The 57,671-nt window shown below is 65.1% G+C and carries 47 protein-coding genes, 1 tRNA gene and 1 riboswitch (2 of these 49 running past the window's edge); of the genes, 24 read left to right on the top strand and 24 right to left on the bottom strand.

Annotation, left to right across the window (positions count from 1 at the left end; translation table 11 throughout):
• The 6 genes from D2N39_RS09215 to D2N39_RS09190 all read left to right on the top strand — a co-directional run.
• Nucleotides 1-141: the 3' portion of a sugar-binding transcriptional regulator gene (locus D2N39_RS09215; protein WP_119134491.1), read on the top strand. 849 nt of this gene lie to the left of the window's left edge; 141 of the gene's 990 nt are visible here — the last part of the coding sequence; its start codon lies off the left edge, out of view; it ends in the stop codon at nucleotides 139-141.
• A complete protein-coding gene (gene deoC / locus D2N39_RS09210; protein ID WP_119134490.1) occupies nucleotides 134-1,093 on the top strand; it encodes a deoxyribose-phosphate aldolase in 960 nt (319 codons plus the stop codon). The genes D2N39_RS09215 and deoC overlap by 8 nt, the downstream gene beginning before the upstream one ends.
• A 10-nt stretch (nucleotides 1,094-1,103) precedes the next feature.
• Nucleotides 1,104-3,473 (top strand): aldehyde dehydrogenase family protein, encoded by a 2,370-nt coding sequence (locus D2N39_RS09205; RefSeq protein ID WP_199725226.1) that lies wholly within the window; start codon nucleotides 1,104-1,106, stop codon nucleotides 3,471-3,473.
• Nucleotides 3,474-3,529: 56 nt separating this feature from the next.
• Nucleotides 3,530-4,429, top strand: coding sequence for a LysR family transcriptional regulator (locus D2N39_RS09200; protein ID WP_119134489.1), 900 nt, complete (start codon nucleotides 3,530-3,532; stop codon nucleotides 4,427-4,429).
• 308 nt (nucleotides 4,430-4,737) lie between these two features.
• Nucleotides 4,738-6,090, top strand: coding sequence for an FAD-binding domain-containing protein (locus D2N39_RS09195; RefSeq protein WP_119134488.1), 1,353 nt, complete (start codon nucleotides 4,738-4,740; stop codon nucleotides 6,088-6,090).
• 142 nt (nucleotides 6,091-6,232) lie between these two features.
• On the top strand, nucleotides 6,233-8,389 hold the full coding sequence (locus D2N39_RS09190) for a malate synthase G (protein WP_119134487.1): 2,157 nt from the start codon (nucleotides 6,233-6,235) through the stop codon (nucleotides 8,387-8,389).
• Nucleotides 8,390-8,548: 159 nt separating this feature from the next.
• Here the strand turns inward: D2N39_RS09190 and D2N39_RS09185 are convergent, their stop codons facing one another.
• The 3 genes from D2N39_RS09185 to cobS all read right to left on the bottom strand — a co-directional run bounded on the left by D2N39_RS09185 (nucleotide 8,549) and on the right by cobS (nucleotide 13,493).
• Entirely contained in the window at nucleotides 8,549-10,348 is a 1,800-nt protein-coding gene (locus tag D2N39_RS09185) for an aminopeptidase P family protein (protein WP_119134486.1), read from the bottom strand.
• Nucleotides 10,349-10,434: 86 nt separating this feature from the next.
• Nucleotides 10,435-12,306, bottom strand: coding sequence for a cobaltochelatase subunit CobT (cobT, locus tag D2N39_RS09180; RefSeq protein WP_119134683.1), 1,872 nt, complete (start codon nucleotides 12,304-12,306; stop codon nucleotides 10,435-10,437).
• Nucleotides 12,307-12,506: 200 nt separating this feature from the next.
• On the bottom strand, nucleotides 12,507-13,493 hold the full coding sequence (cobS, locus tag D2N39_RS09175; protein ID WP_119134682.1) for a cobaltochelatase subunit CobS: 987 nt from the start codon (nucleotides 13,491-13,493) through the stop codon (nucleotides 12,507-12,509).
• 218 nt (nucleotides 13,494-13,711) lie between these two features.
• On the opposite strand from cobS, the gene msrB reads away from it, so the two are divergent.
• The 3 genes from msrB to D2N39_RS09160 all read left to right on the top strand — a co-directional run bounded on the left by msrB (nucleotide 13,712) and on the right by D2N39_RS09160 (nucleotide 16,748).
• The gene (msrB, locus tag D2N39_RS09170) at nucleotides 13,712-14,170 is read left to right on the top strand and encodes a peptide-methionine (R)-S-oxide reductase MsrB (RefSeq protein WP_119134485.1); all 459 of its coding nucleotides are present in this window, start codon (nucleotides 13,712-13,714) and stop codon (nucleotides 14,168-14,170) included.
• Nucleotides 14,171-14,259: 89 nt separating this feature from the next.
• Nucleotides 14,260-15,063 (top strand): class I SAM-dependent methyltransferase, encoded by an 804-nt coding sequence (locus tag D2N39_RS09165; RefSeq protein WP_119134484.1) that lies wholly within the window; start codon nucleotides 14,260-14,262, stop codon nucleotides 15,061-15,063.
• Nucleotides 15,060-16,748, top strand: coding sequence for a glycosyltransferase family 4 protein (locus tag D2N39_RS09160; protein ID WP_158589796.1), 1,689 nt, complete (start codon nucleotides 15,060-15,062; stop codon nucleotides 16,746-16,748). The genes D2N39_RS09165 and D2N39_RS09160 overlap by 4 nt, the downstream gene beginning before the upstream one ends.
• Here D2N39_RS09160 and D2N39_RS09155 read toward each other — a convergent pair.
• Nucleotides 16,733-17,362: a J domain-containing protein gene (locus tag D2N39_RS09155; RefSeq protein ID WP_054303183.1), complete on the bottom strand. Its 630-nt coding sequence runs from the start codon at nucleotides 17,360-17,362 to the stop codon at nucleotides 16,733-16,735. The two genes, D2N39_RS09160 and D2N39_RS09155, sit on opposite strands and share 16 nt — an antisense overlap.
• An 87-nt stretch (nucleotides 17,363-17,449) precedes the next feature.
• Between D2N39_RS09155 and D2N39_RS09150 the strand changes: the two genes are divergently transcribed.
• A complete protein-coding gene (locus D2N39_RS09150) occupies nucleotides 17,450-17,701 on the top strand; it encodes a BolA family protein (protein ID WP_119134482.1) in 252 nt (83 codons plus the stop codon).
• A gap of 3 nt (nucleotides 17,702-17,704) precedes the next feature.
• On the opposite strand, the gene D2N39_RS09145 is transcribed toward D2N39_RS09150, so the two are convergent.
• Entirely contained in the window at nucleotides 17,705-18,124 is a 420-nt protein-coding gene (locus D2N39_RS09145) for a SufE family protein (RefSeq protein ID WP_119134481.1), read from the bottom strand.
• Nucleotides 18,125-18,292: 168 nt separating this feature from the next.
• Here D2N39_RS09145 and D2N39_RS09140 point away from each other — a divergent pair, with 168 nt between their 5' ends.
• A complete protein-coding gene (locus D2N39_RS09140; protein WP_119134480.1) occupies nucleotides 18,293-18,751 on the top strand; it encodes a hypothetical protein in 459 nt (152 codons plus the stop codon).
• 59 nt (nucleotides 18,752-18,810) lie between these two features.
• Here D2N39_RS09140 and D2N39_RS09135 read toward each other — a convergent pair whose 3' ends face one another.
• The 12 genes from D2N39_RS09135 to D2N39_RS09080 all read right to left on the bottom strand — a co-directional run bounded on the left by D2N39_RS09135 (nucleotide 18,811) and on the right by D2N39_RS09080 (nucleotide 31,998).
• Nucleotides 18,811-19,293 carry a gluconokinase gene (locus D2N39_RS09135; protein WP_119134479.1) on the bottom strand — a complete coding sequence of 161 codons (483 nt, stop codon included), beginning with the start codon at nucleotides 19,291-19,293 and terminating at the stop codon, nucleotides 18,811-18,813.
• Complete coding sequence (gene rnd / locus D2N39_RS09130; RefSeq protein WP_119134478.1) at nucleotides 19,293-20,453, bottom strand: ribonuclease D; 1,161 nt, start codon at nucleotides 20,451-20,453, stop codon at nucleotides 19,293-19,295. The genes D2N39_RS09135 and rnd overlap by 1 nt, the downstream gene beginning before the upstream one ends.
• A 129-nt stretch (nucleotides 20,454-20,582) precedes the next feature.
• A complete protein-coding gene (locus tag D2N39_RS09125; protein WP_119134681.1) occupies nucleotides 20,583-21,695 on the bottom strand; it encodes an NADH:flavin oxidoreductase in 1,113 nt (370 codons plus the stop codon).
• Nucleotides 21,696-21,842: 147 nt separating this feature from the next.
• A tRNA-Ala gene (locus tag D2N39_RS09120) sits at nucleotides 21,843-21,918 on the bottom strand.
• A 112-nt stretch (nucleotides 21,919-22,030) separates the two neighbouring features.
• Nucleotides 22,031-24,166: a calcium-binding protein gene (locus D2N39_RS09115; protein ID WP_119134477.1), complete on the bottom strand. Its 2,136-nt coding sequence runs from the start codon at nucleotides 24,164-24,166 to the stop codon at nucleotides 22,031-22,033.
• Between the two features lie 91 nt (nucleotides 24,167-24,257).
• Entirely contained in the window at nucleotides 24,258-24,695 is a 438-nt protein-coding gene (gene trxC / locus D2N39_RS09110) for a thioredoxin TrxC (RefSeq protein ID WP_199725225.1), read from the bottom strand.
• A gap of 65 nt (nucleotides 24,696-24,760) precedes the next feature.
• Nucleotides 24,761-25,072, bottom strand: a complete 312-nt coding sequence (locus tag D2N39_RS09105) for an AzlD domain-containing protein (RefSeq protein WP_119134475.1) — start codon at nucleotides 25,070-25,072, stop codon at nucleotides 24,761-24,763.
• The gene (locus D2N39_RS09100; RefSeq protein ID WP_233557100.1) at nucleotides 25,069-25,824 is read right to left on the bottom strand and encodes an AzlC family ABC transporter permease; all 756 of its coding nucleotides are present in this window, start codon (nucleotides 25,822-25,824) and stop codon (nucleotides 25,069-25,071) included. The genes D2N39_RS09105 and D2N39_RS09100 overlap by 4 nt, the downstream gene beginning before the upstream one ends.
• A gap of 67 nt (nucleotides 25,825-25,891) precedes the next feature.
• Nucleotides 25,892-28,729 (bottom strand): aminomethyl-transferring glycine dehydrogenase, encoded by a 2,838-nt coding sequence (gene gcvP / locus D2N39_RS09095; RefSeq protein ID WP_119134474.1) that lies wholly within the window; start codon nucleotides 28,727-28,729, stop codon nucleotides 25,892-25,894.
• Nucleotides 28,730-28,838: 109 nt separating this feature from the next.
• Nucleotides 28,839-29,198 (bottom strand): glycine cleavage system protein GcvH, encoded by a 360-nt coding sequence (gene gcvH, locus D2N39_RS09090; RefSeq protein WP_119134473.1) that lies wholly within the window; start codon nucleotides 29,196-29,198, stop codon nucleotides 28,839-28,841.
• 15 nt (nucleotides 29,199-29,213) lie between these two features.
• A complete protein-coding gene (gene gcvT, locus D2N39_RS09085; RefSeq protein WP_119134472.1) occupies nucleotides 29,214-30,332 on the bottom strand; it encodes a glycine cleavage system aminomethyltransferase GcvT in 1,119 nt (372 codons plus the stop codon).
• Between the two features lie 164 nt (nucleotides 30,333-30,496).
• A riboswitch (glycine riboswitch) is annotated at nucleotides 30,497-30,598 on the bottom strand.
• Nucleotides 30,599-30,606: 8 nt separating this feature from the next.
• Nucleotides 30,607-31,998: an MATE family efflux transporter gene (locus D2N39_RS09080; RefSeq protein WP_119134679.1), complete on the bottom strand. Its 1,392-nt coding sequence runs from the start codon at nucleotides 31,996-31,998 to the stop codon at nucleotides 30,607-30,609.
• A 164-nt stretch (nucleotides 31,999-32,162) separates the two neighbouring features.
• Here D2N39_RS09080 and D2N39_RS09075 point away from each other — a divergent pair, with 164 nt between their 5' ends.
• Nucleotides 32,163-35,915: a beta strand repeat-containing protein gene (locus tag D2N39_RS09075; RefSeq protein WP_119134471.1), complete on the top strand. Its 3,753-nt coding sequence runs from the start codon at nucleotides 32,163-32,165 to the stop codon at nucleotides 35,913-35,915.
• A 52-nt stretch (nucleotides 35,916-35,967) separates the two neighbouring features.
• On the opposite strand, the gene D2N39_RS09070 is transcribed toward D2N39_RS09075, so the two are convergent.
• The 3 genes from D2N39_RS09070 to D2N39_RS09060 form a co-directional block, all read right to left on the bottom strand.
• Nucleotides 35,968-37,545, bottom strand: coding sequence for a 2-isopropylmalate synthase (locus tag D2N39_RS09070; RefSeq protein ID WP_119134470.1), 1,578 nt, complete (start codon nucleotides 37,543-37,545; stop codon nucleotides 35,968-35,970).
• Nucleotides 37,546-37,753: 208 nt separating this feature from the next.
• A complete protein-coding gene (locus D2N39_RS22660; protein ID WP_147373462.1) occupies nucleotides 37,754-39,805 on the bottom strand; it encodes a hypothetical protein in 2,052 nt (683 codons plus the stop codon).
• A gap of 59 nt (nucleotides 39,806-39,864) precedes the next feature.
• A complete protein-coding gene (locus D2N39_RS09060) occupies nucleotides 39,865-40,893 on the bottom strand; it encodes a lysine-2,3-aminomutase-like protein (RefSeq protein ID WP_119134468.1) in 1,029 nt (342 codons plus the stop codon).
• Nucleotides 40,894-40,990: 97 nt separating this feature from the next.
• On the opposite strand from D2N39_RS09060, the gene D2N39_RS09055 reads away from it, so the two are divergent.
• Both D2N39_RS09055 and D2N39_RS09050 read left to right on the top strand, forming a co-directional pair.
• Nucleotides 40,991-41,539, top strand: a complete 549-nt coding sequence (locus tag D2N39_RS09055; RefSeq protein WP_119134467.1) for a heme NO-binding domain-containing protein — start codon at nucleotides 40,991-40,993, stop codon at nucleotides 41,537-41,539.
• Nucleotides 41,536-42,876, top strand: a complete 1,341-nt coding sequence (locus tag D2N39_RS09050) for an ATP-binding protein (RefSeq protein ID WP_119134466.1) — start codon at nucleotides 41,536-41,538, stop codon at nucleotides 42,874-42,876. The genes D2N39_RS09055 and D2N39_RS09050 overlap by 4 nt, the downstream gene beginning before the upstream one ends.
• Nucleotides 42,877-42,910: 34 nt before the next feature.
• Here D2N39_RS09050 and D2N39_RS09045 read toward each other — a convergent pair whose 3' ends face one another.
• Complete coding sequence (locus tag D2N39_RS09045; RefSeq protein ID WP_233557099.1) at nucleotides 42,911-44,371, bottom strand: MORN repeat-containing protein; 1,461 nt, start codon at nucleotides 44,369-44,371, stop codon at nucleotides 42,911-42,913.
• Nucleotides 44,372-44,483: 112 nt separating this feature from the next.
• Here D2N39_RS09045 and D2N39_RS09040 point away from each other — a divergent pair, with 112 nt between their 5' ends.
• Nucleotides 44,484-46,145: an NAD+ synthase gene (locus D2N39_RS09040; RefSeq protein ID WP_119134465.1), complete on the top strand. Its 1,662-nt coding sequence runs from the start codon at nucleotides 44,484-44,486 to the stop codon at nucleotides 46,143-46,145.
• Between the two features lie 108 nt (nucleotides 46,146-46,253).
• Complete coding sequence (gene wrbA / locus D2N39_RS09035) at nucleotides 46,254-46,847, top strand: NAD(P)H:quinone oxidoreductase type IV (RefSeq protein ID WP_119134464.1); 594 nt, start codon at nucleotides 46,254-46,256, stop codon at nucleotides 46,845-46,847.
• A gap of 77 nt (nucleotides 46,848-46,924) precedes the next feature.
• Here wrbA and D2N39_RS09030 read toward each other — a convergent pair whose 3' ends face one another.
• Both D2N39_RS09030 and D2N39_RS09025 read right to left on the bottom strand, forming a co-directional pair.
• Nucleotides 46,925-47,857, bottom strand: a complete 933-nt coding sequence (locus D2N39_RS09030) for an MBL fold metallo-hydrolase (protein WP_119134463.1) — start codon at nucleotides 47,855-47,857, stop codon at nucleotides 46,925-46,927.
• 69 nt (nucleotides 47,858-47,926) lie between these two features.
• Nucleotides 47,927-48,337 (bottom strand): metallopeptidase family protein, encoded by a 411-nt coding sequence (locus tag D2N39_RS09025; RefSeq protein ID WP_119134462.1) that lies wholly within the window; start codon nucleotides 48,335-48,337, stop codon nucleotides 47,927-47,929.
• An 89-nt stretch (nucleotides 48,338-48,426) separates the two neighbouring features.
• Here D2N39_RS09025 and gltX point away from each other — a divergent pair, with 89 nt between their 5' ends.
• The 8 genes from gltX to D2N39_RS08985 all read left to right on the top strand — a co-directional run bounded on the left by gltX (nucleotide 48,427) and on the right by D2N39_RS08985 (nucleotide 57,028).
• Nucleotides 48,427-49,755: a glutamate--tRNA ligase gene (gltX, locus tag D2N39_RS09020; RefSeq protein ID WP_119134461.1), complete on the top strand. Its 1,329-nt coding sequence runs from the start codon at nucleotides 48,427-48,429 to the stop codon at nucleotides 49,753-49,755.
• Nucleotides 49,756-50,023: 268 nt separating this feature from the next.
• Nucleotides 50,024-51,058 (top strand): rod shape-determining protein, encoded by a 1,035-nt coding sequence (locus D2N39_RS09015; RefSeq protein ID WP_054301132.1) that lies wholly within the window; start codon nucleotides 50,024-50,026, stop codon nucleotides 51,056-51,058.
• Between the two features lie 35 nt (nucleotides 51,059-51,093).
• Nucleotides 51,094-52,020 (top strand): rod shape-determining protein MreC, encoded by a 927-nt coding sequence (gene mreC / locus D2N39_RS09010; protein WP_119134460.1) that lies wholly within the window; start codon nucleotides 51,094-51,096, stop codon nucleotides 52,018-52,020.
• Nucleotides 52,013-52,552 carry a rod shape-determining protein MreD gene (locus D2N39_RS09005; protein ID WP_119134459.1) on the top strand — a complete coding sequence of 180 codons (540 nt, stop codon included), beginning with the start codon at nucleotides 52,013-52,015 and terminating at the stop codon, nucleotides 52,550-52,552. Before mreC ends, D2N39_RS09005 begins: the two co-directional genes overlap by 8 nt.
• Nucleotides 52,549-54,492, top strand: coding sequence for a penicillin-binding protein 2 (gene mrdA, locus D2N39_RS09000; protein ID WP_119134458.1), 1,944 nt, complete (start codon nucleotides 52,549-52,551; stop codon nucleotides 54,490-54,492). Before D2N39_RS09005 ends, mrdA begins: the two co-directional genes overlap by 4 nt.
• 14 nt (nucleotides 54,493-54,506) lie before the next feature.
• Nucleotides 54,507-55,646: a rod shape-determining protein RodA gene (rodA, locus tag D2N39_RS08995; protein ID WP_119134457.1), complete on the top strand. Its 1,140-nt coding sequence runs from the start codon at nucleotides 54,507-54,509 to the stop codon at nucleotides 55,644-55,646.
• 29 nt (nucleotides 55,647-55,675) lie between these two features.
• The gene (locus D2N39_RS08990) at nucleotides 55,676-56,605 is read left to right on the top strand and encodes a 2-hydroxyacid dehydrogenase (protein ID WP_119134456.1); all 930 of its coding nucleotides are present in this window, start codon (nucleotides 55,676-55,678) and stop codon (nucleotides 56,603-56,605) included.
• 165 nt (nucleotides 56,606-56,770) lie between these two features.
• Nucleotides 56,771-57,028 (top strand): YjhX family toxin, encoded by a 258-nt coding sequence (locus D2N39_RS08985; RefSeq protein ID WP_119134455.1) that lies wholly within the window; start codon nucleotides 56,771-56,773, stop codon nucleotides 57,026-57,028.
• Between the two features lie 48 nt (nucleotides 57,029-57,076).
• On the opposite strand, the gene D2N39_RS08980 is transcribed toward D2N39_RS08985, so the two are convergent.
• Nucleotides 57,077-57,671: the 3' portion of a MurR/RpiR family transcriptional regulator gene (locus D2N39_RS08980; RefSeq protein ID WP_119134454.1), read on the bottom strand. Its footprint extends 275 nt past the window's final position; only the last 595 of its 870 coding nucleotides appear in the window; its start codon lies beyond the right edge, outside the window — the gene reads right to left on this strand; the stop codon is at nucleotides 57,077-57,079.

Here is a 57,671-nt window from a genome sequence, read left to right as displayed (position 1 = left end):
CATGCCGAACATCGTCTGGCCCTTGTGGCGGGGGCGGAAAAACACGCCATCGCCCGCGCCGCCTTGCAGGCCGGATATGTGTCGGTCCTCGTGACTGACGACGCCACCGCCCATTTCCTGCTGGAGACCCCGAATGAGTGAAAACGGCACGTTCCCCCGGATGACCGGCACGGAATTTATCCCGGAATGGTTCGAAAATGTCAGCGTCAACCGATCCGCCGCCGAACGCCGGGCCGCCAGCCTGCCGGGTCGCCGCACGGTGAAGAAGGATCATCAGGCGGCATGGCTGGCCCGCGCCATCACCTGCATCGACCTGACGACACTGGCGGGCGATGACACCGCCGGACGCGTGCAGCGGCTTTGCGCCAAGGCACGGCATCCGCTGCGGCCTGACCTGCTGGCGGCGCTGGGGCTTGACGCGCTGACCGTCGGCGCGGTCTGCGTCTATCCAACCATGGTGCCCCATGCGGTGAAAGCGCTGGAAGGCTCGGGCATCCCCGTGGCCTCGGTCGCTACCGGCTTTCCCGCCGGGCTGACCCCCCTGCCGCTGCGGCTGGCGGAAATCCGTTATGCCGTCGATCAGGGCGCCACCGAGATCGACATCGTGATCACCCGCGAACAGGCACTGACCGGCAACTGGGCGGCGCTTTACGATGAAATCCGCCAGATGCGCGAGGCCTGCGGCGACGCCCATATGAAGGCGATCCTTGCCACCGGCGATCTGAAAACCCTGACCAATGTCTACAAGGCCAGCATGGTCGCCATGCAGGCGGGCGCCGATTTCATCAAGACCTCGACCGGCAAGGAAGAGGTGAACGCCACCCTGCCCGTCTCGCTGACCATGGTGCGGGCGCTGCGCGACTTTGGCGATCGCACCGGCCAGTGGGTCGGGTTCAAACCTGCGGGCGGGCTGAAAACCGCGAAGGACGCGATGAACTGGCTGATCCTGATGAAAGAGGAAATGGGCAGCCGCTGGTGCATGCCCGATCTCTTTCGCATCGGCGCCTCGTCGCTGCTGGGCGATATTGAACGCCAGTTGGAACACCATGTGACGGGCCGCTACTCGGCCGCCAACCGGCATGCGCTGGCCTGAGGAGAGCACCATGACCATCAAGGATCTCATGCAGACCATGGATTACGGCCCCGCCCCCGAATCCGCGACCGAGGCGCTGGCCTGGATCGCCGACCGCCCCGTGATCGGGCATTTCATTAACGGCCGCTTCACCGCCCCCGAAGGCGAGACGGTGGAGGTGGTGAACCCCGCGACCGATGCGGTGCTGACCCGCGTGGGGCTTGGCACGGCAACCGAGGTGGATGCGGCGGTGCAGGCCGCCCGCGCCGCCTTCCCCAAATGGGCGGCCCTGCCGGGGCATGACCGGGCGCGCTACCTTTACGCCCTCGCCCGTCATGTGCAGAAGCGCGAACGCTTCTTCTCGGTGCTGGAGACGCTGGACAACGGCAAGACTATCCGCGAAAGCCGCGACATCGACGTGCCCTTGGTCGCGCGGCACTTCTACCACCATGCCGGCTGGGCCGAACTGATGGCCGATGACTTCCCGGGCCATACGGCACTGGGGGTCTGCGGACAGATCATCCCGTGGAACTTCCCGCTGCTGATGCTGGCGTGGAAGGTGGCCCCCGCGCTGGCGGCGGGCAATACCGTGGTGCTGAAACCCGCCGATCTGACGCCGCTGACCGCCTATGCCTTCGCCGAAATCTGCGCCGAGATCGGCCTGCCGCCCGGCGTTCTGAACATCGTGAACGGCGATGGCGCCACCGGCGCCCTGATCGCGGGGCATGAGGGCGTGGCGAAGGTCGCCTTCACCGGCTCGACCGAGGTGGGCCGGGTGATCCGCCGCCAGATCGCAGGTTCGGGCAAGAAGCTGTCGCTGGAACTGGGCGGCAAATCGCCCTTCATCGTGTTCGAGGATGCCGATCTGGACGCCGCCGTCGAAGGCGTCGTCGATGCGATCTGGTTCAATCAGGGCGAGGTCTGCTGTGCCGGCTCACGCCTTCTGGTGCAGGAGGGCATCGCGCCGCGCTTCTTTGACCGGCTGCGCAAACGGATGGAAACGCTGCGCGGCGGCGATCCGCTGGACAAGACCATGGATGTCGGCGCCTTGGTGTCGCGCAAGCAGTTGGCGCGGATCAACGGCCTGCTGGCACAGGCCGAAGCCGAGGGCGCGACCCTGCATCGCGCACCCGCGCAGATGCCCGCGCAAGGCGCCTTCTGCGCACCGGGCTTCCTGACCGGCACCGCCCCCGCCCATACCGTCAGCCAGACCGAGATCTTCGGCCCCATCGCCACCACCCTGACCTTCCGCACCCCGGACGAGGCCATTACGCTGGCCAATGACACGCGCTATGGCCTTGCCGCCTCGGTCTGGTCACAGAACATCGACCGGGCGATCGAGATCGCAGCCAAGGTCAAGGCGGGCGTGGTCTGGATCAATGCCACCAATATCTTCGACGCCGGCGCCCCCTTCGGCGGCTTCCGCGAAAGCGGCTATGGACGCGAGGGGGGCCGCGCGGGGATGCGCGAATACCTCACCGCCCCCGCGCGGCCGGGCAAGCCGCGCCCCGATCCGGCGCCACTGTCCGGCGTTGCCCCCCATGCGGGCAAGGCCGACCGCCCGAGCATCGACGTGACCGCGAAGCTCTATATCGGCGGCAAGCAGGCCCGGGCCGATGGCGGGCAAAGCTATACCGTCACCGGCAAGGGTGGCGTGGCGCTGGGTCAGGCGGCGCTGGCCAACCGCAAGGATGTGCGCAACGCGGTGGAGGCTGCGGGCAAAGCAGGCGGCTGGGGCGGCGTGACGGCGCATAACCGCGCGCAGGTATTGTATTTCCTGGCCGAGAACCTGTCGCAGCGGGCCGAGGAATTCACCGCCGCACTGGCCGCCTGCGGCACCCCGAAACCGGCCGAGGAAGTCGCGGCAACCCTGCGCCGCGCCTTCTGGTATGCCGCGCAGGCCGACAAGTTCGACGGCACGGTCACAGCAACGAAATCGAACCACGTCACGCTGACGGTGAACGAGCCCTTTGGCACCATGGGCCTGATCGCCCCGGACGAAGCGCCGCTTCTGGGCCTGATGTCGCTGATCCTGCCCGCCATCGCCATGGGCAACCGGGTGGTCGCCGTCGCCTCGCAAAGCCACCCGCTGCTTGCGACGCGGCTTTATCAGGTGCTGGAAACCTCGGATATTCCGGGCGGCGTGGTGAACCTGCTGACCGGCACCCGGGACGAACTGGCGAAAACGCTGGCCGAGCACGATGATGTGGCGGCGCTGTGGTATTGCGGCTCGGCCAGTGGCGTGGCGATGGTGGAAACCGCGAGCGCCGGGAACCTGAAGCCGGTCTGGACTGATCAGGGCCTGACCCGCGACTGGCTCGATCCGGCGCAGGGACAGGGGCGCGACTTCCTGCACCGCGCGGTGCAGGTGAAAACCATCTGGCTGCCCTACGGCGCCTGATTGGCCATTGGCTTCATCGCATGTATACAGGGCTTTCATAAGCCAGGGGACATGCGATGAAGCCCAGCCTGCGACAGATCGAATGCTTTCAGGCGGTGGCGGAGCTTGGCAGCTTTTCCCGTGCCGCCGAGCGGATGAACACCACGCAACCGGCGCTGAGCCAGGCGATCCGCGATCTGGAAACCGGGTTGGGCGCTCGGCTGTTCGACCGCACCACCCGCCGCGTCGATCTGACCGAGGCGGGCGAGGCCTTTGCCGCCTCGGCCTTCGTGGTGCTGGCGGAACTGGATCGTGCGGTCAGCAATGTGCAGGATCTGGGTCAGTTGCGGCGCGGGCGGCTGCGGATTGCGGCGCCGCCGCTGCTGGCCGCCGCCGTGCTGCCCGCCGTGCTCCGCGAAACCGCTGCGCAGCACCCGGATCTGTCGCTGCAGGTCGAGGATCTGGGCACCGATGCGATCGTCGAGCAGGTGCGCAACGGTCGCGCCGATCTGGGGCTTGGCACCTTCCAGCCCGGCGAGGAGGGCGTGGTGGTAACCCCGGTGCTGCGCGACCGGCTGATGGTGTTTCTGGCGGCGGACCATGCGCTCGCCGATCAGACAGAGCTGACATGGGCGCAGATCGCGGGCCAGCCGCAAGTGGCGCTGACGCGCGAAAGCGGGCTGCGCCTGCTGGCCGAGGTGGGCTTCGAAAGCGCGGGCCAGCCCTACCGTCCGGCGCTGGAGGTGCATCAGATCCATACCGCGCTGGCGCTGGTGGAACAGGCGGGGCTGATTGCCGTTCTGCCCGCCTATGCCAAGGCCGCTGTGCATGCCCGCGCCATCTTGGCGCGTGCACTGACCACCCCCGACATCGCGCGCGAGGTGGCGCTGCTGCGCGCCCGCGATCGAAGCCCCTCCCCCGCCCATGTCGCCGTCGCCGCCATCCTGACCCGCGTGCTGCGCCGGATGGCAACCTGAGGCCGCACATCGCGAATCTGTTGAAAAGACATGAAAAAAAGCCCTGCCGCGTTTGGCGACAGGGCAAGGCTGAGCAGTAGAGGAATGCCTCATACTGTTCGGCTGTTTGCCCCCCAAATGCGCCCAAAATAAGTAAACCACCGGGATTTGACTGCGTCAGAGCCTCAATTCCGCCACAATTCCCGCCCGGTTCGGCGACAATCTGCCCGTCGGGGACAAAGGGATGCGCGGGCGTCAGCCGGCGCCCGCATGACCCTTCCCGTTGCATGACATTTGACGGGCGCCGCGTGGCGAGCTAGAAATGTTCCATGAATGTTCTCATCTGGATGAACCGTGATCTGCGGCACGAGGCCCATCCGGCGCTGGCTTTCGCCGCGGCGCGCGGGCCGGTTCTGCCGCTTTATGTGGTGGACCCCGACGATTGGGCCAGACCGGATCGGTCGGGCCGCCATTGGGCCTTCTGCGCCGAAAGCCTGACCGATCTGACCGAGGCGCTGGCCGCGCAAGGGTTGCCGCTGGCGATTCGGGTCGGCGATCCGGTCACGGTGATGGAACGTCTGGTGCGCGCCCATCGCATTACCGAAATTGTCACACAACAGGGCGGCAGCGCGGCAGAATCGCGTGTGGCCGCCTGGGCACGCGCCTCGGGCCTGCGCTGGACGGCCCTGCCCGCCGATGCCCCGGCAGAACCATTGATCGCGCGCGGGATTGAAGGCGTATCACCCGGCGCACTGCCTTCTGCCCGCGCTTTGCGGCTGGCGGATGACCCTTGCCCGCACCGGCAGCGCGGCGGGCGCGTGGCCGCGCTGACGATGCTGGAAAGTTTTCTGGCCAGCCGCGCCGCCCTTGGGCGCCCCTCGTCCAATACCCCCGCCGGGGCTGAACGCGTCAGTTCGCGCCTGTCCGCTCATCTGGCCTTTGGCACGCTGTCGGCCACCGAAGTCACCGCGGCAATCGAGGCACGACTGGCCGGGCGCCCCCCTTCGCAAGCCATTGCCACCCTGCGCGGCACGCAGGCCCGGATTGCGGTGCGATATGGCGATGGCGACGCCTCTGCCCGCCCTCGCCCCACCGCTGAAAGCGATGCCGCGCGACTGGCCGCCTGGACTGCGGGCGAAACCGGCCTGCCCTATCTGGACGCCTGCCTGCGTTACCTCAACGCGACAGGCTGGCTGCCCCATGCCACGCGGTCGATGGTGCTCGGCTGTGCGGTGCACCACCTGTCGCTCGATCCCCGGTCGGCGGGCGAGGCGCTGGCCCGGCGGTTCACCGATTACACCCCGTCGATCCACTGGGCACAGGTCTGGCGCCACGCCGGTCTGGCGGAGACCACGCCGCGCATCTGCAACCCGATACGGCTGGGTCAGACGCTGGACCCCGACGGTAGCTTCACCCGGCGCTGGCTGCCCGAACTCGCCCCGGTCCCCGATGCGCTGTTGCAGGAACCATGGAAATGGTCCGGTGCCCCTGGTCTGCTGGGCCGCCGCTACCCCGAGCCGGTGGTAGACCCCGCCAGCGCGGCCCGCGCCGCCCGCGACCGCCTGACGGCAGCCCGACGCACTTGCGCAAGCCCGCCGCCCCGTCGCATCCGTCCTGTCCTCTCCGCACTGATCGAAGGTAGCCGCACCCACCCCGGCGGTCAGCTTTGCTTCGACCTTTGAACAGGCATTGCCCCCGGAATCCGTTTATCAAGAATGCCCGATAAGTGTTTTTCGCCAGAGCTTTCAAATCCGGCGTCGGCTTCGGTTGCCCGGAAGGCGGTTTTTCCGCATCCTCGCCGCCAGTCACAGCGGAGAGTCGGAAATGACCGGACGGATTGCCAAGAACGGACTTCAGGTGGAACGCCAGCTGGCCGATTTCATCGAAACCCGCGCCCTGCCCGGCACCGGCGTCAGCGCCGACACCTTCTGGAGCGGCCTCGCCACCGCGATTGCCACGCTGGGACCAAAGAACCGCGCCCTGCTGGACAAACGCGCCGCGCTGCAATCCAGCATCGACGACTGGCACAAAGCCCGGCGCGGCCAGCCGTTCGAGGCCGAAGCTTATGAAGCCTTCCTGCGCGAGATCGGCTATCTGGTGCCCGAAGGCCCGGATTTCAGCATTGAAACCGCCAATATCGACCCCGAGATCGCCATGATCCCCGGCCCGCAACTGGTGGTGCCGGTGATGAACGCGCGCTATGCGCTGAACGCCGCCAATGCCCGCTGGGGCAGCCTTTACGACGCACTTTACGGCACCGATGCGCTGGGGGATCTGCCCTCGGGCAAGGGTTATGACCCGGCGCGCGGCGCCCGCGTCATCGCCTGGGCCCGCGATTTCCTCGACAGCGCTGTGCCGCTGGCCGGTGCCAGCTGGAAGGATGCGCTTGGCTTTGCCGTTGAAGCTGGCGCGCTGGTGGTCCGAACCGCTCAGGGCGGCAAGGCGCTGGCAACCCCCGCACAATTCGCCGCGCATATGGGCGAGGCCCGCGCGCCGCAACAATTCCTGTTGCGCAACAACGGGCTGCTGATCGAAGTGGTCATGGATGACCGTTCCGCCATCGGCGCTTCGGATGCCGCACATATTTCCGACATCTGGCTGGAAAGCGCCCTGTCCGCGATCATGGATTGCGAGGACAGCGTGGCGGCGGTGGATGCCGCCGACAAGGTGGTGGCTTACGGCAACTGGCTGGGCCTGATGACCGGCACGCTGACCGAAGAGGTCAGCAAGGGCGGCCAGACCTTCACCCGCAGCCTGCGCCCCGATGCCAACTGGACCGGCGCGGATGGCACGCCGCTGACGGTGAAGGGCCGCGCCCTGATGCTGGTGCGCAACGTCGGCCACCTGATGACCAACCCCGCCATCCTTGATCCCGAAGGCGCCGAAGTGCCCGAGGGTCTTATGGATGCCTTCGTCACCACGCTTTGCGCGATGCACGACCTGAAGAAGACTGCTGGCAGCCGCAACTCCGCCACCGGCTCGGTCTATGTCGTGAAGCCCAAGATGCACGGCCCCGAGGAAGTGGCCTTCGCCGCCGAAATCTTCGACCTTGTGGAAGATACGCTCGGCCTGCCACGCAATACCGTGAAGCTCGGGATCATGGACGAGGAGCGCCGCACCAGCGCGAACCTGAAGGAATGTATCCGCGCCGCGAAATCCCGTGTCGCCTTCATCAATACCGGCTTCCTTGATCGTACCGGCGACGAGATCCACACCTCGATGGAGGCCGGGCCGATGGTCCGCAAGGGCGAGATGAAACACGCCGCCTGGATCAAAAGCTACGAAGACCGCAATGTTGACATCGGTCTTGCCTGCGGGCTGCGTGGCCGTGCGCAGATTGGCAAGGGTATGTGGGCGCCGCCCGATCTGATGGCCGCCATGCTGGAACAGAAGATCGCCCATCCTCAGGCCGGGGCAAACTGCGCATGGGTGCCCTCGCCCACCGCCGCCACGCTGCATGCCACCCATTACCACCGCGTCGATGTGCTGGCCCGGCAGGATGCGATTGCCAAAGGCGGCCCGCGCGGCACCTTGCGCGACCTGCTGACCATTCCGCTCGCCCAAGGCACCAACTGGTCCGAAGCCGAAATCACTACCGAGATCGAGAACAACGCGCAGGGCATCCTTGGCTATGTCGTGCGCTGGGTTGATCAGGGGGTGGGCTGTTCCAAGGTGCCCGACATACATGATGTCGGCCTGATGGAAGACCGCGCCACCTGTCGTATCTCCAGTCAGGCGCTTGCCAACTGGCTGCATCACGGCGTCATCTCGCAGGCGCAGGTGATGGAGGCGATGCGCAAAATGGCCGCTGTGGTAGACCGCCAGAACGCCACCGACCCCGGCTATCGCCCGATGGCGCCCGACTTCGATGGCCCGGCCTTCAAGGCCGCCTGTGATCTGGTTTTCGAAGGCTGCGCCCAGCCTTCGGGCTATACCGAACCCGTGCTGCACCGCCGTCGGCTGGAGGCCAAGGCCCGCTGACCCGAACGCCCCGCCGCATTCCCGGCGGGGGCGTGGTTATTTGAGTATTTGTACAAGAAGCAAGACAGCCGGTCGCGCGCCGTTTTGCCGCCCCCGCAAAAGCTCTGCTGTTTGCTCCTTGCCCAAATACTCAGGCAAGCTCTACCAGAAGCGCGGCGGTCAGAGCGGCGCGCAGGCGGTCTTGAGCCACTCCAGCGCGGCACCATCAACCAGTGGCCCGATCTTCGCCAGAACCTCGGCGTGATAGCCGTCAAGCCAGCCGCGCTCACTTGCTGACAGCATGTCCGGCAGGATCAGACGCCGGTCAAAGGGCACGAAGGTCAGCGTCTCGAAATCATATTGCGCGCGGTGGTCACCCAGCGGCGGCGCCTCCCGCACCACGATCAGGTTTTCCAGCCGGATGCCAAATGCCCCCTCACGGTAATAGCCCGGCTCGTCCGACAGGATCATGCCGGGCACCAGCGGCACGTTGGAGAGCCGCGAAATCCGCTGCGGCCCCTCATGCACCGAGAGGAAGGCGCCGACGCCATGCCCGGTGCCATGGTCATAATCATAGCCCGCAAGCCAGAGCGGCGCGCGGGCCAGCGCATCCAGATCCCGCCCGGCCAACCCCTTCGGAAACCGCGTGCGCGCCACCGCGATCATGCCTTGCAGCACGCGGGTATAACAGTCGCGCGCGTCAGGTTCTGACGGTTCGCCGATGGCGATGGTGCGGGTGATGTCGGTCGTGCCATCCAGATATTGCCCGCCGCTGTCCACCAGCAGCAGATCGCCAGGCGCCACCGCGCGATTGGTGGCCTCGGTCACCCGATAATGGATGATGGCGCCATTTGGCCCTGCCCCGCTGATCGTGTCGAAGGACAGGTCGTGCAACTGGTTGCTTTCGCGCCGGAAACCTTCCAGCGCCTCGACCACCGCAATCTCGGTCAATCCGCCCTGCGGCGCAGTGGCATCCAGCCAGGCAAGGAAGCGCACCATGGCAGCGCCATCGCGCAGATGCGCGGCGCGGGTCGCGGCGATTTCGGCCCCGTTCTTGCAGGCCTTCGGCAAAGCGCAAGGATCGTCGCCGGTCGCCACCGCAACGCCCGCATCCTCCAGTTCCTGCGCTACCGAGACCGGCGCGCTGGCCGGGTCGATCCGCACCGGGCCGGGCAGGCTGTGCAAGCCCGGCACAAAGGCCGCAACCGGGCGCAGGGTCACATGATCACCCAGACCCGCGCGGGTTTCTGCGTCGAATTTCGCCGGATCGGCATAAAGCGTCACCCGCCCGTCGTCATGCAGCACCGCAAAGCCATGCAGGACCGGGTTGCGCGGCACATCGGCCCCACGCAGGTTCAAAAGCCAGCACAGGCTGTCGGGCAGCGTAATGACGGCCGCACGCTGGCCCGCCGCACGCAACCCCTCGGCCAGCCGCGCCCGTTTCGAGGCGCTGCTTTCCCCGGCCAAAGCTTCGGGGTGCAGGAAGGCGCGCCCCTGCGGTGGCTCGGGCTGATCGGGCCAGATTGCATCGACCATATTGGCGCAGGGCCGCAGGATGACTCCGCTGCCTGCCAGTGCGGTTTCAAGCTTTGCAATCTCGTCCACCGCGTGCAGCCACGGATCGAAGCCGATCACGCCTTCCGCCAGATGATCAGCGATCCAGTCACCCGGCTTCACCTCTGGCCAGTTCACCGGCGTGAACATCGCCAGATCGACCTGCGCGCGCACCTGAGTGCGATAGCGGCCATCGACGAAAACACCCGCGATGCCCGGCAACACGATGCAAAACCCGGCAGAGCCGGTAAAGCCGGTCAGCCAGGACAGCCGCTCGTCCCGCGCCGCGACATATTCACCCTGATGGGCATCGGCGCGTGGCACCAGAAACCCGGACAACCCTTCAGCCGCCAGCCTGCCCCGCAGCGCGGCCAACCGCCCTGCGCCCTGCGACGGGTCTGTCTGCGCGGTGAAATCCTGAAACATGCCCGCCTCTTTACCTTGGCCCAAATATCCTCGGGGTGAATGCGCCCGGCACGGGCGCAGAGGGGGCGAGCCCCCTCGCCGCCCCGTCAGCCGACCTTGCGCATCCCCAGAACGCGCGCCCGCTTGCGCGGGTCGGTGTCGAACAGCCCGGCCAGTTGCTCGGTCATCGCGCCGGCAAGCTGTTCCACATCGGTAATCGTGACCGCCCGCTGGTAATAGCGCGTCACGTCATGGCCGATGCCGATGGCGATCAGCTCCACCTGTTTGCGCTTTTCCACCATCGAAATCACGTCGCGCAGATGCTTTTCAAGGAAGCTCGCGGGATTCACCGACAGGGTGGAATCATCCACCGGCGCGCCGTCCGAGATCACCATGAGGATTTTGCGCGCTTCGGGCCGCGAGGCCATGCGGCGATGCGCCCATTCCAGCGCCTCACCGTCGATGTTTTCCTTCAACAGCCCCTCTTTCATCATCAGTCCCAGATTGGGCCGCGCCCGACGCCAGGGCGCATCGGCAGATTTATAGATGATATGACGCAGGTCGTTCAGACGGCCCGGCTGTTGCGGACGCCCCGCCGCCAGCCATTTCTCGCGGCTCTGCCCGCCCTTCCACGCCCGCGTGGTGAAGCCGAGGATTTCGACCTTCACGCCACAGCGTTCCAGCGTGCGGGCCAGCACGTCGGCACAGATCGCGGCAATCGAGATCGGCCGCCCGCGCATGGAGCCGGAATTGTCCAGAAGCAGCGTCACGCAGGTATCGCGGAACTCTGTATCCTTCTCCTGCTTGAACGACAGCGGCGTCGTCGGGTTGGCAACCACCCGAGCCAGACGGCCTGCGTCCAGCGTGCCTTCCTCCAGATCGAACAGCCACGAGCGGTTCTGCTGCGCCTGAAGCCGGCGTTGAAGCTTGTTGGCCAGTCGGCTGACCGCACCTTTCAGCGGTTCAAGCTGCTGGTCCAGATAGGCACGCAGGCGTTCCAGCTCTGCCGCCTCGGCCAGATCCTCGGCGCGGATTTCCTCGTCAAATTCCGTGGTATAGACGGTGTAATTCGGGTCGGCATCGGAATAGGGCGCCGGCGGCGGCGGTTCCTGCGGCGCCTCGCCCTCGGGCAGTTCGGCTTCTTCCGACTGCTCCATATCCGCATTGTCATCCATCGAGACCTGGGCCTGGCTCTGGTCCTGGCTGTCTTCCTGGCTGCGCTCGGGTTCGGCCTCGGCCTCCTCCTCCTGACTGTCCTCGCCGGTGCTCTCGGCGTTGTCCTCGTCCTCCTGCGCCTCGTCCTGCGCCTCGTCATCCATGTCATCGGCGTCCGGGTCGTCGCCCAACTGGTCGCCATAACCAAGATCCGAGATCACCTGCCGCGCCAGACGCGCGAAGGCTGACTGATCCGCCAACGCGGCGTCGAGGTCATCCAGCGCCCCGCCCGCCTGCTGTTCGATGAAACCGCGCCAGAGGTTCATCACATTCGCCGCGGCGGCGGGCAGCGGCTGGCCGGTTGCCAGATGCCGCACCAGATAGCCCGCCGCGACAGACAGCGGCGCGTCGGCGGCCTGTGTGATCTGGCCATAACCCTTGCGCTCGGCCTCGTGGCCAAGCTTGTGGGCAATGTTTACCGCCGTGCCGGGCATGGCGCGCGCCCCCAGCGCCTCGGCCCGCGCGGTTTCCATCGCCTCATAGATCTCGCGCGCGATGCCGCCGGGGGGGGCGTATTTCGCGGCCACCCCTTCATCATGGTGACGCCGCCGCAGCGCCAGCGCATCGGCGGTGCCGCGCGCCATCATCACCTCGTCGCGGGTCATGCGGCGGCTGACCTGCGGCAGGCGCATGCCATCCTTGGTCATGCCCGAAGGATCGACGGAATAGCTGACCGTCATCTCCGGATCGTCGGCCATGGTTTTGGTGGCCTCGGCCAGAGCCTTCTTGAACGGATCGGCGGGGTTGTCAGCGGGTTTGGTCATGTCGCGCGCGCGCTCCGGGTCGGATGTTGCCCCCAAAGCCGGGGGGCTGTCTGCCCCCCGCGCTTCCCTTCGGGAAGCTCCCCCCGAGGATATTTCCGGACAGAAAATCGGTGAGCCACCGCCTCATTTTCTGTCCGGAAATATCCTCAGGGGGGTGAGGCCGCAGGCCGAGGGGGGCGCGAGCGCCCCCCTGCGACGGTTCACTTCATCGCCATCGAGGCGGCACTTTCCGGCAGTTCCTCGCCGAAGCAGCGCTGGTAGAATTCGGCGACGGTCTGGCGCTCCAGCTCGTCACATTTGTTCAGGAAGGACAGCCGGAAGGCATAGCCGACATTGCGGAAGATCTCGGCGTTCTGCGCCCAGTTGAGCACGGTGCGCGGCGACATGACGGTGGACAGATCGCCATTCATGAAGGCGGTGCGCGTCAGATCAGCCACGGTGACCATCTGGCTGATGGTCTTGCGGCCTTTCTCGGTGTTGTAATGCGCATTCTTGGCCAGCACGATCGCCGCCTCTGCATCGTGGCTGAGGTAGTTCAGCGTGGCCACAAGGCTCCAGCGGTCCATCTGCGCCTGGTTGATCTGCTGCACACCATGGTAAAGCCCGGTCGTATCGCCCAGACCCACGGTATTCGCAGTGGCGAACAGGCGGAAGGACGGGTGCGGTGTGATGATCTCGTTCTGGTCGAGCAGCGTCAGCTTGCCGTCATGTTCCAGAACGCGCTGGATGACGAACATCACATCCGCCCGGCCCGCGTCATATTCGTCGAAGACGATGGCAACGGGGTTGCGCAGCGCCCAGGGCAGGATACCCTCGTGGAACTCGGTCACCTGCTTGCCGTCGCGCAGCTTGATCGCATCCTTGCCGATCAGGTCGATGCGGGAGATATGGCTGTCGAGGTTCACGCGCACGCACGGCCAGTTCAGCCGCGCCGCCACCTGTTCGATATGGGTCGATTTCCCGGTGCCGTGATAGCCCTGGATCATCACGCGGCGATTGTAGGCAAAGCCCGCGAGGATCGCCAGCGTCGTATCGGGATCGAACTTGTAGGTCGGGTCGATCTCGGGCACGCGGTCGGTGCGCTCGGCAAAGCCCTTGACCTTCATGTCGGTGTCGATCCCGAAGACATCCCGCACAGAGATTTCTTCGGTGGGTTTCGCAACTTGATCCAGCATTCCGTCCGCCATCGCATCGGGCACCCCGAGGGCCGGGGTGCGGGTTCGTATCCGTGGTTTTGTGGAACATATCGCCCCCCGCTGCAAGGGCAAGGCTTGTCCCCGACACAATCGGCCGCATCCGCGCCCTGAATGGGCGGCGATTTTGGCCGCGCGCGTCGCATTTGCGTGAACTGTGAAACATCTGACCCGACCTGTGCGTATGGTAAAGCAGGAACACGGAGGACATCATGCAACGCAGAACCCTTCTTGCCAGCGCGCTGGCACTGATCGCCGCGCGTCCGGCCCTTGCCGGGGACAGCTTTCCCTTCACGCTTTCCGATGCGGAATGGCGCGCGCGCCTTTCGCCGCTGGCCTATGACGTGCTGCGGCACGAGGCGACGGAGCGCGCCTTCACCTCGCCGCTGAATGACGAGAAGCGCCGGGGCACCTTCCATTGTGCGGGCTGCGATCAGGCGCTTTATGCGTCCAGGACGAAGTTTGACAGTGGCACCGGCTGGCCTTCGTTCACCGCCGCCCTGCCCGGTGCGGTGGGCAACCGCGAGGATCGCAGCTTCTTCATGCGGCGGGTCGAGGAACATTGTGCCAATTGCGGCGGGCATCTGGGCCATGTGTTCGATGACGGCCCGCCCCCCACCGGGAAACGGCACTGCATCAATGGGGCAGCACTGGTATTCCGCGCAGCCTGAGGCCAAGAAAGCACTGGTCCGATGGCCGGGCGACGGCTAGACTCGCGCGGAAGGCGGCCGAAGTCCGTCCCCATGGCGAGGGTCCGAGCATGTCCCCCCCGACCGACGAGCTGGCTGTCCGCGTGGCGGCCGAGGTGCGGCGGCTGGCCGGTCCGGGCGCGGGTGACCGCGACCTGGCCCAGGCGCTGCGACTGCTGGCCAAATGGCGCGCGGCATGGCTGGAGCGCGCACTGCTCCGCCGTCTGCCGAAACAGATTCCCGCCGGGCCCTTCGCCGGAATGGCCTATGGTGTGCGCGCCTCGGAAGGGGCACGACTGGCGCGGCTTCTGGGGGTTTACGAATCCTCTCTGGCCCCGGTGATCGAGGCCATGGTGGCCCGGCGCTACAGCGTCGTTGTCGATATTGGCGCGGCCGAAGGCTATTATGCCGTAGGCCTCGCGCTGCGGATGCCCGGCGCCCGCATCCTTGCCCATGATGGCGACCCGCGCGCCCGCGCGCTTTGTGCCGAACTGGCCGCCACCAATGGCGTGGCCGACCGGGTGAGGATCGGCGGGGTGCTGACCCATGCCGATTTCGCCGCGCTGCCACCCGGCGATTGCGCCATCCTCTGCGACATCGAGGGGGCCGAGGCGGAATTGCTGGACCCGGAGGCCGCCCCCGCGCTGCTGGGCGCCGACCTTCTGGTCGAGGTGCACGAAGGCATGAAACCCGGCACGCTGGACTTGCTGCGCCGCCGGTTCGAGGCGACGCATGACATTCGCCAGATCGGGCGGCAGCTTGCGGATGATGCCCTGCCGGACTGGGCGGAACGGCTGTCGGACATGGACCGTCTGCTGCTGTTGTGGGAATGGCGGGCCTCGCCGACACCCTGGCTCTGGATGACACGCAAATGACCGGCCACGCGACAAATGCCGCGATCTATTTTGCCGCCGATGGCTACGATCCCGGCGCAAAGGGCATCAATGGCCGCCGCGTCGCCGGGGAAAGCTTCATCCGGGGGTTCTTTCGCCATGCAGAGGTGCCTGCGCTGCTGTCTTTCGCCCAGAAGCGCGCGGATCAGGACCTGTTTGCCCGGTTCGCAGGTCAGGAACGCCCCGGCCATACCGTGCAGCACCTGCCGCTGCGCAGCCCGCAGCGGCTGGCCGAGCCCGGAACGCTGTTCTTTCCCAGTCCGAATTTCGCCCATGAATGCTGGCGCCGCGCGCCGCATGGCCCGGCAAGCTGGTCGGTCTGCGGTATCACACATACCATTTCCACCAAGGGCGTAATGCAGGGCTTCTTCGACCTGCGCATGGCACCGCAGATGGAATGGGATGCCATCATCTGCACCTCACGCGCGGTGCAATCCGCTGTGCTGACACAGATGGAAATGATCGACGAACACGCCAGAGCGCGGTTCATGGCCAATCCGCCGCCGCGTCCGCAACTGCCGGTCATCCCGCTTGGCATCGACTGCACCGCCTTCGCCCCTGATCCGGCCGCCGGGGCAGGTCTGCGTGCGCGACTGGGGGCAGACAAGGGCGATGTGGTCTTTACCTGCATCGCGCGCCTGACCCCTTACGAGAAATTCGATCCCCTGCCCTTCTATATCGCACTGGCCGAGGCGCAGCGTCGCCTTGGCGCCCGGCAGAAGCTGCATCTGGCGCTCTGCGGCATTTTCCGCGATGCCTATTCCCGCAAGGTATTCGAGGACGGCGCCGCCCGGCTTATGCCCGATGTGGGCTTTCTGGTGCTGGACGGCGCCGATCCTGCGGAACGACGCGCCGCGCTTTCGGGGGCCGATGTCTTTGCCTTTCCGATCGACAACATTCAGGAAACCTTCGGCCTTGCCCCGATCGAGGCCATGGCGGCGGGCCTGCCCGTGCTGGTCTCGGACTGGGACGGAATGCGCGACACCGTTACGCCCGATGTGGGGCTGCGGGTGCCGACCCGCACGCTCGGCCCCGGCCATGCGATTTCCGAGGCGCTGCGCCATTTCGGCGGGGCCGACACCTACCCGCAATATTGTGCGCTGGCTTCGCAGATGACCGCCATCGACATGCGCGCCTTGGTCGAGGCGATCCTTGCGCTTGCGGGCAACCCGGCGCTGCGGCGCAAGATGGGGACGGCCGGAAAGGCCCGAGCGGCAGGACTTTATGACTGGCGGGTGATCGTGCCGCAGATGCAGGCGCTGTGGGGGGAACTGGCCGCGCGCCGCCGCGCCGCCGTGGCGCTTGCCCCACCCCCGGCCGGAAGGTTGCCGGTCGCACCATCGCCCTTCGTCTATTTCGCCGAATACCCCACCGCCGCAGGCAGCTTTGCCGGGGTGCGCTTTGCCAGTGCCGCGCCACAGCCACCGCTGCCGGTGGCCGAGGTTCTGGCCCTGCGCAACTATGCCGGCTTGGGTCGCTCGACCGAACGTCCCGAAGCTTTCGCCACCATGGCCGAAGCTATCGCCGCCGCCGGCTCTGCCGGGATCAGCCGCGATGAGCTGGCCAGCGCCCACAAATACAACCCGCTGACGGTGGACCGCCTGCTGATCTGGCTGCTGAAATACGGCTATATCCGCCGCCTGCCCCCCGCTCAGTCCCGGAAATAGCGGCTTTCGCGGATCTGCTCCCACGCCCAGACAACCTCTTGCAGCCGCGATTCGTCATCGCGGTTGCCACCATTCATGTCGGGGTGAAGATCCTTCACGAGGCTCTTGTATTGCTTGCGGATTTCCGTGCGCGTCCAGGTGTCGCGCGCATCAAGGATCTCCAGCGCCTTGCGTTCGGTCGAGGGCAGCTTGCGGGTCACGGCAGACTGCACCTTGCCGGGGTTCTGCGTGCCTTTCTCGCCCAGGATCGCCATGGGGTCATTGACCCCCAGCCGCGCCCAGGCCCGGCCATCGTCCTTCTGGCTGAACGGCTTCGTCTCGCGTTCCCACACACGGGCCTTGTCGAGGAACTTCTGGAATTCCTCGTCCGAGGTGCCGTTGAAGAAGTTCCACTTCAGATTGTATTCCCGAACGTGGTCCTTGCAGAACCAGAAGAACTCGTCCAGCAGATCCGGCGATTTTGGCGCGCGATAAAGACCCGCCTCCTGACAGCCCGGATATTCGCAGTTCTTCTGCGAGGTTTCGAACGCCCCCGACATGCCCCGGCGGCCCGTCTTGCGGCGCTTCTTGTCCGAGGAAACACGGATGTCGAATTCGAACGGGGGTTTCTGCATCTTGCGGCCTTTCCGACACTGCCTTTCCGACTCGGAGGCGAGAGTTTAGATGTTTACGCGCCGGATTGAAGGGGGAGCGCGCTGAAAATGTCTGTCCATGACGAAATCAAAGAAAGACTGACGGTGGCCTTTGCGCCGGAAGTTCTGGAAATTCAAGACGATAGTGAAAAACATCGCGGTCATGGCGGCTGGCGCGAAGGCGGTGAGACGCATTTCAACGTGACAATCCGCGCGCCTGCGCTTGCCAGCCTCGGTCGCGTGGAACGGCACCGTGCCGTGCATCGCGCGCTTGGCGATCTGACCACACGCATTCACGCGCTGGCGCTGGACATCGGCTGAGGCTCAGGCGCTGGCGGCGGTTTTGCGGATGCGATCCACCATCGCCCGAACGCCATTCGACCGCTGCGCCGACAGATGTTCGTTCAGGCCCAGCCGGGCAAGTTCGGCGGGTGCATCGACGTGGCCAACCTCGGCTGCCGTCAGCCCGGAGTAAAGCGCATGAAGCACCGCGATCAGACCGCGCACGATCATCGCATCCGACGTGCCCTGAAAATCGAACCGCGCGCCCGGTCCCTGCCCCTCGACCATCGGGCGCAGCCAGACCTGGCTGGCGCAGCCCTCCACCTTGAAGGCAGGCACCTGAAAGGCCGCGTCCAGATCGGGGAAAGCCTTGCCCAGTTCGATCACATGGCGATAGCGGTCTTCCCAGTCGTCAAGGAATTCGAAGGTTTCCACGATCTCTTCAAAGGCGGGGGTGGCCATGCTGCGCTCCTTACCGTATCGGGCCACAGCTAGGCCGAAGCGCGCCAAAGGTCCAGAGGAGTGCTTTTCAAAAGCCCGCGCTTGGGTTAGCCAAGGGTCAGGCTGGCCGCGTTACTGGGCGCGTTACCGGGCACGATCAGGCGCCGCACAGGCGCGAAAGGGGATGGGATGAGAAAACCGCTGCTTGCCGCGCTGGCGCTGGTGATGTTCGTTTCCGCCTGCGGGGCGGTGCGCGAGTCGCGCCTCAACCCGTTCAACTGGTTCAAGCGCAGCGAAACCGTGGCGGTAGCTGAGGTGACCCCCGGTGCAGTGCAAGACCCCCGCCCGCTGGCCCAGCAGATCACCGCACTGAAGGTGGAACCGGCCTCCGGCGGCGCCATCCTGCGCGTCACCGCCCTGCCGCCAACACAGGGCTGGTGGGATGCAGAACTGGTGAAGCGCAGCCCTGACGAGAACGGCGCCCGCATCTATGACTTCCGCATGTCACCTCCCAAGGGCCAGGCCGGGGTCAACACGCCCCGCTCGCGTGAGATCACGGCAGCGGTTTTCCTGACCACCCGGCAATTGCAGGAAATCACCTCGATCACGGTGCAGGCCGCCACCAACGGCATGACAAGCCGCCGCTGACATCCGCACCGCGGCAGCCGCTTTGACGGGGGCTCGATGCCCCCGGCGATGCGCCCTTGTTACAGGTTCAGCCCGTCCCGCGCCTTGGCCACCATCTGCCCGATGGGCCGGAAGGCCCGCAGGATCAGCGCATGCTCCTCCACCCCCGGCGGTTCCAGTGCGGCAAGCTGGCTTGCCAGCAGCGCGGGCGGCATGAAATGCCCCTGCCGCGCATGCAGATGCTCTGTGATTTCCGCCTCTGGCGCGGTCAGATAAATCAGTCGAAGATCGGGCGCAAAATCGCGCAGCCGGTCACGATAGGCGCGGCGCAGGGCCGAACAGGCCAACACCCCGCCCTGTGCCAGCGCCGCACCGCAGGCATCAAGCCAAGGCCAGCGGTCGGCATCCGTCAGGGCCTCGCCCCGCGTCATTTTCGCAATATTCGCAGGCGGATGCAGATCATCGGCATCGCGGAACGCCAGCCCCGTCGCCCCGGCCAGCGCTGCACCCAAGCGGCTCTTGCCGCAGCCCGAGACGCCCATGACAACGATGCGCGGGGCCATCAGCCCAGCTTCACCACCCGAACCTCATTGCCGCGCGCGGTCAGCGCGATCTCGCCCTTGCAGAGCCGCAGCGCATCCTCGCCGAAAGCTTCCATCCGCCAGCCCTTCAGCGCCGGCAGATCACGTTCGCCCGCCGCAATGGCATCCAGATCGGCGGCCGAGGCGATCAGCTTCGCCGCCACTGACAGGCTTTCCGATTTGGCCTTCAGCAGCACGCGCAGCAGATCGGCCAGCGCCGGATTGACCTGCAACTGTTCCCGCGCAAGGTCGGGTTTCGGCATATCCTCGGGCTTCATCTCCAGCCCGGCCTTCACGGCCGCGATGATCCCGTCGGCGATATCGCCCCGCCGCCCTTCGCGCAGCAGCAGGCGCGAGCGGCCCAGCTCCTCATGCGTCTGCGGCCGGGTCGAGGCCAGTTCCAGCAGGGCGTCGTCCTTCATCACCCGCGACCGTGGTACGTTGTTCGTTTGTGCATAGCTTTCGCGGAACTCGGCCAGCGCCTTGACCAGCGCCAGAAACCGCCCCGAGGTGGTGCGCGTCTTGACGCGCTGCCACGCCTCGGCCGGGCGGATCGTATAGGTCTCGGGGTCAGTGAGCAGGTTGAGCTCTTCCGCCACCCAGCGTTCGCGCCCCGATTTGGCGATCTGCCGCGCGAGGCTTTCATAGACCACCCGCAGATGCGTCACATCGGCCAGCGCATATTCCTTCTGCGCCGCGCTCAGCGGGCGGCGCGACCAGTCGGTGAAGCGCGAGGTCTTGTCGAGGCTGGCCTTGGCGATCTTCTTCACCAGCGTCTCGTAGCCCACCTGTTCGCCATAGCCACAAACCATGGCCGCGACCTGTGTGTCGAACAGCGGCACCGGGAAGACCCCGCCTTCCACGAAGAAGATTTCCAGATCCTGTCGGGCGGCGTGGAACACCTTGACCGTCGCCTCGTGGCGGAACAGGTCATAAAGCGGTTCCAGCGACATGCCCTCGCCTTCGATCGGATCGACCAGCACCGCCTCGCCTTCGGCGCCCGGCAGGGCCATCTGGATCAGGCAGAGTTTCGACCAATAGGTGCGTTCGCGCAGGAACTCGGTGTCGATGGTCACATAGGGCTGCGCCTTGGCTGCCGCACAGAATTCGGCAAGCGCCTCGGTCGTCGTGATGGTGCGCATGGGCGTCTTTCGTCTGGCTTACGGGGGTGTCCCGCTTTTCCGCTATAGGCGCCCAACGCGGCGATGTGAACCTTTTTCAACGTAAAAACACGGGAAAGCCGCCGGTTGCGGCTTTCCCGTCGCGTCGGATCAGACCAGTTCGGCCAGATCGCGGGCGTCAAAGCCGCGCAGCGCATCGGTCTCGCCTGCCTGCACATGGCGAACCCAGTCCGGGTCGGAAATCAGCGCGCGGCCCACGGCAATCAGGTCGAACTCGTCGCGCGCCATGCGGTCAAGCAACTGGCCCAGCGGTGCGGCCCCGGCGCCCTCGCCCCGGAAGGCCGCAAGGAACTCGGCCCCGCCAAGCCCCACCGACCCCACGCTGATCGTCGGTGCGCCCGTCAATTTCTTGGCCCAGCCCGCGAAATTCAACCCGGCCTCGCCGTCGATTTCCGGGAATTCCGCATCCCAGAACCGGCGCTGCGAGCAATGCAGAACGTCAGCCCCGGCCTCGACCAGCGGGCCAAGCCAGGCTTCCATTTCCTGTGGCGAGGCGGCGAGTTTCACACCGTAATCCTGCTGTTTCCACTGGCTGACGCGCAGCAGCACCGGAAAATCCGGCCCGACGGCAGCACGGACAGCCTTCAGGATTTCCACGGCAAAGCGGCTGCGTTCCGGCAGGGTTGCCCCGCCCCAGCGGTCGTCGCGCAGGTTGGTGCCTTGCCAGAAGAACTGGTCGATCAGATAGCCATGCGCGCCATGCACCTCGACCAGATCCATGCCGATCCGCTTGGCATCTGCGGCGGCGCGGGCAAAGGCCGCGATGGTATCGGCGATGTCTTCTTCGGTCATCGCGCGGCCACGCGGCTTGTCCGGCGCCAGCAGGCCAGAAGGGCTCTCGACCTCCGCCTCGGGCTTCCACGGGCCGCCCTTGGTCGAGCCAGTATGCCAGATCTGTGGCCCGATCTTTGCGCCCGCGCCATGCACCGCCTCGGCCACGCCGCGCCAGCCCTCCAGCGCCATGTCACCGTGGAAGAACGGGATGTTCGGCAGATTACGCGAGGCCGGGCGGTCGATCACCGTGCCCTCGCTGAGGATCAGCCCCACGCCCCCTTCGGCCCGGCGGCGGTAATATTCGGCATTGGCCGCGCCCGGCACGCCTTCGGGGGCCATGTCGCGCGTCATCGGCGCCATGACGATGCGGTTTTTCAGCTCCAGCCCCTTCAGCTGGAAAGGACGGAACAGCGGCTCGGTCGCGGTCATCTCGCGCACTCCATATCGTTGGACAGTCGATGTATGCGCGCGCGCAGCACTTTCAAGCCGCAGCGCAGCATGACGTGACTGCGCGCAGATGCACAGATCCGAAGGCGATCATAGCGCCGGTTCTTGCAGTATTTTGCGGGGAAGGTCTGGTGGAGCAGAGGGGGATCGAACCCCTGACCTCGTCATTGCGAACGACGCGCTCTCCCAACTGAGCTACTGCCCCTCGACCTGCGGGCTATCTCGCCCATGGCGCGGGGAATGTCAAGCGGGACAGGCGCCATTTTTCACGGCTTTGCCGGGGCCGCGTCAAAGCGGCGCGGCCCCGCGCGAGGATCTCAGCCGAACAGGAAATCGGCGCTGCCGATCTTGCCGGCAGCCACATCCTCCAGCAGGATCGTGGTGCCGCTGTCCAATGTGATACGCGTGTCGGCACCGTCGTTCACCGCCTCGATGGTCACATCCGCCATGCTGCCGCCCGACAGGACAATGCGGTCCACCCTGTCGGTGAAATCGCGGATCACATCGTCGCCCTCATCCGCCAACCGGTCATAGACGAAGCGGTCCGCACCGCCGCCGCCCGTCAGATCATCATTGCCCAGCCCGCCGGAAATCGTATCGCGGCCACTGGCGGTCTGGATGATGTCATTGCCGCCCGACATGTCGTAGAAGGCGAACTTCTCGATGCCGGTAAAGTTGACATCATTGCCGCCCATGCCGTCGAACCGGCCGCTCCAGCCGCCGCCATCGGTCGCGGTCAGACCGCGCAGCCAGACATCGTTGCTGGCAATGGCATAGGTCAGGATAAGCGTATCCACCCCGGCCCCACCGTTCACCTGATCGGTGCCGCCCGCATACAAGGAGACCACATCACTCCCCCGGCCAGTGTCGATGACGTCGCTCATCGCGCCGGTCTCATGGCCGGTCACGCGGTCATTGGCGCGGCCGGTTTGCAGGTTCATCCCCTCGAACTGCTCGACCTTGCCCGAGGCGAGGTAGGTGGACGCCTTGTTCAGGTCGATACGGATGGCCTTGCCGGCGCTGTGCAGATCGGCAGTCCAGAAATCGAGCCCCCCGCCACCATTGGCCTGATCATTGCCGCGCCCGACATCGACCCGGTCATCTCCACCACCGGCCAGAACCGTGTCATTGCCCTTACCGAAGACCAGAATGTCATCGCCGCCCACGCGGTCTTCAAACCGGAACCGCTCGATCCCTGTGAAGTTCAGGTCGTTGCCGCCTTCACCGTTCAGACGTCCACTGTAGCCATCTGCCCCGGCGGTCAGCCCCTCCAGCCAGACGCCGCTACCGAATTCCTCCACCGTGTAGCGCAGCAGATCGGTGCCCGTGCCGCCGTGAGCCCAGTCAGACCCGCCGTCCCAGAAGGTCATCGTGTCATTGCCCGCGCCCGCAGTGACGATGTCACTCATATTGGCGACCCGGTGAACGGTCAGCGCATCGCGCCCCGCCCCGGTTTCGACATCCATGCCCTCGATCCCCTTGACCCAGCCGGTGCCAACAGTCTTTGACGGGCCGTTGAGGTTGACTTTCACCGCAGACGTGGCATCGCCCAACCGCCCCTGCCAGTAATCGAACTTGCCCGCACCACCGTCGATCCGGTCCTGCCCGGCACCGCCCATCAGCGTATCATTGCCCGCACGGCCCAGCAGCGTGTCATTGCCGTCGCCGGTATGGATGCTGTCATTGCCCCCCGTCCGGTCGTCGAAATAGAAGCGCTCGATCCCGGTGAAGATCAGGTCGTTGCCCCCCATGCCGTTGAAGGTGCCACTGTAGCCGCCACCTTCGTCGGCCGACAGGTTGTTCAGCCAGACGTCATTCGTGGGCTGGTCATAGATCACCTCCAGAACATCGCTGCCGCCGCCGCCATCGACACGGTCCGTGGCCCCCATGTAGATGCGGATCCGGTCGTTGCCTGCGCCGGAAGACACCACGTCATAGCCATACCCGCCGGCATGGTTGGTGATGCGGTCATTGCCCTTGCCGGTCGTCAGGTCCAGCACCTCGACATCGCGCGCCTCTGCTCCGTCGGCAAAGCGCGAGATCCCGTTCAGGTTCACCGTCACATTGCCGGTAAACCAGCTGACATTGGCCTGCCAGCGGTCAATGCCCTCGCCGCCATCGACGGTGTCGCGCCCGCCGCTGCCGTAAAGGCTGTCATCCCCCGCCCCGCCGATCAGGCTGTCATCGCCGTCGCCCGTGGCGATGGAATCATTGCCGCCTGCCCGGTCGATGAAGGTGAAATGACCGAAGCCCGAGAAATAGGCGTCATTGCCCCCCATCCCGTCGAACTTGCCGTCATAGCCGGTTTCCGGGTGTTCGGCCCCTGTCCCCGCCGGGGTCAGGCCGTTCAGCCAGACATCATTGGTCTGGGCATCATAGATGTAGGTCAACCGGTCATTCACGCCACCAGTTACCAGCTCCGCCGCCCTGTTGGTAATCGTCACATCCGCCATGGTCCCCTCCTCTTTCAGGTCTTGGCGTGATTATACCGCGCCCAAGCCCGCCCCACCTTGCCCTGCATCAAACACAGAGCGGTCCGACACCTCAGCCGCGCAGGTTCTGCCGCACGAAATCGGCGATTTGCGCCGCAGGGCGTGCTCCCGCCAGCCGCGCCACTTCGCGCCCGCGATGGTAAAGCACCAGCGCCGGAATGCCCTGAATGCGCGCGCGCCCGGCAATATCGGGATGATCCTCGGTGTTCAGCTTGGCCAGACGCACCTCGGGGGCCAGCGCCTTCGCCGCCTTGGCGAATTCGGGCGCCATCGCCCGGCAGGGGCCGCACCATGGCGCCCAGTAATCCACCAGCAGCGGCAGGTCATCGCCCCGCACCGCCTTGTCATGGCTCAGCCGGTCCAGTTCATGCACGCGGCCATCGTCCAGCGGCTCTCCGCAACTGCCGCATTTCGGCGCGGCCAACAGACGGTCGCGGGGCACCCGGTTCATCTGCCCGCAGGTAGCACAGGCCAGTTTCACGGCTTCCATCGGAGCCTCCATTCATATTCCCGTTGCGGAATATATTGGCGGTACCCCGAACACCCGCAAGGGGCCTAGATCGCGAAAACCACGCCATAGACCAGCGCCCCACCCAAGGTCGCCAGCACAACCGACCGACACCAGAACCACAGGCCGATTACTGCCGCCGTTCCCGCCCAGAATGGCGCCTGCACCCCGCCCGCCAGAAGCGGCAGAACCGACACGGCAAACAGGGCCGCAATCGCCGCCGGGCCGGTCGCGGCCAGCATCCGCCCCGGCCAGCCACCCGCAGACAGCGCCGACAGGTTCAGCCGGAACGGCAGGTAACGAAACGCCCATGTCGCCGCACCCACGATCACCACAAGCGCCAGAACCTCAGCCCTCATGCCCGCCCCCGCGACAGCCCGGCCAGAGCCCCGGCCACCATCCCGGAAAGAATCCCCGAGGTCGCAGAATGCAGCAGCGTCACCCCGACGGTGACCACCGCCGCCACCGCGATGACCGGCAATTGCGCCCGGCTCAGGATCGACAGCAGAAGCGCCAGAAACAGCGCGGGCAACATGAAGCCCAGCGCCGCCTCGACGGCCGGATAGGCCGCCAGCGCCCCGCCTCCCGCCGCCGCCCCCGCAGCGGTGCCCGAAACCCAGGCCACATAGGCCGCCAGCCCCAGCCCGAACATGAAAGGCTCAGAAAACCGCCGTCCGCGCGACAGCGCGCCCAACGCAGTGCCGAACACCTCATCCGTCAGCCCGAAAGCCCAGACCCAGGCGCGCCGCGTCTGCTGCCGCGTGCCCGCCGCCGCCATAAGGGCGGGTCCATAGGCCAGATGCCGCAACCCCATGGCCACCAGCGTGAACACCGAAACCAGCAAGGGCGCCCCGCCCGAAACCAGCGCCACCGCCAGAAACTGCGCCGCGCCGGAATACATGATCACCGAAAAGGCCATCACCTCGGCAAAGCCAAGCCCCGCCCGCGTTCCGGCCACGCCAAAGGAAAAGGCAATGGGAAAGTAGCCCAGCACAATCGGCAGTGCCGCCATCAGCCCCGCCGCGAACCCGCTTTCCCCCTGCCGCATCATCCCCCCAAGGCTCACCCGGATGCAGCTAAAGGTCAGCCGCCCCCGCGTCCAGCCCTGCATTTGCTTCTTGCCCAAATACTCAAAAAACACCGGCCGCCCCGCGCAAAGGCGGGGCGACCGGGCGCCTTCATTCCGCCGCCATGTAGCTTTCAACCGGCGGGCAGATGCAGATCAGGTTGCGGTCGCCATAGACGTTGTCCACCCGCCCGACCGGCGGCCAGTATTTGTCCACCCGGAAGGCACCGGGCGGGAAGCAGCCCTGTTCGCGCGGATATTTCCGTTCCCAGTCGGCGACCAGATCTTCCACCGTATGCGGCGCATGGCGCAGCGGGCTGTCCTCGGCGGAAATCTCGCCCGCCTCCACCGCCTTGATCTCCGCGCGGATCGCCAGCAGCGCGGTGATGAAGCGGTCGATCTCTGCCTTGGTCTCGCTCTCCGTCGGCTCCACCATCAGCGTGCCCGCGACCGGCCAGCTCATCGTCGGCGCGTGGAAACCGTTGTCAATCAGACGCTTGGCGATGTCATCCACCGTCACGCCTGCTTCCGCGAAGGGCCGGGTGTCGAGGATGCATTCATGCGCCACCCGGCCACGATTGCCCATGAACAGCACCTCATAGGCACCCTTCAGCCGGGCTGCGATGTAATTCGCGTTCAGGATCGCCACGCGCGTCGCCTGCGTCAGCCCGGCGCCACCCATCATCAGGCAATAGGCCCATGAAATCAGCAGGATGCTTGCCGAGCCATAGGGCGCCGCCGAAACCGGCCCCTCGGCACCACCAACCTCCGGGTGCCCCGGCAGGTGAGGCGCCAGATGCGCTTTCACCCCGATCGGCCCCATGCCCGGCCCGCCGCCGCCATGCGGGATGGCGAAGGTCTTGTGCAGGTTGAGGTGGCTGACATCGCCGCCCACCTCGCCGGGCTTCACCAGCCCGACCATGGCATTCATGTTGGCGCCGTCGATATAGACCTGCCCGCCATGCTCATGCGTGATCTTGCAGATCTCGCGCACGGTTTCCTCGAACACGCCATGGGTAGAGGGATAGGTAATCATGCAGGCCGCCAGACGGTCGCCCGCCTCCGCCGCGCGAGCGCGGAAATCCTCGACATCCACATCGCCATTGGCCGAGGATTTCACCACCACCACTTTCATCCCCGCCATCTGCGCCGAGGCCGGGTTGGTGCCATGGGCCGAAACCGGGATCAGGCAGACATCACGATGCCCCTCGCCCCGCGCGCGGTGATAGGCCTGAATGGTCAGAAGCCCGGCATATTCGCCCTGCGCGCCGCTGTTGGGCTGCATCGAGAAAGCGTCATAGCCGGTGATCTCGCACAGCTTTTCCGACAGGTCGGAAATCGCCTCGTGATAGCCCGCCGCCTGATCCGCCGGCACGAAGGGGTGCAGGCTGGAAAACTCGGGCCAGGTGATCGGCATCATCTCGGCCGCCGCGTTCAGCTTCATGGTGCACGACCCCAGTGGGATCATCGCCCGATCCAGCGCGAGGTCACGGTCCGACAGGCGCCGCATGTAGCGCATCATCTCGGATTCCGCGCGGTTCATGTGGAAGACGGGATGTGTCAGCACCTCGGACCGACGCAGCATCGCTTCGGGGAAGCCGAGGTCGGCGCTGACCGGCGGCGCGGTATGGATACCGAAGGCACGCAGCACGCGGGCCAGAACATCCTCGTTGGTGGTCTCGTCCAGGCTGATGCCAACGTGATCGTGGCCCACCTTGCGGAAGTTCAGCCCCTCCAGCCGCGCGGCGGCCAGAATACCGGCCTGCCCCACGCCCACATTGACCGTGATCGTGTCGAAGAAGTGCTTCTGCGGCAGAACCGCCCCCGCCTCGCGCAGGGCGCTGGCCAGCCGCACGGTATAGGAATGCACCCGCTCCGCAATGGCGCGCAGGCCCACCGGCCCGTGGAACACCGCATACATGCTGGCCATCACCGCAAGCAGCGCCTGCGCCGTGCAGACGTTCGACGTCGCCTTTTCACGCCGGATATGCTGTTCGCGGGTCTGGAGGCTCAGGCGATAGGCCTTGTTGCCGCGCGCGTCGATGGAAACACCGACGATCCGCCCCGGCATCGCGCGTTTCATGTCATCCTTGCAGGACATGAAGGCGGCATGCGGCCCGCCATAGCCCATCGGCACGCCGAAGCGTTGCGCGGACCCCACGGCAATATCTGCCCCCATCTCGCCCGGCGCCTTCAGCATCATCAGCGCCAGCAGGTCGGTCGCCACCACGGCCACGGCCTTCGCGCCATGCAGACGGTCGATCCAGGGTTCCAGATCGCGGACATTGCCCCAGGTGCCGGGATACTGGAAGATCGCGCCGAACACCTTTTCCGGCTCAAGGAATTCAGGGTCCGCCACGATGACCTCAATCCCGAGCGGTAGCGCACGGGTGCGGATCACCTCGATGGTCTGCGGGTGGCAATGCGTATCGACGAAGAAGGCGCGGGCCTTGGATTTCGCCACACGCTCGGCCATGGCCATCGCCTCGGCCGCTGCCGTCGCCTCGTCCAGAAGGCTTGCGTTCGCCACAGGCAGCCCGGTCAGATCGGCCACCATGGTCTGATAATTCAAGAGCGCCTCAAGCCGGCCTTGCGCGATTTCCGGCTGATAGGGAGTATAGGCCGTATACCACGCCGGGTTTTCCAGAATGTTGCGCTGGATCGCGGGCGGGGTCACGGTGCCGTAATAGCCTTGCCCGATCAGGCTGGTCATCACCCGGTTCTTCGCCGCCACATCGCGCAATTTGGCCAGAAGCTCATGCTCGGACAGCGGCGCCCAGCCCAGGGGCGTTTCCTGCCGGATCGAGGCGGGAATGGTTTCGTCGATCAGCGCCTCCAGCGTGGGCACGCCCACGGCCTTCAGCATCTCCGTCATCTCGGCCGGAGACGGGCCGATATGGCGGCGGTTGGCAAAGTCATAGGGGTCGTAGTCGGTCGGTGTGAAGGTCATGTCACATCCCGCGACGGACCAAACCGCCGCGCTCCCATTTTCTGTCCGAAAATAACGTGGTGGCAGCAGGGGCAACGCCCCCGCCCTTTCCGTCCTCAGCCAACCGGCCTCAGCCGATCAGTTCCTTGTATTCGTCCTCGTCCATGAAATCGTCGAGCACGCTCAGGTCATCGAGCTTCATCTTGAAGAACCACGCCTCGCCCAGCGGGTCTTCGTTCACCAGACCGGGATTGTCGGCGAGTTTCTCGTTCACGGCGACGATCTCGCCCTCGACCGGGGCGAGGATGTCCGAGGCTGCCTTGACGCTTTCGATCACGCAGACCTCATCCCCGGCGCCGACTTGCGTTTCCGGCTCGGGCAGTTCGACGAAAACCACATCGCCCAGCGCCTCGGCCGCGTGTTCGGTGATGCCGACCACCACAAGATCGCCCTCGACGCGCAGCCACTCGTGTTCCTTGGTATATTTCATTGCCTTAGCCCTGTTTCAGCGTTTGTAGGTGGTAGGTTGGAACGGCATGTCGGCCACCGTCACCGGCTGGCGCTTGCCGCGCAATTCGCCCGCGAGGGCGGTTCCGGTGGCGGCATGATCCGCCGCAACATAGCCCATGGCGACCGGCGCCTCGACCGACGGGCCGAACCCGCCCGAGGTGATGCGGCCCACGGCGGTCTCGCCCGCGTAAAGCTCGACGCCCTCGCGCATCGGGGCGCGGCCCTCGGGGCGCAGACCGACGCGGCGGCGCGCGGGGCCTTCGGCCAGTTCACGCAGGATGCGCGCGGAACCGGGGAAACCGCCTTCGCGCGCACCACCCGCGCGGCGGGCCTTCTGGATCGCCCAGGTCAGCCCGGCCTCGACCGGCGAGGTCGTCTCGTCAATGTCATGGCCATAGAGGCAAAGCCCGGCTTCCAAGCGCAGACTGTCGCGCGCGCCCAGACCGATGGGCGCGACCTCCGCCATCGCCAGCAGCGCGCGGGCCAGCCCCTCGGCACCGCCATCGGGCACCGAGATTTCATAGCCATCCTCGCCAGTATAACCCGAGCGGCTGATCCACAACTCGCCAAACACCGTCGGCACCTGCGCCACATCCATGAAGCGCATCGCAGCCACCTGCGGCACCAGTCGCGCCAGCGCGGCCTCGGCCGCCGGGCCTTGCAGCGCCAGCAACGCGCGGTCTGTTACCGGCAGAACCTCGGTCGTCCCGGAAAGATGCGCCTGCATATGGGCAATGTCGGCGGCCTTGCAGGCCGCGTTAACCACGACGAACAGATGATCGCCGCGATTGGCGAACATCAGGTCGTCCAGAATGCCGCCCGCATCATTGGTGAACAGGCCATAGCGCTGCCGCCCCTCGGCCAGCCCGGCCACATCGACCGGCATCAGCCGTTCGAAATCCAGCGCCGTCGCCTCGTAGCTACCCTTCGGCCGCAGGATCACCTGCCCCATATGGCTGACATCGAACAGCCCCGCCGCCGCGCGGGTGTGAAGATGTTCCTTCAGCACCCCCATCGGGTATTGCACGGGCATCGAATAGCCCGCGAAGGGCACCATCTTGCCGCCCAGTTCCTCATGCAGGTCATTGAGACCCAGCCGCAAAAGGTCGCTCACGCGCGCCTCCTCTTCCGCCGGTCATCGCATAGGTCCGGCACCTGTCGACAGGCCAACCCCTGTCGTGCGGTGCCCCCTCTGTCCCTGCCCCGGCCATTTGGCACGCGGCGCCTGAGATCGTTATCCCTTCGGCGGGCGCGTCACGCGCCACTCTCCAGAGTCTTATGCCAGGACGGTCCTGTCGCCTGAGAGTTTACCGGGGCGGTTGCTCCTTCGGCACCGGCTCCGGGGTTTGCGCCCCCGCCGGATTCTCCCGATCCTGACAGGTTTACTGCTAGCCCAGCCGCCCGGTCTGAGGCAAGGGAAATTTCGTATCCGACGGTATGCCAATCGTTTCCGACATCGCGCGGGCCCGGCGGTCGATGACGCGCAGCGCGAGCCAGACCGACAGCATGCCAAAGACGATGCCCCCCGCCGCCTGCCCGACCAGCACGCCTTGCGGGCCATAGGGCTGCGCCAGCCACAGCGCGAAGGGCACGGTGCCCAGCGTGTGCCGCCCCCAGTTGACCAGCGTCGCCTGAAAAGCGGCACCCAGATTGTTGCAGGCGGCATTGGCGACGAAGATCAGCCCGTTGAAGAAGAACAGCAGGCTCAGCGGGCCGCAGAACAGATAGACCAGATCGCGGGTCAGCCCCTCGGCATGGAACAGCGCAGCGATGGGCGCACGCAGCAGGAACAGCAGCGCCGACATACCGGCGATAACGAGGCCGGTGAACAGGATCGCGTCAAGGAAGGCGCGGCGCACACGGTCCATCCGCCCGGCGCCAAGGTTCTGGCCGATGATCGGGCCGATGGCGCCCGAAAGCGCGAAGATCATGCCAAAGGCCACCGGCGTCAGCCGCCCTGCGATGGCCATGCCCGCCACAGCCGCCTCGCCATAGCCCGCCACCAGCCGCGTCACCAGCGCCTGCCCTACCGGGGTTGCCAGTTGCGTCAGGATCGCCGGGCCGGAAATGGCCGACAGCGGCGCCACTGCCTCGCGCAGGCTGCGCGGCGTGACCGGGCTGAAGCCGCCATGGCGCCGCCAGATCGGCCACAGCGCCATGACCACCATCGCCAGCCGCGATCCCCATCCAGCTATGGCCGCGCCGGTCAGCCCCAGATCGGCCCAGAGGATCAGCACCGGGTCCAGCGCGGCCAGCACGACCGCCCCCCAGACCGTGACCATCATCGAGGCCCGCGCCTCGCCATGCGCGCGGAGGATCGCGGCGCCGATCATGCCGATCATCAGAAGCGGCTGGCCCGGCGTCACCAGTTGCAGAAACCACAGCGTCAGTTCCGCCGTGCGGCCCGTCGCGCCCAGCAGGCTCACGATCTGCGGCAGCAGAACCCAGACCAGCGCCGAGAAGACCACACCGAACAGCGCCCCCAGCAGCAGGCCCTGCGTCGCCCGGTCGCGTGCCAGTGCCGGGTCGCGCGCGCCCACCGCCCGCGCGGTCAGTGCCGAGACCCCGACCGACAGGCCGATGCCAAAGGCGGTGGTGAAGAACAGCACGGCCCCGCCATAACCGATGGCCGCCGTCGCCTCGGGGTCGCGCAACCATGAGATGTAGACCATGTTGATGAGATCGACGACGAAGATCGCCATCAGGCCGACGGAAGAGGTCAGCGCCATCACCGCCACATGGGCAAACAGATTGCCCTCTACAAACCGCGCCTGCGCCATCATCCTGTCCCTGTCCGCTCGCGGCGACAGTCAGCGCCGGGCGAGCGGAAATGTCCAGCCTGCGTGGTGCGTTTCTCAACCTTCAGTTTGATTGCCTACGCCCCCGGTCCATGGCAGCATCGCCGCAAATTACCGGACAAATCGGATTTCTGCGGGAGGGTGGGATGGCAGTATTCACCGGGGCGCGCGGCCCGTCATGGACGGCTGTGCTTCTGGACGAGGAAGGCGAGATCGTCGGCACCAATTTCGACGTGGACACCATCCCCGATGATGAAACCGATGTGCGGATCGGCGGCGCTGGCGCGGGCAGCCTTGCGCAGATCGTGGAACCCACGCTGGCGGCCGAGCCGCTGAACATCCGTAACCTCGACATTCAGTCCGGCGCGGTGCTGGAGGGTTACCGCTCGGATCTGACCATCAACGGCGATGTCAGCAACGCGGGCGACTGGTCTCTGCTGACCGACTACATGACCGTTCTGGGCGGCAGCATCGACAACGCGGGCACGATCTCCATCCAGTCGGATGCTGCGCAGAACAACAATTCCTCGGCGCTGCGGCTGGGGGATGGCATAACCACGCTGACCGGCGCGGGTCGGCTGGTGCTTGGCTCGCGGATGGAAGGGGGGGCGTCGAACAGCCTTTCCACGCAACTGACCGGCATGGACGGCGATGCCGGGCTTGCGGTGCTGGTGAACCACAGCAGCATCGAGGGCGCGGGCACCATCGGGTTCAACAGGAACCTCGGCGATCCGGGCGGCGATCTGGTGCTGCACAACGCCACCGGCGGGCTGGTCGATGCCAATGTCGCCGGGGTGCGGCTGCATCTTTACAGCGCCGATGTAACCGAGGCGAACCCGACGACCAATGCAGGGATCATGCGGGCCACAGATGGCGGGATTCTCTATCTGCAAGTGCCGGTGCTGGAACAGACCGCTGGCGCCGAACTGCGCGCGGACGGCGCGGGATCGCTGGTGAAGCTCCATGACGGGCGCATCGCCGGGGGTCATCTGGCCACCACGGACGGCGGGCGGATCGAGACGGCGAATTTTTACTCCACGCTGGACGGCAGCACCAGTGCGGGCGCACTGACTATCGACAGCGGATCGGTGGTGCGGGTGACGGGGACGCTGGAGTTGCGCGGCCCGATCATGAATCAGGGCACGATCCAGCTTGACGGTTACAGCGGCCGGATTGCGGCCCGAAATGTCACGCTCAGCGGTGGTGGCGAGGTCGAAATGGCCTTCGATGTGCCCTCGGGCACGCAATACCGCGATGCGCTGATCCAGGGCACCGACCAGAACGCGACGGGGCGTCTGATCAACGTGGACAACCTGATCCATGGCTCTGGCCAGATCGGCCGACAACAGGCCCCCATCGGGATGGGCCAGTCCGAAGCCATCCGCCTGTCGCTGGAAAACCGCACCGACGGGATCATCGCGGCCGATGAGGTAGGGTCTTCTCTGACGTTGCAGGGGCTGGAGAGCTTTCGCAACGCCGGGCTGATGCGGGCCGAAGCAGGGGCCACGCTGCGCATCTCGGCAGGTGCTGGCGGTGTGGCTACCGGCTATGTGGACGAATCTCAGGTCCTGAACAATCAGGACGGTCTGCTTCTGGCTACCGGCACCGGATCGTTGGTCGAGCTTCTGGGCAACACCCGGACCATGACGGTCGAAGGTGGCACGCTTGAGGGACGTTCGGGCGGTGAAATCCGGCTGATGAACGCCAATGCGGTGCTGGACGGCAGCACCGCGCGCGGTGCGGTCACCCTTCTGGGCGACATCCGTGTGCAGGGCGGCGGCACGCTGACCGGCCGGATCGACAACAAGGGCGACCTGCATTTTGATAGCGACCGTCCGCAGCGCCTGCTGATCGAGGGCACCGCGCAACTGGGCGGCAAGGGCGAGGTGCTGCTGGCCGAGACCGGCACCCCCGGCAGCGAGATCCGGGGGGCCACGCAAAGCGGCGAGGCAACGCTTGAGAACCTCGACAACTGGCTGCATGGCGCGGGCACACTGGGCAGCTTCTGGGCTGGCTCAGGGGCCACGGGCTATTTCCGTCATGGGCTGTCGCTGACCAATGCCAATGCGGGCCGGATCAGCGCCGATCAGGCGGGCCAGACGCTGCGGCTGGAGGGGCTGACCACCTTCCGCAACGACGGGCTGGCCGAGGCGATGAACGGCGGCAGGCTGCAACTCGCCGTGGGGAGAGATGCTTCGGGCCAAGATGCCGACATGGTGATCGACAATCGGGGTGGCACCCTGCGTGCCTCAGGGGCCGAGGCGCGGGTGGAACTTGCGGGCGGCACCGCCAGCCTGACCGTGCAGGGCGGCACCCTTGCCACCGTGAAGGGTGGGGAAATCCTTGGCCTTGGCGGCGCGGTGCTGGACGGCAGCACCGAGGCGGTCAAGGTGCAGGGCACGTTCCGGGTGATGGGCACCACCACCCTGCGCGGCGAGATTGCCAACAGCGGCCAGATCCGTTTCGACGACAGCAGCGGAACCCGGCTGGGTATCCATACTAAAGGGGCCGCGCTGACCGGCAGCGGCAGTCTTGTCCTCGACGGGCTGACGGGCCAGGACAGCCTGACCGGCAGCGGCGCAAGCGTGGCCACGCTGACCAATGCCAGCACCATCCTCGGTGGTGGCTTCATCGGTTCGCTGGCGGGCAGCGGAGAGCTGAAGCTGGTCAATGCCGACGGAGGCACGATCCGCGCCACGGCGGGCCAGACCCTGACACTCGACACCGGGCGAACCCTTCGCAACGATGGATTGATCGAGGTGCGCGGCGGCACGCTGGACCTGCATGACGATCTTACAGGCAGCGGTCGGCTTGGCGTTGCGGCCGGAGGCACGCTGATCCTGAACGGGGACGCCAACGATACAACCACGCTCAGCGGGACCGGCACGGAAACCATCCGCACCCGCGATGTCTGGGCCACGGAGGCAAGCTTCCGCATCACCGGCTTCGACACGGGCGACCGGCTGGAACTGGGCACCGCCCATACCTTGGGTGCCGATGGACACTACGAGGATTTCAGTTTTTCCGCCAAAGGTCTGTTCCGTTACGATACCGGCGCGGGGCTGCGCAGCTTCACCCTCTCGGGCCTGTCGAAAACCGAACTGGCGATCGAGGTCAGCGGCGGCGCAGCCACGCTGGTCGGCATGAAGGTCACACGCGGCGGCGGTGGTGACGATGTCATGGCAGGCAGCAAGGGCGACGACCGGCTGATGGCTCTGGCCGGGGCGGATACCTTCCGTTCATCCGCCGGGAATGACATTTTCGACGGCGGAGCCGGAACCGATCTGGTCAGCTATGCCAAGGTGAAGACCGGCGTGACAGTCGCGCTGGGGGCCGGAAGCGCCGACGGGCAGGCCAGCGGCAAGGGGATCGGCACCGACATCCTGCGCGGGATCGAGCATGTCGCCGGCGGCAGCGCCGCCGACAGCCTGACGGGCAACGGCACTGCCAACCGGCTGGAGGGCAATGGCGGCGGCGACCGGTTGGAGGGTCTTGGCGGTGCCGATACGCTGCTGGGCGGCTCGGGCAATGACCGACTGACCGGCGGAACGGGCAAGGATGTGCTGACCGGCGATGCGGGGGCGGATGTCTTTGTCTTCGACGCCGCGCTGAAGAAGGGGAATGTTGACCGGATCACCGATTTCGACACGGCCGCCGACAGCATCGCCCTTGCGGGCAGCGCCTTCGGGGCGCTGGGTGGCAGCCTTTCCGGCGATGCTTTCAAGATCATCGGCATTTCCGGTGCAAGGGTCGATGCCGACGACCGCCTCATCTATGACAGCGGATCGGGCGAATTGTTCCTTGATGCCAATGGCAGCGGCGCGGGTGCGCGCAAGCTGATCGCGCTGATCGGCGCGGGGCTTGATCTGACCGCCGGGCATTTCGACCTGCTGACCTAATGCAAAAGGGCGCCGGTTTCGCACCGGCGCCCCCTTTGTCGCGGCCCGCCGATCAACCGGCGTCGCGGTAATCCACCGTCTTCACATCATCGCCGGGGTTGGATTTCTTCCGGCGTTCGATCAGGCGGTTGATCGCATTCACATAGGCCTTGACGCTGGCCACAATCGTATCGGTATCGGCCGACTGGCCGGTGGCGATGCGCCCCTCTTCCTCGATCCGCACTGAAACCGTGGCCTGCGCATCGGTGCCTTCGGTCACCGCGTGCACCTGATAGAGTTGCAGACGCGCCTTGTGGGGATAGAGCATCTTGACGCAGTTGAAGGCTGCATCCACCGGGCCGTCGCCGGTGGCGTCGATCGAATGTTCCACCCCGTCGATGGTCAGCGTCAGCTCCGCCTCCTGCGGGCCCTCGGTGCCGCAGATCACCCGCAGGCGTTTCACCTGAATGGTGTCATGCGCCTCGTTGGTATCGGCATCCTTCACCAGCGCCAGCAGATCCTCGTCATAAACCTCTTTCTTGCGGTCGGCCAAAGCCTTGAAGCGCACGAACAGATCATTGAGCTGGTTGTCAGCCAGTTCGACGCCCAGCTCCTTCATCTTGGCCCGCAGCGCGGCGCGGCCCGAATGCTTGCCCATGGCGATGTTCTTTGCCGTCAGACCGATGCTTTCGGGGCGCATGATCTCGAAGGTTTCGACGTTTTTCAGCACGCCATCCTGATGGATGCCGCTTTCATGCAGAAACGCATTCTTGCCGACAATCGCCTTGTTGAACTGCACCGCAAAGCCCGAAACGGTGGAAACCCGGCGCGACAGATGCATGATCTTCGTCGTGTCGATGCCGGTGGCATAGGGCATGATGTCATTGCGGACCTTCAGCGCCATCACCACTTCTTCCAGCGCCGCATTGCCCGCGCGCTCGCCTAGGCCATTGATCGTGCATTCGATCTGCCGTGCGCCGGCCTCGACTGCGGCGAGGCTGTTCGCCGTCGCCATGCCCAGATCATTGTGGCAATGGGTCGAGAAGATCACCTCGTCGGCGCCCGGCACCCGCTCCAGCAGCATGCGGATCAGATCGGCGCTTTCGCGCGGCGCGGTATAACCCACGGTATCGGGGATGTTGATGGTGGTGGCGCCCGCCTTGATGGCGATTTCCACCACCCGGCACAGATAATCATGCTCGGTCCGCGTCGCATCCATGGCCGACCATTGCACATTGTCGCACAGGTTGCGGGCATGGGTCACCGTGTCATGGATCCGCTCGGCCATCTCGTCCATGGTCAGGTTCGGAATGGCGCGGTGCAGCGGCGAGGTGCCGATGAAGGTGTGGATGCGCGGCGAAGCGGCGTGTTTCACCGCTTCCCAGCAGCGGTCGATGTCCTTGAAATTCGCCCGGCTCAGCCCGCAGATCGTGCTGTTCTTGGCGCGTTTCGCGATTTCCGTCACCGCGTTGAAATCGCCTTCCGAGGCGATGGGAAAACCCGCCTCGATCACATCGACGCCCATCTCGTCCAGAAGACCGGCGATCTCCAGCTTCTCGTCATGGGTCATGGTGGCGCCCGGCGATTGTTCGCCATCGCGCAGGGTGGTGTCAAAAATCACGACGCGGGGTTGTGCGCTGCTGTCGGTCATGTGCTTGTCCTTGAGAATTCTGGTGCTTCGATCCCTGGGTGCTGGTCACCTCCGAGCGGTCGCACCCGAAGGCACGCTCAGAGGCAGCTAAGGAGAAGCAGGCCACGGGCGGCCGGGGCGCACAGCGGCGCGCAGGAAATGATATGGAAGCCCGTGTTCATGGGGCCGGACTATAACGGCCGAGACGGGAAAGAAAAGAGGAAATGCACTAGTCCCGGTCCTTCTGCATGATCCCGGTAATCGCCGCCACCCCCAGCGCCGAGACCAGCCAGCCCATGCCTTGCAGGAGCCAGCGCGCCCACCAGAGCCGATACCCGTCGGGCCCGCGGTCCCTTGACGGCTGCCATGCGTCGGTCTGCCCGATGTCGAGGATCGGCACTACCAGATCCAGCCCCCATGCATAGCGGTTGAAGGATTCCCAATCCTGCCCCGCCGCGCCTTTTGAGGACCATGCCTCGGCCGGGTTCGGCGTCTCCAGTTGCGCAAGCCAGCCGTCGGAGACCAGCATGACATCCGAATTGGGGGCGAAATCGCCGTTGATCCAAGCTAAATGCGCCAGAAGTGTCGAAATTGTCCACAAGACAATCATCCAAGCCAGAGCTCGCCATGGGTCATGCCCGTAACCAACAATAAGCCGCGACAGACCATCTCCAACCAATCGGCCCCAAAATTTAACTTTCGCCAACGGCTTCTTAAATATCGCAGGCGAGGTCTGCACCTCGACATCAAAAGCTTCTTGACGGCTTTCCTCACCCAGCGTCACTTCGCGCTGAAAAAGAACACGTCTTGCTGACCTTTTGTGCCCCATCGCAGCCAAGACTTTAGCAAGTTGAGTATAAGGTTGAGGCGAACATGTTCCAGAATCTCGCACGCCCTTTTCCACCCACTCCAAACGCTTTGCGACATCTAGAGATGACCCAACAAATCCGTCGTACGTAAAGCCATCAATGTCCAAATCACCGCTTATCATTTCCCAACTTTTAAAATCATCTTCCAAGTTCGCAACATGGGCAGAAGAGAACGAAACACTTCCATGAACCTTATTCAATTTACGGAAAAACAATGAATGCGCAACATTCATACGCTTTGCGCTGAGCGCACGCCCACCACAACCATCAAGCACAGCAACCCTAAGGCATAGCTGCGCACCTATTCTTGCCTCATCAAAAACAACTGCGCCCCTTGAAAGGGAATTTGTCAAAAAAACACCACTGCCAACATTAATAGATTGAAAATTCAGGGCTTCAGCCACGCATATGGCGCTAGACCTCCTAGGAAAATCCTTCCCTAGAGGAAAGAAATTCTCTTGATCCGCATACACTTCTGCCTCATTCAACTTCAGTTGCGCGCAAACTTTAGCACCACGCAGAGAAATGGGTCCAATACTAATTACATTGGTCAGATTTAAACTTTGCCCCACGTCGAGATAACTGGCATTCAGAGAAAAATTGTCACCTCCAACCAACACGCTGCCGGTTGCGCTTATATTTCCCTTGACACACGAACTATTTAATCCGACTCCACCAAGAGCCCAAAGATCGTCCAGAAAAAGACTTTGGCCAATCCGGAGCCTCTGCCCATTTATCGCCTTACTTGCGCCTAGCACAATAGATTCAGCGCAGGTTAGCTGACCGTTGATCTTGCCCCCCATTAACACAATAGATCCAAAAACGAAAACCTTTTTCAACAGCACACTACCTTCAACACTTATACCCTGAGCATTTATTGCCTTTCCCCTTTCCATGTCCCTATTGAAAATATAGGAATCATTCAGCACAAGTTGTCCGCCAATGCTTGCTCCAACAAAATCAACCGTCTCACTGGATCTCAGGTCACGCAGGTATACACTTCCTCGTACCAAAATTCGCTCGGCAAGCAGTCCGGGAAGTTTACAACCGTCAAGACAAAATTGATCCAACTTCGCTTGAGTTAAATTAGGCCTCTTATCAAAATTACACTTCTCCAATCGCAATCTTCCACGGCATGTAGTGAACCGCAAATCCAATTCACCGACGATCCATGCGCCTTTAAGCCACACACCACTTTCATGAAGTCCACACCTTTCCGTTCCACCCAGTATCAGAAGGCGTATAATTCGAGCCCGAACTGTATTCTCATGGGAAGCGACCTGCGGACACGTATTACTTATGTCTGCAATGCCGCCCTCCTGACAGGCTTTGATTAGCCGCCGTTCCGCCTCGGTCGGCTCATAGCCGTTCTCGGGGTCCAGAAACGCGGCGACAGAGGGGATACGGGGCATGGCGGACCTCACTTGCACCCCATAGTTGTGGCGCGGCGCGGGTCAGCCTGCAAGCGGTGTCAGTCGCGCGCCGGGTCGGCATAGAGATGCACCCCGCCCAGCCGGTCCGTCACCCACCATTCCCCCGGCGCGACCTCCTCCGCCATGCCCGACGTCAGGGCGATCTTGCCCGCGCCACCCGGAATATCCAGCACATAGGCCGGCAGCGCGAGGCCAGAAAGGCGGCGTTTCAGCTCGCCCATCAGCGCGCGGCCCTCGGCGATGGTGGTGCGGAAATGGCTGGTGCCCTCGGCCAGATCGCAGTGATGCAGGTAGTAAGGCTTCACCCGGTTGCGGATCAGGGTGCGGAACAGCGCCTCCAGCGTGTCGGCATCATCATTCACGCCGCGCAGCAGCACCGATTGCGAGAACATCGCAACCCCGGCGCGGTTGAGCCGCCGCAGCGCGGCCCGCGCGGGTTCGCCCAACTCATCAGGGTGGTTGGTATGGATCACCAGATGCACGGGCTTCTCACGGTCCAGCACCGCGAGCATCGCCGCATCCATCCGCTCCGGCGCGACCACCGGCACCCGGCTGTGAATGCGCAGGGTTTCGACATGCGGCACCGCCTCCAGCCGGTCGAGCACGGCCCCCAGCCGCCGCGCTGACAGGGACAGCGGATCGCCGCCGGTCAGGATGACCTCGCGGATCGCGGGCGTGGCGGCGATATAAGCCAGCGCCGCGTTCAGATCGGCCGCGGGCAAGGCGCCCGCCGCCCCCACCGTCTCGCGCCGGAAACAGAAACGGCAATAGACCTCGCAGGTCTGGGTGACGGCAAGGATCACCCGGTCGGGGTAGCGATGCGTCAGGCCCGGCGCCGGGCTGAAGGCACGGTCACCGATCGGGTCGGCGCGCTCCTCCGGCCGGATCAGCAGTTCCGCCACATCGGGCACGAATTGGCGCGCGACACCCGCCGACCCGGCCTGCGCCTGCATTTCGGGGCTCAGCCGGATGCGAAACCGCTCCGCCACGGAATCCAGCGCCGCCGAAGGCTCCACCAGCCCCGCCGCTGTCAGGTCACTCACAGTGGTCAAAGCCTTCATCGCCATCGCCCTTTTGGAAAGCCCGGCGAAATGCGCGCGGCTTAGCGGTTTGTCAACCTCTGCCATGCAGGACTGGGGCGGAACGCACGAAAGGGTGACGGCGATGAAGGGAATCGTTTTTGTCGAACTGCTGAAGATGGCCGAAAACCTGCTGGGCGAGGCTGCGGTGGATCAGGTGCTGGACGACACGCCGCTATCCACCGGCGGGGCATTTTCCGCCGTGGGGGATTACCCTTGCGCCGATCTGGTCGCGCTGGTCGGCGCGTTTTCCCGCGTGACCGGCCTGCCGGGCGAGGAACTGCAACGCCGCTTCGGCCACTGGATGATGAACACCTTCAAAACCTATTACCCCGCCTTCTTCGAGGACAAGCCCGATGTGCTGGCCATGCTGGAGGCGATCGAGGGCGAGGTGCATGTGGAGGTGCGCAAGATCTATCCCAGCGCCGAATTGCCGACCTTCGCCACCGAAAGGCTCGGCCCCGGCGAGTTGCGGATGGATTACAGCTCCACCCGCCCGCTGGTGCCATTCTGTGCCGGGCTGATCGAGGGCTGTGTCGATCATTTCGGCAGGCCCGCCACCATCACCACACGCGATCTTTCCACCCCCGGTCAGGCGCGGGCCGAATTCACCATCCGGCACGACATGCCATGACCGTGCTTCCGCCGCCCGATCCGGTGTCACGCCGTCGCTATGACCGGGAACGACGCGCGCGAGAAGAGGCCGAGGCCCTGCTGGAACAGAAAAGCCGCGAGCTTTACGAGGCGAATTGTGCGCTCGAAGGCCAGGCCCGCAATCTGGAAACCGAAGTGCGGCTGCGCACCGCCGATCTGGACCGCGCCCGTCAGCAGGCAGAGGCGGCGAATGCCGCCAAAAGCCTGTTTCTGGCTAATATGAGCCACGAAATCCGCACACCACTGAACGGGGTTCTGGGCATGGCCGAACTGCTGGAGCCGCTGATCGACCCGCCCGAACAGCGCGCCATGGTGGCCACGATCCGCGAATCCGGTGAAACACTGCTGCGGGTGCTGAACGACATTCTGGACCTTTCGAAGATCGATGCGGGCCACATGGAACTGGAAACCTCGGCCTTTCGCCCTGCCGATGTGGTGGCGCGGGTCGAGGCGCTCTATTCCCTGCGGGCGCAGGAAAAGGGGCTGTCCTTCGCCATCCTCGCCAGCGCCGATGCCACGCGGCTGCGGCTGGGCGATCCGCATCGTATGGCCCAGATCCTGCACAACCTGCTGGGGAATGCGATCAAGTTTACCGAAACCGGCGAGATCCGCGTGCTGATGACCTGCCCGCCGGGGCGGCCCGTCACGCTGGATGTCACCGATACCGGCATTGGCATGACCGCAGACCAGCTTGCCCGCATGTTCGAGGATTTCCAGCAGGCCGACCCCACGATCACCCGCCGCTTCGGCGGCACCGGGCTGGGCATGGCCATCGTCAAGAAACTGGTCGGGATGATGGGGGGCGAGGTCAGCGCGCAATCGCAACCCGGCTTCGGCACCCGCATCCGCGTGACCCTCCCATTGCCAGAGGCGGAGGAGAACCACGCCGCCGCGCCGGAGCCTTCGCCCGACCTGCCCCTGCACCGGCTTGCCGGTTTGCGGGTGCTTGCGGCCGATGACAATGCCACCAACCGCAAGATCCTCGCGGCGATGCTGGCCCCCTGCGGGATCGCGGTCGATCTGGTCTGTGACGGGCGTCAGGCCATTGCGCGGGCGACAGAAAAGCGGTTCGATCTGATCCTGCTGGATATTTCGATGCCGGTCGTGGATGGCGTCACCGCCCTTCATGCGATCCGCGAAGCGGAACGGGCATCCCGCCAAGCCACCGTGCCCGCACTGGCCATCACCGCCAATGCCATGCGCCATCAGGTCGAGAATTACGCCGCGCAGGGTTTTGCCGGCCATGTGGCAAAACCCTTTTCACGGCAACGGCTGCTGTGGGCGCTCTGTCAGATTGCGGAGGCCGGGAATGGTTGACCCGTTCCCCCGCGATGTCGTTTTCGTGCGTGGCTCAGTTCCCGGTTACGGCGGGGGCCGCATCAGGTGCCGACCCGGCGGGGGCAGGTTCAGGCGCGGCGACCAGAATTCCGTTCAGCCACTGACCGGCACTTTCCCGGCCATTGGCGTAACGCAGCGCGCCCTGCCCTTCGCGCCGCCCCTTGACGAAGGCGCCTTCATAGACGTCACCATTGGCATAACGTGCGATGCCCTGACCAGTCATCTCGCCCGCCACCCAGTCGCCTTCATAGCTGAAGCCGTCGGCCATGGTCATCCGGCCCTTGCCTTGCCGCGCCCCATCGACGAAACCGCCGGAATAGGTCGCGCCATCCGCATAGGTCGCGGTGCCCTCACCCGTGCGCTTTCCCGCCACCCAGTCGCCTTCATAGCGATAGCCGTCGGGCCGCGTCAGCACGCCTTTGCCCTGTGCCTGCCCATCGGCAAAGGCACCTTCGTAGACCGCGCCATCGGCATAAGTTGCACGACCCTGCCCCGCGATTTCGCCCGCGACCCAATCGCCTTCATAGCCCGATCCATCGCCATAGGTGATGCGCCCGCGCCCTTCGGGCTTGTCCGCCCTGAAGGCCCCTTCATAGACCGAGCCATCGGCATAGGTCATCCGCCCGGCCCCTTCCATCCGCCCGGCCACCCAGTCGCCATCATAGCTGTAGCCGTCGGCTGTGCGGAATACGCCCTTGCCGTCACGCTGATCGCCCTTGAAGCCGCCTTCGTAGACCGACCCGTCCTTGTAGGTCATCTTGCCACGACCCTGCCGCTCGCCGTCGACGAAAGCCCCTTCATAGACAGATCCGTTGGGCTGGGTCAGCTTGCCCAGCCCGTTGATCTGCCCCTTGGCCCAGTCGCCTTCGTAAATCAGGCCGTCGGGCATGCTGAGCCTGCCCTTGCCGTCGCGGCTACCCGCCTTCATGCCGCCGTCATAGACGGTGCCGTCCGGGTAGGTCAGCTTGCCCTGACCGTCTTTCATCCCCTTGAGCCAGCCGCCTTCGTAAACCGCCCCCTCGGCCGAGGTCAGCCTGCCTTGCCCCTCATGCACGGCATCGACGAAATCCCCCTCGTAGACCGAACCGTCAGCATAGCGCGCGATGCCCTTGCCGGTGATCTTGCCATCCGACCAGTCGCCTTCATAGGTGCTGTTGTCGGCATAGGTGATCTTGCCCTTGCCGAAGGGTTTTCCCCCCAGAAAATCGCCCTCATAGACCGAGCCATTGGGATAACGCGCGGTACCGCGGCCGCGGATCTCGCCCTCGACCCATTCGCCGCTGTATTCAAACCCGTTGGTCAGGCGGTAGGTGCCCTGCCCGTGCTGTCGCCCGTTGAGGAACTGCCCCTCGTAGACCGAACCGTCATCATATTGCTTGACCAGCACATCGGATGTGTCCTGCGCCGCGACCGGCAAGGCCAGAACCACCGCCAGCCCCGCCGCGCCCATGCCCATCCCGAACCGCTTCCGCATCCTCGCCCCCCGGATCCTTGTGCCGCTTCCTCCTTTTCCTTGGCCGTCAGTCTGCTAGAAAGCAAGACAAATCCTCGGGACGCTGCTCCCGCTGCCAGACGGAGAGCCGCCCATGGCCGCAGACCGCTTTCGCCTGACGCTTGCCCAACTGAACCCGGTTGTGGGCGATATTGCAGGCAATGCCGCCAAGGCCCGCGCCGCCTGGGCCGAGGCGAAGGCCGCAGGCGCCGACATGCTGGCGCTGACCGAAATGTTCATCACCGGCTATCAGACGCAGGACCTTATTTTGAAGCAGGTCTTTGCCGATGCGGCGGAGGCAGCGATCCTGTCGCTGGCCGCCGATTGTGCCGACGGTCCGGCCATCGGCATCGGTGGCCCCGCGCGGGTGGGCAAGCGGCTGCACAATGCCTGGTGGGTGCTTCAGGGCGGCAAGCTGGTGGCAAAAGTCCTGAAACACCATTTGCCGAACAGCGACGTTTTCGACGAAAAGCGTATCTTCTCGCCCGCCGATGTCTCCGGCCCCTATCGCATCGGGCCGGTCCGCATCGGCACGCCGATCTGCGAGGATGCCTGGCACCCCGATGTGGCCGAAACGCTGGCCGAGACCGGGGCCGAGATCTTGCTGGTTCCCAATGGCTCGCCTTATCACCGGGGCAAGCCCGACCTGCGGCTGAACCTGATGGTGGCGCGGGTGGTCGAGACCGGGCTGCCACTGGTTTACCTCAACATGGTGGGCGGGCAGGACGATCAGGTTTTCGACGGCTCCAGCATGGTGTTGAACCCCGGCGGCACGCTGGCGGTGCAGATGCCGCAATTCGATACCTGCCTGACCCATGTGGATTTCACGCGCGGGCCCGAGGGCTGGCGCGCCGAACCCGGCCTGATCGCCGAAATCCCCCGCATCTGGGAGGCGGATTATCGTGCCTGCGTCATGGGCTTGCAGGATTACATGGCGAAGACCGGCTTCCGCAAGGTGTTGTTGGGCCTGTCGGGTGGCATCGACAGCGCTATCGTCGCCACCATCGCCGCAGATGCGCTGGGGCCAGAGAATGTGCGCTGCGTCATGCTGCCCTCGGCCTATACGTCGGAACATTCACTGGAGGATGCGGGCGAGGTCGCGCGCAATCTGGGCTGCCGGCTGGATACCGTGCCGATCGGCGGGGCGCAGGCAGCAGTGGGCGAAGCACTGGCCGATCTGTTCACGGGCGCCGAACCGGGCATCACCGAGGAAAACGTGCAAAGCCGGTTGCGTGGCCTGATGCTCATGGCGCTGTCGAACAAGTTTGGCGAGATGCTGCTGACCACCGGCAACAAATCCGAAATGGCGGTGGGCTATTGCACCATCTATGGCGACATGAATGGCGGCTACAATCCGATCAAGGATATGTACAAGACCCGCGTGTTCGAAACCTGCCGCTGGCGCAATGACCATCATCGCCCGTGGATGAAAGGCCCGGCGGGCGCGGTGATCCCCGAACGGGTCATCACCAAACCACCGAGCGCCGAATTGCGCCCCGACCAGAAAGATCAGGACAGCCTGCCGCCCTATGAGGTGCTGGATGCGATTCTTGACGGGTTGGTAGACCGTGAGCTTTCAGTGGCTGAAATCGTCGCGCAGGGGTATGATCACGCGACCGTCAAGCGGGTAGAGCATCTGCTCTATATCAGTGAATACAAACGCTTCCAGTCGGCGCCCGGTGTGCGGCTGACCCCCCGCGCCTTCTGGCTGGACCGCCGCTATCCCATCGCCAACCGCTTCCGCGATCCGGGCTGAACCCGGTTCCGTGCATCAGCGAACATCCGCCCTGCGGCCGCACCGAATGGGCGTAGGGCCACCGGCGTCCTATGTTAGCGGCATAATCGCACCCGACAGGAGGACAGGATGACCGCCGTCAAGCTCGCAATCGTGTTTTACTCGACCTATTCGACCAACCTTCAGATGGCCCGCATCGCCGCCGAGGCAGCCGAGGCTGCAGGGGCCGAGGTCCGTCTGCGTCGTGTCGCCGAAACCGCACCGGCCGAGGTGGTGAACGGGCAAGAGGCGTGGAAAGCCACGCTGGACAAGATGCAGGACATTCCGGTGGCAACACCGGAGGACATGGAATGGGCCAATGCCTATCTGTTTTCGGCCCCCACCCGCTTTGGCCAGGCGCCCTCGCAGATGCGCGCCTTCATCGACACGCTTGGCGGGCTGTGGTTCAAGGGCGCGCTGTCAGGCAAGCCGATCAGCGCAATGACTTCGGCGCAGAACCCCCATGGCGGGCAGGAGGCAACGATCCTCGGCCTTTACACCACCTTCGCGCATTGGGGTTCGATCATCGTGCCGCCGGGCTATACCGATCAGGCGATTTTCGCGGCGGGCGGCAATCCTTATGGCTACAGCCATACCCAAGGCAAGGATTTCGATGACAATGCGAAAGCCGCCATCGGCCATCAGGCGCGTCGTCTGGTCGATGTCGCCGCGAAGCTGGGCTGAGCGGCCGGGGTTTTCCGTAAAACTTTTGCTAATTCCCTGATCAGGGAATTTTGGGGCGGCGCTGCCGCCCCTTTGCATTACAGCATCTGCTGGTAACTGGCAGGAACAAAGCGGAAGCCCTCACCCTGCGCCTCGACATAGCCGACGGCCGGGAACGGCATATGGTAGCCGATAAAGGGCGTGCGGTCAGCGGCCAGCATCCCGAGCACCTTGCGCCGTGTCGCCGCGCCCGCCGACTTGTCCATGTCGAACCGCACCTCCCAGTCGGGGCGCTGCATGGAAAAGACGTAGTGGTTCACCGTATCCGCCGTGATGACCAGAGATTTGCCGCCGCTTTCCAGCCGATAGGCCATATGCCCCGGTGAATGGCCGAAGGCCGCGATGGCGCTGATGCCGGGCGCGACGCTGCCGCCGTCATCGAGCATGGTCATCTTGTCGCTCAGCGGTTTGACCTTGGTGTCAAACCCCTCGTTACCCGCGCCTGACCAATGGTTGTGCTCAACCGCGCCGGTGACGTAGCGGGCATTGGTGAAGGTCGGCGCCTCGCCCGCAAGGCCGCCGATATGATCGCCATGCATATGGGTCAGCACCACAACGTCCACCTGATCGGGCGTAACGCCCGCCGCCGCCAGCGCGGCGGTGATCGCCTCGGGCGCAAGGCCGGTGTCGAACAGCACCAGTTCCGCCCCGGTATTCACCAGCGTCGGGGTGAAGAAATTCACCGACATGTCGGCGGGCAGGAAATTCGCCTGCGCGAGGGCGGCGAAATCTTCGGGGCTGGCGTTAAGGCCGAAGGTGCCGTTGGGGTTTTCCATCGGCCGGGTGCCGACCAACAGGGTCGTCACCTCCATCTCGCCAAGGCTGAAACGATGAAATGCGGGCTGGGCGGCGCCCTGCATTGGTGCGGCGGCGCGGGCCGCGCGTGGCGCCAGCGCCACGGCGGGAACGGCAGCGGCGGCAAAAAGTGCCGCGCGGCGGGTGAGGGTCGGCGTGGTCGCTTCTGCGGTCATGTCACTCTCTCCTGTGTTGCAAGGCCTCAGCCTAACCCGGACCGCAGGATTCACCGCTTCACGGCTACGTTATTCCCACCACGGATCGACCACCGCGATGTCGTCATCCGACCAGCCGAAGTGATGGGCGAATTCATGGATCGTCACATGCGTCACCAGTTCGCCCAGCGAGACATCCCCGCGCTCCATCCATTCATCCAGAATGGGGCGGCGGAACAGCCAGATCACATCCGGCCCCGCCGGCTGGTCGCTGACAGATTTCTCGGTCAGGGGAATGCCCTCGTAAAGCCCGGTCAGTTCGAACGGATCGGCGATGCTCATGGCATCAAGGATGTCGTCGGGCGGAAAATCCTCGACCCGCAGCAGGACCATGGTGGCTGCCTTGCGAAAGGGTTCGGGCAGGCTCATAACGGCCTCATGGGCCAGTTGCTCGATCAGGGCGAGGTCGGGGGCGATGGTATCGGCGCTGGCATGGGTCATGGCGTGGCAGCATAGCCGCCCCCTCGCCCGCGCGATATGGACAAATGCCTGCCCACATGCGAAAGGGCGCGGGTTGCAGGAGGCACAAAATGACCACCGTTACCCGCTTCGCGCCCTCGCCCACCGGCTATATCCATGTCGGCAATCTGCGCACCGCGCTGATGAACTATCTGATCGCCCGCAAGACCGGCGGCCAGTTCATCCTGCGGCTGGATGATACCGACCAAGAACGCTCGAAGCAGGAATATTCCGATGCGATCATGGCCGATCTGGAATGGCTGGGTCTGCACTGGGACCGGGTGGAACGTCAGTCGCTGCGGCTGGACCGTTACCGCGCCGAGGCGGAGGTGCTGAAGGCGAAGGGCCGGTTCTACGAATGTTTCGAAAGCCCGACCGAGCTGGACCTGAAGCGCAAGAAGCTGCTGAACATGGGCAAGCCGCCGGTCTATGACCGCGCCTCTTACCGTCTGACGGAGGAGGAGAAGGCGAAGTTCCGCACCGAGGGGCGCGACGGCTACTGGCGCTTCCTGCTGGATCAGGAGCGGATCGAATGGACCGACGGCATCCTTGGCCCGATTTCAATTGATGCGGCCTCGGTGTCGGACCCGGTGCTGATCCGCGCCGACGGGCAGGTGCTTTATACCTTCGCCTCCTCGGTGGATGACATCGACATGGGCGTGACCCATATTGTGCGCGGCGCCGACCATGTGACCAATACCGCGACGCAGATCCAGATCATGCAGGCCATGGGCGGCACGCCCCCGGCCTTCGCCCACCATTCGCTGCTGACCGGCGCGAAGGGCGAGGAACTGTCAAAACGTCTGGGCACGCTGTCCCTGCGCGACCTGCGCGCACGGGGGGTGGAGCCGCTGGCGCTGCTGTCGCTGATGGCGCGGCTGGGGTCGTCGAAGCCCGTGGTTCTGGCCGGGTCTCTGGACGAGATCGCGGAAGGCTTCGATGTCGAAAGCTTCGGCTCGGCCCCCACCAAGTTCGACGCGGAAGACCTGTTCCCGCTGACCCGCGCCCATGTGCAGGCGCTGCCGCTGGATGCGGTGGCGGATCGCATCCGCGCGCTGGGGGTGCCGGAGGACAAGCTGGATGCTTTCTGGCGCGTGGCCAAGGACAATATCACCGTGCTGGACGATCTGGCCGGCTGGTGGGAGCTGTTCCGCGACGGCGCCGAGCCGCTGGTCGAGGACGAGGACCGCGATTTCGTGGCGCAGGCGCTGACCCTGCTGCCCGCCCAGCCCTGGACTGAAACCACCTGGTCGGAATGGACCACAGCGGTGAAAGAGGCGACGGGCCGCAAGGGCAAGGGGCTGTTCATGCCGCTGCGCAAGGCGCTGACCGGGCGGGCCAACGGGCCGGAAATGGCGGATGTGATGCCGCTGTTGCAGAAGGCGCCACGCGCACTTTGAGCCGCGAAAGGGCCGCCCACCGGGCGGCCTTTTTCAATCCGGTGCACCAAATATTGCAAGTCTGCAAGGATGGCCGAAATCCATCCGCCACCAGCCGCCCGAAATGTTCGATAAGTGCAAGCCCTTACGGAACACGCGGAATTGTGCCGCCCATGCAGACTCCGGGCTTTCGCCGGTCGGGTGCTGTCTTTATATGAAAGCGCCCGCGCCGGAAACGGCCTGAGTCGCGGGCTGATCCGTTTTTGCTCATCGAAGGACGCAGTCCAGCATGTCACTCACCGGCCTCTTTTCGTCGGATATGGCGATCGACCTCGGCACCGCGAATACGCTTGTCTATATCCGGGGCAAGGGCATCGTGCTGAACGAACCCTCGGTGGTGGCCTACCATGTGAAGGACGGCAAGAAGCAGGTTCTCGCCGTGGGCGAGGATGCCAAGCTGATGCTGGGCCGGACGCCGGGCAGCATCGAGGCCATCCGCCCGATGCGCGACGGCGTGATCGCCGATTTCGACAGCGCGGAAGAAATGATCAAGCATTTCATCCGCAAGGTGCACAAGCGCACGACCTTCGCCAAACCGAAGATCATCGTCTGCGTGCCGCATGGCGCGACCCCGGTGGAAAAGCGCGCGATCCGCAATTCGGTGCTGCAAGCCGGTGCACGGCGCGCGGGCCTGATCGCCGAACCCATCGCGGCGGCGATTGGCGCGGGCATGCCGATCACGGAACCCACCGGCTCCATGGTGGTGGACATCGGTGGCGGCACGACCGAAGTGGCCGTTCTGTCGCTGGGCGACATCGTTTATGCCCGTTCCGTCCGTGTGGGCGGCGACCGGATGGACGAGGCGATCATCAGCTACCTGCGCCGCCACCAGAACCTGCTGATCGGCGAAAGCACGGCGGAACGTATCAAAACCTCGATCGGCACAGCGCGGATGCCCGATGACGGGCGCGGCGCCTCGATGCAGATCCGCGGCCGCGACCTCTTGAACGGCGTGCCGAAGGAAACCGAGATCAACCAGGCCCAGGTGGCCGAGGCGCTGGCTGAACCCGTGCAGCAGATCTGCGACGCGGTGATGCAGGCGCTGGAAACCACGCCGCCCGATCTGGCGGCCGACATCGTGGATCGCGGCGTCATGCTGACCGGCGGCGGCGCGCTGCTGGGCGATCTGGATCTGGCACTGCGCGAACAGACCGGGCTGTCGATTTCCGTCGCCAATGAATCGCTCAACTGCGTGGCGCTTGGCACCGGCAAGGCGCTGGAATACGAAAAGCAACTGCGCCACGTCATCGACTACGATAGCTGAGCCACCCGGCACGGCACATCGCAAAGGGGCCCCGCGTGGCAAAGAACCGGACCAACCCGGAAGATTTTGCCCGCCCGATCAGGCGCATCCTGATCGGCGCGCTCGTGGTGCTTTTGCTGGCGCTGTTCCTGCTGTGGCGGATCGACAGCCCGCGCGTCGAACGCTTCCGCACCGCATTGGTGGATCGCACGGTGCCCAGTTTCGACTGGGTGATGCTGCCGGTGACCAAAGCGGTGCAGATGGTGCAGGGCTTCCAGTCCTACACCAAGCTTTACGAGCAAAATCAGGAACTTCGGCAGGAACTGAAGCAGATGCGCGGCTGGAAAGAAGCGGCGCTGCGGCTGGAACAGCAGAATGCGAAGCTTCTGGACCTCAATCAGGTGCGTCTGGACCCGAAGCTGACCCATATCACCGGCGTGGTGCTGGCCGACAGCGGCAGCCCGTTCCGGCAGTCGGTGCTGATCAATGTGGGCGAGCGGGACGGTGTGCGCGACGGCTGGGCTGCGATGGATGGCATCGGGCTGGTCGGGCGCATCTCGGGCGTGGGGCGACGCAGCGCGCGGGTGATCCTGCTGACCGATTCCAGCTCGCGCATTCCGGTGGTCGTGGAACCGTCGGGGCAAAAGGCGCTTCTGTCGGGCGACAACTCCTCTGCCCCGCCGCTGGAATTTGTGGAAAAGGCCGATCTGGTGCGCCCCGGCGACCGGGTGGTGACCTCGGGCGATGGCGGGGTCTTCCCGGCTGGGCTGCTGGTCGGTTCGGTCGCGCAGGGCCCGGACCGGCGGCTGCGCGCCCTGCTGGCAGCCGATTACGAGCGGCTGGATTTCCTGCGCGTCCTGCGCAGCCATGATCTTGAGGCGATCACCGATCCCGGCGGTCTGGTGGCCGAGCCGGTTTCGCCCGATGACATAGGCCCCCCCGCCCCGCCCGAAGCCACAGCCGAAGGGGGCAGCGATGGCTGATCCGCTGCGCCGCGACGTGCTGCTGCATCGCGGAATCTTCGTGGCGGTGGCACTGTTTCTGATCTTCCTGCGCCTGCTTCCGCTTGGGTCGGATGCGGGCCGCCTGCCCGGCCCCGATCTGCTGCTGTGCCTGATCCTCGCCTGGGTGCAGCGCCGCCCTGATTACATGCCCGCCCTGCTGATCGTGGCCGTGGTGCTGACCGAAGACATGCTGCTGCTGCGGCCACCGGGGCTATGGACGGCGCTTGTCCTTGTCGGAACCGAGATCCTGCGGTCGCGCATCGCACTGACCCGTGAATTGAGTTTCGCCATGGAATGGTTTTTCATCGGGCTGCTGATGTTCGGCATGTTTCTGGGCTATCATCTGGTCTTTGCTTTGACGCTGCTGCCGCAGGCGGGCTTTGGCTATGCGATGACGCAGGCGGTAGCGACGGCTCTTGCCTATCCGGTGGTGGTCTGGCTGTCGCATGTGACGCTTCAGGTTCACAAGCCGGGGATGGGCGAGGTCGATTCGATGGGGCGGCGGCTATGAAACGGACGCAACGCGATACCGAGGATTCCTTCCGGGGCGTGCGGCGCCGCGCCTTTCTGATGGGCGGCGCCATGACCGCCTTCGTCGCCGTGCTGGGCGCGCGGATGCGGTATCTTCAGGTCGATCAGGCCGAGGAATTCCGCCTGCTGGCCGAGGAGAACCGGGTCAATATCCGGCTGATCCCGCCTGCGCGCGGTCAGATCTTCGACCGCAACGGCCGCCTGATCGCCGGAAACGAACAGAATTACCGTGTCGTCATCACCCGCGAGGATGCCGGCGATGTGGAAATGGTGCTGAAGCGGTTGGCCTCCATCGTGCCGCTGCCGCCCGAGGACATCGAAAAGACGCTGAAAGAGGTGGAACGCCGCTCGCCCTTCGTGCCGATCATCGTGGCCGACCGGCTAAGCTGGGAAGATTTCTCGAAAATCGCCATCAACTCGCCCTCGCTGCCCGGTGTCACGCCCGAAGTGGGCCTCAGCCGCGTTTATCCGCTGGATCAGGATTTCGCGCATGTGGTCGGCTATGTCGGCCCGGTGTCGGAACGCGATCTGGAGCGGATCGAGAACCCCGATCCGGTGCTGCAACTGCCGAAGTTCCAGATCGGCAAGGTCGGCGTTGAACGCTGGACCGAGGCAGAGCTGCGCGGACGCGCCGGGCAGAAACGGATCGAGGTGAACTCGGTCGGCCGTGTGATGCGCGAGTTGGAGCGGCTGGAAGGCGACCCCGGTGACGACCTGCGTCTGACCATCGACGCCGAGGCGCAGAATTTCGCGCAGGCACGGCTTGGCGACGACAGTGCCGCCATGGTGGCCATCGACGTGCAGACGGGCGACCTGCTGGCCTGCGTCTCGGCGCCCTCCTTCGACCCGAACCTGTTCGTGCGCGGCATCAGCCAGAAGGATTACTCTTTCCTGCTGGAAAACGATCACCGCCCGCTCGCCGACAAGACCGTGCAAGGCGCCTATCCGCCGGGTTCGACCTTCAAGATGGTCACCGCGCTTGCTGCGCTGGAGGCGGGGGTGATCACGCCGCAGACCGGCGTTTATTGCCCCGGCCATTACGAGGTCGGCAGCCGCCGCTTCCATTGCTGGAAACGGTCCGGCCACGGCACGGTTTCGCTGCATTCTGCGCTGTCGGAAAGCTGCGACGTCTATTTCTACGACATCGCGCAGAAGGTGGGCATCGACAAGATTGCCGAAATGGGCCGCAAGCTTGGCCTTGGCGTGCGCCATGACCTGCCGATGTCGGCGATCACCGAAGGCGTGATGCCCGACAAAGCCTGGAAACAGGAACGCTACAAACAGGAATGGCGGATCGGCGACACGATCAACGCCTCCATCGGGCAGGGTTATGTGCTGACCTCGCCCCTGCAACTGGCGGTGATGACCGCCCGCATTGCCAGCGGCCGCGCGATCGAGCCGCGTCTGGTGCGCCGGATCGGCACGCAGGATGTGCCCCTGCCCGACGCCCCGCCTCTGGACATCGACAGCCAGCACCTCGCCTCGGTCCGGCGCGGCATGTATGAGGTGATGAACGGTGCCCATGGCACCGCCAAGAGCTCGCGGATCGCGGATGAAACCATGCTGATGGCGGGCAAGACCGGCACGGCACAGGTGCGCAACATCTCGGCCGCGGAACGCGCGTCCGGGGTTGTCCGCAACGAGCAATTGCCGTGGAACCGCCGCGACCATGCGCTATTCGTCTGCTACGCCCCCTTCGACAAGCCGCGCGTCGCGGTTTCGGTTGTGGTGGAACATGGCGGTGGCGGCTCGGCGGTAGCCGCCCCCGTCGCGCGCGACCTGCTGCTTTACTGCCTGACCGGAGGCATCCCGCCGCTGACTGCCTATCCCGCCTCGCAGCGCGGCACGATCGAATCGCGCTTCAACGACATGAAGCTGCGCGACTTCGGCGCCGACAGCACCACGCGCTCTCGGGCCTGAGGCGGGGGAATCGCATGAGCTTTCTGGAATATCGCATCAAGACTGCGCCCTCGGGCCTGCGCAAGGTGCTGCATCTGAACTGGCCCGTCATCCTGATGATGACCGCCGTGGCCGCAGTCGGGTTCCTGATGCTCTATTCCGTCTCGGGCGGCCGGATGGAACTGTGGGCCGAGCCGCAGATGAAGCGTTTCGGTCTGGGCATGGCGCTGATGTTCGTCGTCGCCTTCACCCCGATCTGGTTCTGGCGCAACATGTCGGCGCTGGCCTATCTGGTGTCGGTCGCGCTTCTGCTGGTGGTGGAATTCTTCGGCCATGTCGGGATGGGGGCGCAACGCTGGATCAACCTTGGACCGCTGGTGTTGCAGCCTTCCGAGATGATGAAATTCACCCTCGTGATGGCGCTCGCCGCCTATTACGACTGGCTTGACCCCAAGAAGGTGTCGCGGCCGCTCTGGGTGTTCCTGCCTGTCATGCTGATCGTGATGCCGACGATCCTTGTGCTGATGCAACCGAACCTCGGCACCTCGGTCATGCTGCTGGCGGTGGGCGCGGCGGTGATGTTCTGCGCGGGCGTCAGCTGGTGGTATTTCGGCGCGGTCGCGGGTCTGGTGGGCGGTGCGATCTATGGCGTCTTTGCCCTGCGCGGCACGCCATGGCAGTTCCTGCACGATTACCAGTATGCAAGGATCGACACCTTCCTCGACCCGACCGCCGACCCGCTGGGCGCGGGCTACAACATCATTCAGGCCAAGATTGCCCTCGGGTCCGGCGGCTGGGCCGGCAAAGGGTTCATGCAAGGCACGCAGTCGCGGCTGAACTTCCTGCCGGAAAAGCACACCGACTTCATCTTCACCACGCTGGCCGAGGAATTCGGCTTTGTCGGCGCCTTTTCACTGCTGCTGCTTTACGCGGGTATCATCGGCTTCTGCATCGTGTCCGCCTTGCAAAACCGCGACCGTTTCTCGCAGCTTCTGATCCTTGGCTGCGCGGCGAACCTGTTCTTCTACATCGCGGTGAACCTGTCGATGGTGATGGGTATGGCGCCGGTGGTGGGGGTGCCGCTGCCCTTGCTGTCCTATGGCGGCTCGGCCATGTTGGTGCTGCTGGTGGGCTTCGGGCTGGTGCAAAGCGCCCACGTCCACCGCCCGCGCTGAGGGCGGATCAAGACGAGGAAGGAATACGGATGACTGTGACGGTGCTGTTCGCGGCGGGTGAGGCGCTCTGGCCGGAATATGCCCCGCATCTGCGCGCGGCTTTCGACGAGGCCGGGCTGGATGCAGCGCTGGTAACCGAGGCAGAACCCGGCGCGGTGGACTACATCGTTTACGCCCCCGGAAGCCCGCTTCAGGATTTCACCCCCTACACCCGCTGCCGCGCGGTGCTGAACCTCTGGGCCGGGGTCGAACGCATCGTGGGCAACCCGACACTGACGCAACCCCTGTGCCGCATGGTCGACCCGGGTCTGACCGAGGGCATGGTGGAATATGTCACCGGCCATGTGCTGCGGCACCATCTGGGGATGGATCGTTACATCAAAGGCGCCCCCGGCTGGCAACAGATCGTGCCGCCGCTGGCGCGGGAACGTGTCGTGGCGATGCTGGGGCTGGGCGAGTTGGGCCTCGCCTGCGCCCGCGCGCTGAAAGCCCTGAGCTTCGCGGTGGAGGGCTGGAGCCGTTCGGGCAAGACCGGGCTCGACATTCCGGCGCATCACGGCGAGGCGGGACTGGAGGCGCTGCTCCGCCGGGCCGAAATCGTGGTGACGCTGCTGCCCCGCACGGCCGAGACCGAAAACCTGCTGGATGCCCGGCGTCTGGCCTGGCTGCCGCAGGGCGCGGTGATCGTGAACCCCGGTCGCGGCGCGCTGATCGACGATGATGCGCTGCTGGCCGCGCTGGACAGCGGCGCGTTGGGCCATGCGACGCTGGATGTCTTCCGCATCGAGCCGCTGCCTGAGGATCACCCCTTCCGCCACCACCCCGGCGTTACCGTCACGCCGCATATCGCCGCCGATACCCGCGCCTCTTCCGCCGCGCGGGTGGTCGCAGAAAATATCCGGCGCGGTGAGACGGGCGAGCCCCTGCTGCATCGGGTGGATCTTACCCGCGGTTATTGAAGATCGCCCGGCAAGCGGCCATATTGGCCGCGCGCGACACGCGCATGATGGAGAGTTTATGTCAGAGACTGTGCGCAAGGGCTGACCCCTTGGCCTGACAAGGGGAAGCTGATCCGCCGGGCCAAGCCTCGCGCGGATGGTTTGCCTTATCTGACGGACAATCCCATGAATATCTCCAGACCCGAACAGCGGGTTCTGCATGTCCTGGCCAAGGGTGGCCGGATCGAACACGACCGCGCCACAGGCCGCAAGATCGACACCGTGCTCTGCGTGACCCGCGAAGGCCTGATCCTTGCCGATTGCACCTTGCAGGTGTTCCAGAGCCTGCGCCGCAAGCGGCTGATCGGCTCGGAAAACGGCGCGCCCTACCGGATCACCCGGCTGGGGCGGATCTCGGTCCGTGCGCAGCCTGACAACCAGTAGCAACACGGGAGCGGGGCGGCAAAAATCTTGCTGAAGATTTTTCGCTGCTCACCTCGGGCGGCGGAAAAAGCGGGAACGGTCATAAAGCCCTTCCAGCCGCTTCAGCCGTGCCTCGGTCTCGTCCCAGCGCAGGGTCTGCACGGAGGCAAGCAGGGTTTCGACCAGCACCGTGATGGACACCATGCTGTCCCATGCGCTTGGCGCCTCGATGTGGGCGGCAAGCGTGTGGCGGGCATGGGCGGCGGCGGGGCTGACCCAGCGGTCGGTGATCAGAACGACCTCGGCCCCCTGTTCCACTGCCAGCTCCACCAGTTGCAGCACACTGTTTTCATAACGCCGGATGTCGAAGACCAGCAGCACATCGCCGCGCTTCATATCCAGCAACGCGGGCGGCCAGGTGTTCGACAGGCCGGAAAGCAGCGTCACATCGGGGCGCACCACCTTCATCAGCGTGACAAAGTAATCGGCAAGCGCATGGGTGATCCGCCCGCCCATGGCGAAGATCGCACGGTCGCCATCGGCCAGCAGGCTGGCCGCCGCATCGAATTCCGCATGGTTGATCTGGCCCAGCGTGGCTTGCAGATTGCCCACCACCGCATCGGCGAAACGGTTGAGGATATGGGTATCCGGCACCCCGCCGGCC

Origin of the sequence: Gemmobacter lutimaris, from assembly GCF_003570715.1 — a bacterium.
Lineage (GTDB): Bacteria > Pseudomonadota > Alphaproteobacteria > Rhodobacterales > Rhodobacteraceae > Gemmobacter > Gemmobacter lutimaris.
Note: the sequence above shows the minus strand (reverse complement) of the source record. Positions and strands in the feature narration are given on the sequence as shown.

Coding starts and splice junctions, on each gene's coding strand:
- deoC (WP_119134490.1), top strand. CDS start 134: ATGAGTGAAAACGGCACGTTCCCCCGGATGACCGGCACGGAATTTATC.
- D2N39_RS09205 (WP_199725226.1), top strand. CDS start 1,104: ATGACCATCAAGGATCTCATGCAGACCATGGATTACGGCCCCGCCCCC.
- D2N39_RS09200 (WP_119134489.1), top strand. CDS start 3,530: ATGAAGCCCAGCCTGCGACAGATCGAATGCTTTCAGGCGGTGGCGGAG.
- D2N39_RS09195 (WP_119134488.1), top strand. CDS start 4,738: ATGAATGTTCTCATCTGGATGAACCGTGATCTGCGGCACGAGGCCCAT.
- D2N39_RS09190 (WP_119134487.1), top strand. CDS start 6,233: ATGACCGGACGGATTGCCAAGAACGGACTTCAGGTGGAACGCCAGCTG.
- D2N39_RS09185 (WP_119134486.1), bottom strand. CDS start 10,348: ATGTTTCAGGATTTCACCGCGCAGACAGACCCGTCGCAGGGCGCAGGG.
- cobT (WP_119134683.1), bottom strand. CDS start 12,306: ATGACCAAACCCGCTGACAACCCCGCCGATCCGTTCAAGAAGGCTCTG.
- cobS (WP_119134682.1), bottom strand. CDS start 13,493: ATGGCGGACGGAATGCTGGATCAAGTTGCGAAACCCACCGAAGAAATC.
- msrB (WP_119134485.1), top strand. CDS start 13,712: ATGCAACGCAGAACCCTTCTTGCCAGCGCGCTGGCACTGATCGCCGCG.
- D2N39_RS09165 (WP_119134484.1), top strand. CDS start 14,260: ATGTCCCCCCCGACCGACGAGCTGGCTGTCCGCGTGGCGGCCGAGGTG.
- D2N39_RS09160 (WP_158589796.1), top strand. CDS start 15,060: ATGACCGGCCACGCGACAAATGCCGCGATCTATTTTGCCGCCGATGGC.
- D2N39_RS09155 (WP_054303183.1), bottom strand. CDS start 17,362: ATGCAGAAACCCCCGTTCGAATTCGACATCCGTGTTTCCTCGGACAAG.
- D2N39_RS09150 (WP_119134482.1), top strand. CDS start 17,450: ATGTCTGTCCATGACGAAATCAAAGAAAGACTGACGGTGGCCTTTGCG.
- D2N39_RS09145 (WP_119134481.1), bottom strand. CDS start 18,124: ATGGCCACCCCCGCCTTTGAAGAGATCGTGGAAACCTTCGAATTCCTT.
- D2N39_RS09140 (WP_119134480.1), top strand. CDS start 18,293: ATGAGAAAACCGCTGCTTGCCGCGCTGGCGCTGGTGATGTTCGTTTCC.
- D2N39_RS09135 (WP_119134479.1), bottom strand. CDS start 19,293: ATGGCCCCGCGCATCGTTGTCATGGGCGTCTCGGGCTGCGGCAAGAGC.
- rnd (WP_119134478.1), bottom strand. CDS start 20,453: ATGCGCACCATCACGACGACCGAGGCGCTTGCCGAATTCTGTGCGGCA.
- D2N39_RS09125 (WP_119134681.1), bottom strand. CDS start 21,695: ATGACCGCGACCGAGCCGCTGTTCCGTCCTTTCCAGCTGAAGGGGCTG.
- D2N39_RS09115 (WP_119134477.1), bottom strand. CDS start 24,166: ATGGCGGATGTGACGATTACCAACAGGGCGGCGGAGCTGGTAACTGGT.
- trxC (WP_199725225.1), bottom strand. CDS start 24,695: ATGGAAGCCGTGAAACTGGCCTGTGCTACCTGCGGGCAGATGAACCGG.
- D2N39_RS09105 (WP_119134475.1), bottom strand. CDS start 25,072: ATGAGGGCTGAGGTTCTGGCGCTTGTGGTGATCGTGGGTGCGGCGACA.
- D2N39_RS09100 (WP_233557100.1), bottom strand. CDS start 25,824: ATGCAGGGCTGGACGCGGGGGCGGCTGACCTTTAGCTGCATCCGGGTG.
- gcvP (WP_119134474.1), bottom strand. CDS start 28,729: ATGACCTTCACACCGACCGACTACGACCCCTATGACTTTGCCAACCGC.
- gcvH (WP_119134473.1), bottom strand. CDS start 29,198: ATGAAATATACCAAGGAACACGAGTGGCTGCGCGTCGAGGGCGATCTT.
- D2N39_RS09080 (WP_119134679.1), bottom strand. CDS start 31,998: ATGGCGCAGGCGCGGTTTGTAGAGGGCAATCTGTTTGCCCATGTGGCG.
- D2N39_RS09075 (WP_119134471.1), top strand. CDS start 32,163: ATGGCAGTATTCACCGGGGCGCGCGGCCCGTCATGGACGGCTGTGCTT.
- D2N39_RS09070 (WP_119134470.1), bottom strand. CDS start 37,545: ATGACCGACAGCAGCGCACAACCCCGCGTCGTGATTTTTGACACCACC.
- D2N39_RS22660 (WP_147373462.1), bottom strand. CDS start 39,805: ATGCCCCGTATCCCCTCTGTCGCCGCGTTTCTGGACCCCGAGAACGGC.
- D2N39_RS09060 (WP_119134468.1), bottom strand. CDS start 40,893: ATGGCGATGAAGGCTTTGACCACTGTGAGTGACCTGACAGCGGCGGGG.
- D2N39_RS09055 (WP_119134467.1), top strand. CDS start 40,991: ATGAAGGGAATCGTTTTTGTCGAACTGCTGAAGATGGCCGAAAACCTG.
- D2N39_RS09050 (WP_119134466.1), top strand. CDS start 41,536: ATGACCGTGCTTCCGCCGCCCGATCCGGTGTCACGCCGTCGCTATGAC.
- D2N39_RS09045 (WP_233557099.1), bottom strand. CDS start 44,371: ATGCGGAAGCGGTTCGGGATGGGCATGGGCGCGGCGGGGCTGGCGGTG.
- D2N39_RS09040 (WP_119134465.1), top strand. CDS start 44,484: ATGGCCGCAGACCGCTTTCGCCTGACGCTTGCCCAACTGAACCCGGTT.
- wrbA (WP_119134464.1), top strand. CDS start 46,254: ATGACCGCCGTCAAGCTCGCAATCGTGTTTTACTCGACCTATTCGACC.
- D2N39_RS09030 (WP_119134463.1), bottom strand. CDS start 47,857: ATGACCGCAGAAGCGACCACGCCGACCCTCACCCGCCGCGCGGCACTT.
- D2N39_RS09025 (WP_119134462.1), bottom strand. CDS start 48,337: ATGACCCATGCCAGCGCCGATACCATCGCCCCCGACCTCGCCCTGATC.
- gltX (WP_119134461.1), top strand. CDS start 48,427: ATGACCACCGTTACCCGCTTCGCGCCCTCGCCCACCGGCTATATCCAT.
- D2N39_RS09015 (WP_054301132.1), top strand. CDS start 50,024: ATGTCACTCACCGGCCTCTTTTCGTCGGATATGGCGATCGACCTCGGC.
- D2N39_RS09005 (WP_119134459.1), top strand. CDS start 52,013: ATGGCTGATCCGCTGCGCCGCGACGTGCTGCTGCATCGCGGAATCTTC.
- mrdA (WP_119134458.1), top strand. CDS start 52,549: ATGAAACGGACGCAACGCGATACCGAGGATTCCTTCCGGGGCGTGCGG.
- rodA (WP_119134457.1), top strand. CDS start 54,507: ATGAGCTTTCTGGAATATCGCATCAAGACTGCGCCCTCGGGCCTGCGC.
- D2N39_RS08990 (WP_119134456.1), top strand. CDS start 55,676: ATGACTGTGACGGTGCTGTTCGCGGCGGGTGAGGCGCTCTGGCCGGAA.
- D2N39_RS08985 (WP_119134455.1), top strand. CDS start 56,771: ATGAATATCTCCAGACCCGAACAGCGGGTTCTGCATGTCCTGGCCAAG.